Here is a 43,197-nt window from a genome sequence, read left to right on the forward strand (position 1 = left end):
GACACGCTCGCGAGCATCGCGCGTAACAACCGCATCTCGGCGGCCGAGCTCGCACGTGCCAATGGCCTCGACCCGTCGGCCAAGCTCAAGCTCGGCACCAAGCTGACGGTGCCGGGAGCCAAGACTGCTGCTGTTGCGGCGCCCGTTGCTGCGGCTCCGGTCGCGGCTGCGCCGGTGGCCGGAACGCTCCAGCCCGTCGCGGCCGCTCCGGCGCCCGCCACCAAGGTGGCAACTGCCGCCGCGCCCGTGCAGAGCGCGCGTCTGGCCCAGGCCACGGCCAATGTCGAGGAGAAGCCCGCCGATGCGCCTGCGAAGGCAGCGGAGGCCACGGGCGCGCTGCCGACCTTCCGCTGGCCGGTGCGCGGCAAGGTGGTCACGAGCTACGGCGCCAAGACCAATGGCAAGTCCAACGACGGCATCAATCTCGCGGTGCCCGAGGGCACCCCGGTCAAGGCCGCCGAAGACGGCGTCGTCGCTTATTCCGGCAACGAGCTGAAGGGTTACGGCAATCTGGTCCTGGTTCGGCACTCCAACGGCTACGTCACCGCATATGCCCATGCGAGTGAGCTGTTGGTGAAGCGCGGCGATACCATTAAGCGCGGTCAGGTCATTGCCAAGTCGGGTCAATCCGGGGAAGTGGCGTCGCCGCAGCTTCACTTCGAGATCCGCAAGGGATCGAGCCCGGTTGACCCGCTTCAATTCCTGAACGGAGCGTGAGACGCCTTCGGGCTGCCGCTCTCATAAGAAACACAGGTTATCGCCCGCGAAAGCGGGCGATCTCGTTTTGGGCTAACAGCCGCTATTTCCCCGCGAGCTTCACGCCGAGCCGGCCCGCCAGCTCCTGCACGAACTGCCATGCGACGCGGCCCGAGCGCGAGCCGCGCGTGGTCGACCATTCCAGCGCCTCGCGCTCCAGCGCCTCGTCGTCGACCTCAATGCCGAAATGGCCGCAATAGCCGCGCACCATGGCGAGATATTCGTCCTGGCTGCAACGGTGGAAGCCGAGCCAGAGGCCGAAGCGATCCGACAGCGAGACCTTCTCCTCGACCGCCTCGCCGGGATTGATCGCGGTCGAGCGCTCGTTCTCGATCATGTCGCGCGCCAGCAGATGGCGGCGGTTGGAGGTGGCATAGAGGATGACGTTCTCGGGCCGGCCCTCGATGCCGCCTTCGAGCACGGCCTTGAGCGACTTGTACGACGCATCGTTGCCGTCGAAGGAGAGGTCGTCGATGAACACGATGAAGTGGAAGCTGGCGTCGCGAAGCTTCTCCATCAGCATCGGCAACGTTTCGATGTCCTCGCGGTGGATCTCGATCAACTTCAGCCTGTCGGCCGGCTTGCGCTCGGCGTTGATGCTGGCATGCGCGGCCTTCACCAGCGACGACTTGCCCATGCCGCGCGCACCCCAGAGCAGGGCGTTGTTGGCGGGCAAGCCATTGGCGAAGCGCTCGGTGTTCTCCATCAGGATGTCGCGCATCCGGTCGACGCCTTTCAGCAGGAACAACTCGACGCGGCTCACCCGCGGCACGGCGGCAAGGCGGCCATCAGGGTGCCAGACATAGGCATCCGCCCGCTCGAACGACTCGGTCTCGACCGCCGGCTTGCCCCGAGCCGAGAGGTGCGCCGCGATGGTCTCCAGCGCGCGCACGATGCGCTCCTGCGAGAGGTCCGGGGCTGCTGCGAGACTTGGCTTGGCGGCCGTCGTGGGGCGTTTTGCCGCGACGCGGGCGGGCTTGCGGGCAGGGGTGCTGGGGCCTTTGCCGGCCGGGCTTTTGCTAAGGTTTTTGGGCATGTCCGAAGTTCCTGAGAACGCAGCCTTATCGGGCCTGACGGCGCGCCGCAAGGTGGCCAAAAGGGCGGTCTGGCAGCGTTGCAATTGGGGCAATGGCCGCTATAGTCCGCGCGAATTTGACCGAACCGGTCGCCTTTGAAGGCCTGACCGGCTTCCCCCCGTTCTCACGAGGATCGTCCGAATGCTGATTACCCCTGCGTATGCCCAGGCTGCGGCCGCCGGCGACACCAACAGCATGTTGATGTCGCTGCTGCCGTTCGCCCTGATCTTCGTGATCATGTACTTCCTGATTCTGCGTCCGCAGCAGAAGAAGGTCCGCGATCACGCCGACCTCGTGAAGAACATCCGCCGCGGCGACACCGTCGTGACCTCGGGCGGCCTCGTCGGCAAGGTCACCAAGGTCGTCGACGACGATCAGATCGAGTTCGAGATTTCCGACGGCGTGCGCGTGCGGCAGATGCGCCAGATGATCTCCGGCGTGCGCGCCAAGGGCGAGCCGGCCAAGGAATCCAAGGATAGCAAGGAAAACACCAAGGACGACGCCGCGTCGAAGTGAGCGCTTCCGCGAGCATCCCAAGTCTCCTGATCTGACAGGTCCAGTCGATGTTGTATTTCACGCGGTGGAAGGCGCTGGGGATCATCCTGACGGCGCTGATCGTGTGCCTCTGCGCGGTCCCCAATTTCTTCCCCGAGGCGCAGGTCAAGTCCTGGCCCGCCTGGGCGCAGCGCAGGCTGGTGCTCGGCCTCGATCTCCAGGGCGGCTCCTATCTGCTGCTCGAGGTCGATTCCAACTACGTGAAGAAGGAGAGGCTCGACCAGGTCCGCGACGACGTCCGCCGGACGCTGCGCGACGCCAAGATCGGCTTCACCGGCGGCGTCACCGTGCGCAACGACGCCGTCGAAGTCCGCATCACCAAGGAATCCGATGCGCAGGCCGCGCTCGCCAAGCTGCGGGAGCTGTCCCAGCCGCTGGGCGGCCTCATGGGATCCAGCGGTCAGCGCGACCTCGAGGTGACCGATGCCGGCGGCGGGGTGATCCGTCTGAGCGTCCCGCAGGCCGCGATACTCGATCGCCTGCGCAAGACCATCGAGCAATCGATCCAGATCGTCGAGCGCCGCGTCAACGAGCTCGGCACCGTCGAGCCGGTGATCCAGCGCCAGGGCAACGACCGCATCCTGGTGCAGGTGCCCGGTCTCCAGGACCCGACCCGGCTGAAGGAGCTGCTGGGCAAGACCGCGAAGATGGAATTCCGCATGGTCGACGCCTCCGTGCCGCCGGATCAGGCGCAGCAGGGCAGGGTGCCGCCGGAATCCGAGCTCTTGATGAGTGCCTCGCCACCGCCGACACCCTACGTGGTCAAGAAGCAGGTGCTCGTGGCCGGCGGTGATCTGACCGACGCCCAGGCAAGCTTCGACCAGCGCACGGGCGAGCCGGTCGTCAGCTTCAAGTTCAATACCTCGGGCGCCCGCAAATTCGCGCAGGCCACACAGGAGAACGTGGGACTGCCGTTCGCCATCGTGCTCGACAACAAGGTGATCTCGGCGCCCGTCATCCGGGAGCCCATCACAGGCGGCCAGGGTCAGATCTCCGGCAATTTCACTGTACAATCGGCCAACGATCTCGCGATTCTTTTGCGCGCCGGCGCGCTGCCCGCGCCGCTGACCGTGGTCGAGGAGCGCACCGTCGGCCCGGGTCTCGGCCAGGACTCGATCGAGAAGGGCGAGCTTGCGGCTTACGTCGGCTCGATCCTGGTCATCATCTTCATGCTGGTGACCTATCGGCTCTTCGGCGCGTTCGCCAACATTGCCGTGGCCATCAACGTCGCCATGATCTTCGGCCTGTTGTCGCTGCTCAACGCCACGCTGACGCTGCCGGGCATCGCCGGCATCGTGCTCACCGTCGGCATCGCGGTCGATTCCAACGTGCTGATCTACGAGCGCATCCGCGAGGAATTGCGGGGCGGCCGCAACGCCATCTCGGCGATCGACGCCGGCTTCAAGCGGGCGCTCGCGACCATCCTCGATTCCAACATCACCACCTTCATCGCTGCCGCGGTGCTGTTCTACATCGGCACCGGCCCGGTGCGCGGTTTTGCCGTGACGCTCGGCATCGGCATCATCACCACGGTGTTCACCGCCTTCACCCTGACCCGGCTGATCGTCGCCTGGTGGGTGCGGTGGAAGCGGCCGCAGAGCGTGCCGATCTAGGAGCCTGATCGTGACTCAGACCGTTCTCATCGGGCTCGGCGTCCTCATTGCCATTCTCACCGTGGTCGCGGCGTTTGGCTGGCTGCCGTCGCTGCGCATCGTCCCCGACGATACGCATTTCGACTTCACGCGTTTCCGCCGCATCAGCTTTCCGATCTCGGCCGCGTTGTCGATCGTCGCAATCGTGCTGTTCTTCACCCATGGGCTGAATTTCGGCATCGATTTCCGCGGCGGCACGCTGCTGGAGGTCAGGTCGAAGTCGGGCCCCGCCGATATTGCGGTGATGCGCACGACGCTGGATGGCCTGCGCCTGGGCGAAGTCCAGATTCAGCAAATCGGCGATGCCGAGAACGTCCTGATCCGCGTCGCGGAGCAGCCGGGTGGCGACGCCGCCCAGCAGGAAGCCGTGCAGAAGGTTCGCACCGCTCTTGGCGATTCCGTCGAATATCGCCGCGTCGAGGTGGTCGGCCCGCGCGTCTCCGGCGAATTGCTGGCCTTCGGCATGCTCGGCCTGATGTTCGCGATCATCGGAATCCTAATCTATCTCTGGTTCCGGTTCGAATGGCAGTTCGCCCTGGGCGCAATGATCGCCAACGTGCACGACATCGTGTTGACCATCGGCTTCATGTCGATCAGCCAGGTCGATTTCGACCTGACCAGCATCGCCGCGCTTCTGACCATTCTCGGCTATTCGCTCAACGACACCGTCGTCATCTACGACCGCATCCGCGAGATGCTGCGGCGCTACAAGAAGATGCCGATGCCGCAGCTGCTCAACGAGTCCATCAACTCGACGCTGTCGCGCTCGATCATCACCCACGTCACGGTCACGCTGGCCCTGCTCGCGCTGCTGCTGTTCGGCGGTCACGCCATCCACAGCTTCACCGCGGTGATGATGTTCGGCGTGGTGCTGGTCGGCACCTATACCTCGATCTTCATCGCGGCCCCGATCCTGATCTATCTCGGCGTCGGCGAGCATCGCGAAGACGCGCCCGACACGGATACGCCGGCGAAGAAAAGCAAGGCATGATCCGAACCGCATGCCCTCGCAAACGTTTGCGAGGGCAGTAAGCCCATTCGGACGAAGCTCATGGCCGGCGATCCCAACGCACCGCATTTCCCGCGCTCGGCGCCGATCGAGGCCTATGGCAAAGGCGGCTTCGCCTTTGCCGGCATCTCGCATCGGGGATCGCTGTTGTGCTTGCCGGATGCGATCTGGGCCTGGGACGTGAACGATCCCGCGAAGATCGACCGGTACTCGCTGGACCGGGTGTTCGCGGCTGCCAACGGCATCGACACCCTTCTGGTCGGCACTGGAACCGGGCTCTGGCTGCCGCCGCCGGAGCTGCGCCAGGCTCTCAAGGCGGTGAGGGTGGTGCTGGACACGATGCAGACCGGCCCTGCCGTGCGCACCTATAACATCATGATCGGCGAGCGGCGGCGCGTCGCGGCTGCGCTGATCGCGGTACCATGAGCAGCACCGCGCAGGCGCTCGACTCGGCTGCTTTCTGCGCCGATCTGGTGCGCAGCCACGACTTCCCGCGCTATGTCGCGACACTGTTCGTGCCTGCCGCCGAGCGCCGCGCGCTGCTGGCGCTCTATGCCTTCAATGTCGAGATCGTGCGCGTCCGCGACCAGGTGAGCCAGCCCTTGCCCGGCGAGATTCGCCTGCAATGGTGGACCGACATGCTGTCAGGGCAGATTCACGGCAGCGCCGAGGGTAATCCGGTCGCGGCCGAGCTGCTTCGCGCCATCCGCGATTATGACCTGCCGGTCGAACCGCTGTCGCTGCTCGCCGACGAGCACCAGTTCGATCTCTACAACGATCCGATGCCGACCATGGCGGCCTTGGAGGGATATCTTGCGGCGACTTCGTCGGCCTTGTTCGGCCTCGCGGCGCAGGTCCTGGCGTCGCCAACGGATGCGGTTGAGCATCTCGCCCGGCATGCCGGGCTGGCGCAAGGCATCGTTCACGTCATCGCGAATCTGCCGCGCGATGCGGCGCACGGGCAATTGTTCGTGCCGCAGCAGGTGCTGGCGAACCACAATTGCAACATGGAAGACGTGTTCGCCGGCAAAGAGACGCCAGCCTTGCGTTCCGCGCTGGAGCAGCTTGCGGGCGAGGCACAGCAGCATCTGACCACGGCCCTGTCACTGCTGCCGCAGGTGCCCGCATCCGTACGTCCTGCGTTTCTGCTGGTGAGCCAGACGCGAGCCGACCTCAAGCGCCTGTCGCAGGCCGGGCGCAATCCATTTGCGCCGCAGCCGGCCTCGCGGCTGGGCACGCTGTGGACATTATGGCGGGCTTCACGTTCCCGGGAATTTACCAAATAGCGGTCGGCTGGTCGCCCGGGCCGGGCAAATGCTCTATGCTGTCCCATGGCCGACTTGTCCCAAATCACGTCCTGCGATCTCAGCGGCCTTGCGGTCGCTCCCGGCGACATTCACGCCGCCGCCAAGGTCATCCACGGAGCCGTTGTCGAGACGCCCTGCAGCTACAGCCGCACGCTGAGCAGCATCTGCGGCTGCGACATCTGGCTCAAATTCGAGAACCTGCAGTTCACCTCCTCGTTCAAGGAACGCGGCGCCCTCAATCGGCTCACGGCGCTGACGTCCGAGGAGCGTGCGCGGGGCGTCATCGCGATGTCGGCGGGCAACCATGCGCAGGGTGTGGCCTATCACGCCAAGCGTCTCGGCATCCCCGCAACCATCGTCATGCCCGTGGGCACGCCCATGGTGAAGGTCGAGAACACCCGGCATCACGGCGCGGAGGTGGTGGTCACCGGTGCGACGCTGGAGGAGGCGGCCGCGTTCGCGCGCAGTCACGGCGAAGCCCGCGGCATGATCTTCGTCCACCCCTACGACGATCCGCTCGTCATAGCGGGGCAGGGCACCGTCGGGCTGGAGATGCTGAAAGCCGTGCCGGAGCTCGACACGCTGGTCGTGCCGATCGGCGGCGGCGGACTGATCAGTGGTACCGCCATCGCGGCGAAATCCATCAAGCCTTCGGTGCGGATATTGGGCGTCGAGGCCTGGCTCTATCCCTCGATGTACAACGCCATCCACGACGGCAACCTGCCGGCGCGCGGCGATACGCTTGCCGAAGGCATCGCGGTCAAGTCTCCGGGCAAGATCACCACCGAAATCATCCGCCGTCTCGTCGACGACATCGCGCTCGTCAATGAAGCCGAGCTCGAGCGCGCGGTCGCGACCCTGATCTCGATCGAGAAGACGGTGGTCGAGGGCGCCGGCGCCGCGGGCCTTGCCGCGCTGATGTCGGATTCATCTCGCTTTGCCGGCCTGAAAGTGGGCCTGGTGCTGAGCGGCGGCAACATCGATACCAGGCTGATCGCCTCCGTCCTCACGCGCGAACTCGCGCGGGAGGGACGGCTGACCCAATTGTCGCTCGATATCCCCGACCGGCCCGGGCAGCTCGCCGCAGTGGCAGCGCTATTGGCCGAAGCCGGCGCCAACATCATCGAGGTCTCGCATCAGCGGACGTTCTCGGACCTGCCGGCGAAGGCGACGCTGCTGCAACTCGTCATCGAGACCCGCGATGCCGCGCATCTCGATGAGGTCATGGCAAAGCTCAGTGCCTCCGGATTGAGCGCGCGCTGCACCTGACGTGCCATCATCGCCGTGCGACGCTTGCGAGGTGGTCGATGAGGCGATCAATCTCGGCTTCGGTGTTGTAGTAATGCGGGGAGGCGCGGACGAGTGGCGGTAGCGAGCGCTCTTCGGCATCAATGCGGGTGCTCGCCGGATCTGACGCCCCGATCGTGATGCCGGCTGCTGCGGCACTGCTGACGATGGTGTCGGCCTCATGTCCGTCCATCGTGAAGCTCACGATGGCGCCCGGCGCGCGTCCGAGATCACGAATGGTGATGCCGGGGATGGCGGCAAGGCCAGTGCGAAGACGCTCCGCGAGCTTGCGGCAGCGCTGCTCGATCGGGGCCATTCCGATGTCGAGGGCATAGTCGACCGCCGCGCCCAGCCCCAGCCGGGCCGCGTAGTTGTTCTCCCAGGTCTCGAAGCGGCGTGCGTCGTCGCGCAGTTGATAGGAATCCCGCGAAACCCAGGGCGCCGCGAAATGATCGATCATGGGCGGCTCGAGCTGCTGCAAAAGCGCGCGACGGACATAGAGAAAGCCCGTGCCGCGCGGCCCACGCAGGAATTTGCGTCCCGTGGCCGACAGCATGTCGCAACCGATCGCTTCGACATCGACCGCCATCTGGCCCACCGCCTGGCAGGCGTCGAGCAGGTAGGGAATGCCATGCGCCCGCGCGATCCTGCCGACTGCCGCCGCGGGATTGACCAGCCCGCCATTGGTCGGAACCCAGGTGATGGCGATCAGCTTCACGCGCTCGTCGACCATGCGTTCGAGCGCGCCGACATCGAGTTCGCCCGTCGCGTCGCTCGGCACTACATCGATGACTGCGCCTGTGCGCTGGGCAACCTGAAGGAACGCAACATAGTTGGCGGCGTACTCCGCTTCGGCGGTCAGGATCCGGTCGCCCTCTCGAAATGGAAGCGAGTAGAACGCCATCTGCCAGGCAACCGTCGCGTTCTCCACCAGGGCAATCTCTTCGGGCGCGGCGTTCAGGAGCCGGGCCACTGAACCGTAAATTGCTTCGAGCCGATCGGACTCGCGATCGGCAGCGGCATAGCCGCCGATCTCGCTCTCGAGATCGATATGTCCCTTCATCGCCGCGACGACGGGTGCGGGCATCAGAGCCGCCCCGGCATTGTGGAGATACGCGAGCCGGGAGGCAGCAGGCGTGTCGGCACGCATTCGGTCGATGTCGATCACGTCAGAGCCTCCATCGTCAGGTTCCTCGTAGACACAATGACGCACGCGAGCAAGCTCGGCCAAACGACTGTTCCGGCTGGAGCATGCGGGTCGGGATGCCTATGCTGATCGGAAGCGCAATTTGGCACGGAACGACAGGGAATACCCAATGGCGAAGAACACGATCTGCCTCTGGTACGACAAGGATGCTGAAGCCGCGGCCCGCTTTTATGCCGAGACGTTTCCGGACAGCGTGGTGAGTGCGGTTCATCGCGCGCCCAGCGATTACCCGTCGGGCAAGGCTGGCGATGTCCTGACCGTCGAATTCACCGTAGCCGGCGTTGCCTGTCTCGGCCTCAACGGCGGGCCCGTCTTCAAGCACAACGAAGCCTTCTCGTTCCAGATCGCGACCGACGACCAGGCGGAAACCGACCGCTACTGGAACGCCATCGTCGGAAATGGCGGGCAGGAGAGCGCCTGCGGCTGGTGCAAGGACAGGTGGGGCGTTTCCTGGCAGATCACGCCGCGGGTGCTGACCGAAGCGTTGGCCGCCGGTGGCACGGAGGCCAAGCGCGCCTTCGATGCGATGATGGGGATGACGAAGATCGACGTCGCCGCGATCGAAGCCGCGCGCCGCGGCTGAGACGGTCTCGCCTCAGATGCAGAGGCCGAGCAGCTTGACGTGACAATTGCTCGGTTTCGGCTTGCTTGTGGGCGCGACCTCCCGCTTCACGGCAACCAGCGGCTCCTTGTCTTTCTTCTTCTTGCCCTTCGGCTCGTAGTCGCCGGCGATCACCATCGCCCAATAGGTGCGCTTGCCGCTGGTCGTCTTGGCGCTCGCGATGCCGACGCGGGAGGCATTGTGCAGCAACAGGTTCTTGCGGTGGCCGGACGAGTCGATCCACTGTCCCAGCGTCTTCTCGAAATTGTCGTAGCCGTAGGCGATGTTCTCGGCGGCGCGGCCCGCGCCGGCGGGCGCGACCCGGCGATTGAACGGGCCGAGCGCATCGTGGCTGAGATCGTCCTTGGCCGCCATCGCACGGGCTTGGTCCATGGCGATGCGGTCCAGCGTGGCGTCGCGCACGACGCGGACCTCACCATGCTTGAGACGGAAATTCGAGATCAGTTCGGCCGGAGTGTCAGCCATCGCGGGGGCGGCGGTCAGCAGCAGAAGGCCGGCGGTCAGAGCGCCAGCCAAGCAACGCATCACAGTCCCCCGAGTGCCCATGACCCCGCCAAGCCCGAATTATTTGACCGCTTCTCTATTGGCAATGTGGACGCTTCAAGGCACGGATCACGCTCTAGCCGGCCGGCAGGTCCGCCTCGAAATTGAAGCGGTCGCGCAGGTTCTTGCGCTGCTCGAGGATGTCCTTGAGGAAGGCGCGGTCCTGGTCGTTCTTCATCATCGGCTCGATCAGGTCGAGCTGGTTCATGGCGACCAGTTGCAGGATTTCGGTGCGCGGCTTGCCGCCTGAGTCGCGGGGCAGCGCGTGGACGACCTGGATGTGTTCCGGCGGCTTGGGGCCCTTGGCGGCCGCAAGCTCGTTGCGGAGCTCGCCTTCGAGCGTGACCTGATCGGCTTCGACGAAGGCATAGAGCCCGACACCCGAGCGGCGGTCGGCGAAGGCGACGATGGCGGTGTCGCGTACGGCCGGGTTCTTGCGGATCAGGTCCGCCAGCACCGGCGCGTCGTTGACGAGGCGGCGGCCACCGCCTTCGCGGTCGGTGAAGTTGAACAGGCCGCGGGTGATGGCGCGGTAGACCTTCTTGCCCGTGGCGAGCCACAGGCTCGCGGCGAATGATTTCTTCGCCAGGATCTTTCGCTCGCGCGGCGTCAGCGCCTCGGGTGCATAGGAGCGCTTGTGCTTGAGCAGATGCCTGAGGTCTTCATAGGCCAGGATGCGGTAGAGCCGGCCGCGCCGCGCGAAGCAGGCAGCGAGCTGGAAGTCGGTGACGTAAGCGCGGCCGTCGCGGCCGACCAGCCAGTTCTGCTCCTTGGCGAGATCATTGTGGCAGATGCCGGCACGGCGCAGCCGCCGCAGCGCGGCCTTGGCCGAGCGGAAATAGGCGAGGTCGCCATGCGGCTTGGCCAGATGCAGCGCGACGCCGTCGACGAAGCCGCGCACCAGCGCGCGGCGGCCGGCCCATAGCAGCTCCGGACCGACATTGAGGCCTTTGGCGAGCGCGAGCGCATGCTTCTCGCGGGCGAACAGATGGCGCGCCAGCGCGAATGACCACCACGGCACTTCATCGAGCCGGCGCAGCACCGCATCGACTTCGCCTTTGCCGTTGCGGAAGCGGCCGCGCTCGACCGTCGAGAACACGTCGCGCTTGAGCAGCACGCCCTCGGTCCAGCGCGCCGAGAGTGCCGCGGCGTCGTCGTTGGGGAGGCTCATCGACAAACTCACGCAGCGGCGGCAATGCGCAGGTGATCGGCGATCCAGCGATCGAGATCGGCGAGCGCGCGTGCGCTCATCGCCTGCTTCTTAGCCACCGTCTTCTCGTTGCCGCGCAGCCGCGTGCCGTCGGGCTTCTTGGTCGGCACGGATGCGAGCGGCGGGAACAGGCCGAAATTGATGTTCATCGGTTGGAACGAGCGCGTGCCCGGCTCGATGGTCTCGATATGGCCGCCAGTGATGTGGCCGAGCAGGGATCCCAGCGCCGTTGTGCCCGGCGGACTCGCCAGCGTTTCGCCGCGCGCGTCGGCGGCTGCATAGAGCCCGGCAATCAGGCCGACGCTGGCGGATTCGACATAGCCTTCACAGCCCGTCATCTGGCCGGCAAAACGCAGCCGAGGCTGCGCGCGCAGGCGCAATTGGCCGTCGAGCAGCTTGGGCGAGTTGAGGAAGGTGTTGCGATGCAGACCGCCGAGGCGGGCGAACTCGGCCTTCTCGAGCCCGGGGATGGTGCGGAAGATGCGCTGCTGCTCGCCATATTTCAGCTTCGTCTGGAAGCCGACGATGTTGTAGAGCGTGCCGAGCTTGTTGTCCTGGCGCAGCTGCACGATCGCATAGGCTTTCGTGGTGGGATCGTGCGGATTGCTCAGGCCGACCGGCTTCATCGGGCCATGGCGCAGCGTCTCGGGGCCGCGCTCCGCCATCACCTCGATCGGCAGGCAGCCGTCGAAATAGGGCGTGTTGGTCTCCCACTCCTTGAACTCGGTCTTCTCGCCCGCGATCAGCGCGGCGACGAAGCCGTCATACTGCTCCTTGGTCATTGGGCAGTTGATGTAGTCGGCGCCGTTGCCGCCGGGGCCGACCTTGTCGTAGCGCGACTGGAACCAGGCGACCGACATGTCGATGGATTCGCGATGCACGATGGGTGCGATCGCGTCGAAGAAGGCGAGCGCGTTCTCGTCGGTCAGCTCGCGGATGGCATCGGCCAGCGGGGCTGAGGTGAGGGGGCCGGTCGCGACGATGACGTTGCGCCAGTCGGCCGGAGGCAGGCCGGCGACCTCGCCGCGGGCGATCTCGATCAAGGGATGGTCGTTGAGCGCCCTGGTGACGGCCGCCGAGAAGCCCTCGCGGTCGACGGCGAGGGCACCGCCGGCAGGCACCTGGTTGGCATCGGCGGCGCGCATGATGAGCGAGTCGAGCCGGCGCATCTCGGCATGGAGCAGGCCGACGGCATTGTTGGCGGCATCGTCCGAACGGAACGAATTGGAGCAAACGAGCTCTGCAAGGCCGTCGGTGCGATGCGCCTCGGTCATGCGGGTCGGCCGCATCTCGTGCAGCACCACGGGCACGCCGGCCTTGGCCACCTGCCAAGCGGCTTCGGAACCGGCAAGGCCGGCGCCGATCACGTGCACGATGTTGGATTGGGGTCCTGTCATGGGGCGGACAGGTAGCGCTTTTCGGCGACAAGTGGAATCGCCGAGATCGAGTTTTCTGCCGCTAGATGCGACAACGCCCGCACGAGGCGGGCGCTATCGGTTCGTCCGGTGAAGGGCTGAACGATATCAGCCCTGATACTGGCCGGCGGCAACGCGCGGGATGTCGGACCGATCGAGGCCGATGTCGGCCAGTTCGCGATCGCTGAGCTGGGACAGCTCGGCAACATTGCGCTGATAGTCCCGGAAAGCCTGGATCATGCGGATGAGCGAGAGCAGCATTGGTAGTCTCCTGTAGTTCGATTCAGCCCTTGCTCGGGCCTCATCGTTGAAATGAATATAGGTGGGAGTGGTGCAGTGCGAAAGTTCCGATGTTGCGATGCAGCTAAGCGTTGCTTGCATAGCGTCCGTAACGGACGCTTAACCCGAGGGCGCTCCTGCCCATGTAGCGGGCAATAAGCCCCGGGTAGAGCATTAAATACCCGTGATTACACGGACTTAGGCCAGGAAATGCGATTCTGGACTTTCAGGAAATATGGTGCGTTCACCTGTCCGCTAGGGATCCGGGCCAGCGTCTTGGCCCAAGTCACGCATGCGCGATTCGCATGTGACTCCGATTATAAGAGTGAATATATGTTCATTTTCTGCGTAAGCATTACGGTGACGTAATGAAAACTGGAACCTGCGCATACGCCTCTGCGCCCGGCGCAAGATCACGCAATTCTCGCGAGGAGTTTACTGCGACAAGTTGCCACGCCCAAGCAAAAGTCATGTCGCAGAATCCGGCAATGTCGCTGGTCTGCGAAGGACAAGAAGGAAGGTAACGTCATGACGAAGTTACTCGGGGCTGTCGCGATTGCCGCCGTCGTGTTTGCTCTCCCGCCGGCCGAAGCTGCCAAGCGGAGCGCGGGCGGCTGCAGCTCGGCCAATCTGGAGAAGACGGAAACCGCGATCGAGAACATGGCCGACGGTGACAGCAAGCTCGTCGCGCAGAAGGAGATCGCGGCCGCGCAGGACTCCCTGCTCAACGGCAAGATGAGTGCGTGCGGTGCGCATCTGAACAAGGCGATGCAGGCCTCCGCGGCCAAATAGAAGCGTTGAGACGTCAATTCAGAGAGGGCCGGTCGCTGGGCGATCGGCCCTCATTCAGTTGCCCGATCGGTTCAGGGAGCTCGCGCCAGCTGGGCAGCGAAATAGGCGACGGTCTTGGAATAGACCTCGCTCTTGTTCCACTGCTTGAGCACCTCGAAGTTGGGACTGCCCGGCTGCCAATCCTTGCCGCGCTGCCAGCCATAACCGGCGAGATAATTAGCGGTGGAGGCGAGCACGTCGGGCGCGTTGTGCAAGAGATCGCGCTTGCCGTTGCCATCGAAATCGACGGCGTATTTCATCCAGGATGACGGCATGAATTGGGTCTGGCCGAGCTCGCCGGCCCAGGCGCCCTTCATGTCGCCAGGCGCAAGGTCACTGCGCTGAACGATGCGCAGGGCATCCAACAGCTCGGCCCGAAAGTACTCGGAGCGTCGGCAGTCGTAAGCCAGCGTTGCCAGTGAACGGATCGTTGCGAACGTGCCGGTGTTGACGCCGAAATCGGTCTCCAGACCCCAGATCGCGACCAAGATCTCGCCCGGGACGCCGTAGGTCTGCTCGATGCGCGACAAAACGGAGCCGTACTGCTTCATCCTGTTGGAGCCGCGCTGCAGGCGCGGCGGCACCATGCGGCCCGAAAACTCTTCGAAGCTCTGGCTGAAAACCTTCTGCGAGCGGTCGCGGTTGAGCACGTTCTGATCGAGCGTCACGCCGGCAAGCCCGGCGGTGATCGCCTGCTGCGAGATGCCTTTGGCAGCGGCGTCGGTTTTGAAGTCCGCAAGCCAGGCATCGAAATTGCCCGAGCCGCAGGCAACAGCGGCGAGCGCTGGCTGGGCTGACAGGATTGAAGCGGAAAGGGCGAAAGCTGCGAGAGCGAGACGAGAAATCGTCGGGGTCATCAGATGAAATGGATTCCGTGAAGTGATCTGACCGGCCTACGCAATCTCGGTTGTAACCGCGGCCAAAGCAAGGCGTGCGGCCCTGTCCGAATCGGGCAGGGCCGCACGTCACGACATTGTCAGGCGTCCGTGTTGTTTCGCCACGGGAAGAGGTTGGCGGGGAAGTCGGCCGCCGGCTTGCGCTGCCGATGCGGCGGAGGCGGCACCGGACGGGCACCCGGTTCGGAGACGATCACCTTGCGGTAGAGATGCCAGGTGGCGTGGCCGAGCAGGGGGATCACCACGGCAAGGCCGAGGAAGGCCGGGATCGTGCCGAGCGCCAGCAGCACCGCCACGATCAGGCCCCAGGCCGCCATCGGCACCGGGTTCTTCGCGACGACGCGCAGCGACGTCGTCATCGCTTCGAACGCGCCGGCATGACGGTCCAGCATCAGCGGGAACGACACGACGCTGATGCAGAGCGCGGCGAGCGCGAACAAGAAGCCGACGCCGCAGCCGACCACGATCAGCCACCAGCCCTGCTCGGTGGTCAGAACGCGCGTCATGAAATCCGAGATCCCGGTCGCGCCCTCATAACCGAACGCCGCGATGTAGATCGCCTGCGCGGTCGCAACCCAGGTCACGAACAGGGCGAGCAGCAGCGTGCCGAGGCCGAGCATCGCAGCAAACGACGGCGAGCGCAGCACCTCCATGGCATCCCAGGCGGTCGCCTCTTCGTGGCGTTCGCGCCGGCTGGAGAGTTCATACAGCCCAAGTGCCGCGAAGGGGCCGATCAGCGCGAAGCCCGCGGCCAGCGGAAACAGCAGCGGCAGCACCGAATAGCCCATCACCACGCGGGCGAGCACGAGGCCGAGCACCGGATAGATCACGCAGAGGATGATGGCGTGGCTCGGAACGGCCTTGAAATCCTCCCAGCCGCGCTTCAGCGCATCGTGCAGGTCGGACAATTGGATGGTCCGGATCACCGGTCCAGCCGCTTCCGCGGGCTGGGCCACCGTGGGGACATCGCCCTGGTAGAGTGTGGCCATGGTCGCTAGCTCCCTTGCCGCGCGGTCGATCTCGCGCCGGCAACGGCGCAAGCGGCCGCTCTCTTCGAACTCTCGCGATTCCCGACCAGACGCGAATTCCGGAAAGGCAATCGCGAGCTGAAGGTTGAGCGTACTCCCAATTCCGAGTCCTGTCCCTCACGCTTGGGGGAAATTCGATGGCGCAGTGCAACCTCGGTGATGTCATTCGGCCGTCATTTCGCCGCAGATAAGCTGATGCTGCGTGCTGGTCCGCGGAACTTCGCGGGCGCCACGACGTAACTTCGTCTATAAGTGCCACTCAAGGCCCTTCCAACGGATCCTTTTTGGGGAGCAGACATGAGCATTTTCGGGAAAATCATGGGCGCGATCTTCGGTAGCCAGCCGGCCAGCGCCGCGGCTGCCGGCAGCGCGCCCGCAAGCAGCGCGCCCGGCACATCGGCGCCGGCCACCGCCCCGATGGCAGCGGTTGATGTTGCCGCGATCGTCGACAAGGCGGCGGCTGCGCACAAGGGCGAGAAGCTGGAGTGGCGCACCTCCATCGTCGACCTCATGAAGTCGCTCGATATCGATTCCAGCCTCGCCGCGCGCAAGGATCTCGCCAAGGAGCTGGGCTACACCGGCGACATGAATGACTCGGCGAGCATGAATGTCTGGCTGCACAAGCAGGTGATGTCCAAGCTCGCTGCCAATGGCGGCAAGCTGCCGCCGGAGATCAAGCACTGACCGGTCGCCCGGTCTTAACCGTAAGGGCCCGCCATCGCGCGGGCCCTTTCGCGATCAGGCCACAAGATCCGCATCCTCCGGATGCCTATCGAGATAATCGACGACGAAACCGCAGCCGGCAATCACCTTCCGGCCGTCGCGGCGGATCAGGTCCAGCGCGCCCTTGACCAACTCGGAGCCGATGCCGCGGCCGCGCAGCGCGCGCGGCGTCTCGGTGTGGGTGATGATCACGGCCGACGGCGTCAGCCGGTAATTGGCGAAGGCGACCTCGCTGCCAACATCGAGCTCGAAGCGGCTCCTGTCCTTGTTGTCGCGTACTGTAGCCGCCATGCGGGACCCTTCCGAACTGCAGATTGCTTCCTGATCTAAGAGGCGGAGCCGGCCCTTGCCAAGGTGGGACCAAGGGCGATTGCCGCAAGGGAGGCATCTGCAAACGCGCTGCTGCCGCCGCAGCGCAATATGGAGGTCTCGCCATGCAGGCATGATGCGACGGCTGCAAATAATCCTCGCGGTCGCTCTTGCAAGGCGAACTTCGGTTCCCACGTCCTCGAGAGGACATACGCCCGAATGCGGCCGGCAGGGTCGCTAGACGTTCGGAGTGTAATATTGCCAGCCGCAGACGTATGCCTCTTCGAAGGAGGGTACGATGTCGGACTTTGGTTTCTTGAATACTCATCGAACATGGGAAGACTGGTGCGGGATGCTGCTCGGCGCGGTGATCGTGGCATCGCCGTGGTTTCCGATCCAGGATCCGGTGATCACCGGACATCAGACGGTGATCCTCAACACGGTCGCAATCGGTCTGATCGTGTTTGGCATCAGCCAGCTCGAATATGTCGCCTTGCAGCGCTGGCAGGAGGTGACGACGATCCTGGCCGGACTGTGGCTCATCGCCTCGCCCTACGTGATCGGCTATTCCGGTGACGGCTTCCTCCGCGTCTATCACACCAGCCTCGGCGCGGCGGTGGTGCTGCTCGGTATACTCCAGCTGTGGCAGGACTGGGATATGAACGACCAGGACATGCTCAAGCATGGGCAATAGGTCAAGACATCGGCAGGTTCGCCGTCGCGGCGGTGGGCCTGTCTTATCGCGTCACGAGATCGGCATAGTCCGGGTGCTTCTCGATCCACGTCTTTACGAACGGGCACTGCGGGATCAGCTTCAATCCGTCGGCGCGGATCTGGTCGAGCGCGCCTTGCACCAGCTTCGAGCCGATGCCCTTGCCGCCAAGCTCCTTCGGCACGTCCGTATGCTCGAAGGTGATCACCTTGCCATCGAGCTTGTAGTGCTCTGTCGCAAGATGGCCGTCCACCGCGAGCTCGTAGCGGTGATGGTCTCTGTTGTTGACGACGTCGCTCATGTCTCGACCTCCAGCTGCCAGCGCCGCACACCAAGCCGTAACGCGCGGTCGGGTCGGCAGGTTTCCGATGTTGAGGTTGTTCGGTTCAATCGCCCGCTTTGGCCAGCCTGGAATCTTCGGGCTGCGGCTGCGGGCGCAGACAGCCCTGGCAGATGACCAGTGAGCGGTTGACCCTGGCGTCCTGGTCGGCCTCGATGCCGTCCTGTGCCTGCCACCATTCCTTCGAATAAGGGGCAAGCCCGGCCTGCGATCGGTTGCGCTCGGCTGCCGCAGCAGTGCGCGTCGCACGCGAGGTCGAACGGGGCTGATTGGGATTCTCGCCGGCGCCATCCCAGGCATAGCGCGCAGGCTTGAAGGCTGGATCGGACGTAAGCTGCGCTTGCGGGCCCACGGCACATCCGGCGAGCGCCAGCGACAATAGGAGAAGGGCCGGCGCTTTGACCATGATGGGGTACTCTGTACGCGACAACTGATGAACGTTGCGCCGATCATGCTTAAAATTCCCTGAACGATTGTGACCGCGCTGACGACAAACGCGCATGCGTTGTCTCATCATCATGCTGGCTCTGTTCGCCTCGGCTGTGCGCGCCGAAGACGCAAAGCCGTTCAATCCGGCCGACTATCCGCCTGGGGTGCAGAAAGCCGTGCGCTTTGCCAATGAGGAATGCGCGAGCCAGGACGGTGGCCCGGTGACATTTGCGCCTGATACGGTGCGAAAGGTCGACCTGACCGGTGACGGTCGCGAGGACTACATCGTCGATTTCCAGGACACCAAATGCGGTGATCGCGAGACGACGTATTGCGGAACCGGCGGCTGCGTCATGAAGATCCTGGTGACTCTGCCGGACGGCAGCATGCGCGAGGTGTTCGACGGCTACGTCCTCCGCTACAAGATCATGGCCCCATCGGTGAAGCGCGGCGCCGCGCGCACCGTCCGCTTCGATCTGCATGGCAGCTTCTGCGGCGGCTTTGGTCCGCAAGCCTGCTCGAAGACCAAGGCCATCACGGCGACGCCGTTTGCGTTCAAGCAGCCGTAGGGGAGCCGTGCACCCGGCGGCCTTGCAGGGGCGCTGGCGATGGCGATAAATGGGCGGCAATGAGCGGACGGCCGGCGTGCCGTCCGTCGTCGAAGAGGAAGCCCGATGCAGCCCCTGCGCATGTCCCGCCGCGTGATGAATCTCGCCTATATGCTGACCCAGAATGCGCGGCGGCATGGATCGCGCCCCGGCTTCGTCTGGGGGGACAAATCCTGGACCTGGCACCAGATCGATGCGCAGGTCTCGGCGCTGGCCGCAGCGCTCGCCGCGCGCGGCATTGCCAAGGGCGACCGCATCCTGGTCCATTCCAAGAATGGCGACGAGATGTTCTTCTCGATGTTCGCCGCGTTCCGGCTGGGCGCGGTCTGGGTGCCCACCAATTTCCGCCTGATGCCGGATGAGGTCAGCTATCTCGCGCAGGCCTCCGGCGCGAAGGCGTTCCTGTGCCACGTCGATTTCCCCGAACATGCCGCGGCGGTGAAGGGCGGCGCACTCGAGTTCACCTGGAGCGTCGACGGCAAGGCTGCGTTCGGTGAGCGCTCGGTGGCCGATGCCATCGCCTCGCAGGCCGGTGATGCCGTGGAGAACGTCGCGGTCGAGCACGACGATCCCTGCTGGTTCTTCTTCACCTCCGGCACCACCGGCCGCTCCAAGGCGGCGGTGCTGACCCACGGCCAGATGGGCTTTGTGGTGACCAATCATCTTGCCGACCTGACGCCCGGCACGACCGAGCAGGATGCCTCGCTGGTGGTGGCACCATTGTCGCATGGCGCCGGCGTGCATCAGCTGATGCAGACCGCGCGCGGCGCGCGCACTGTGCTGCTGCCGACCGAGAAATTCGACATCAACGAGGCGTTCCGCTTGATCGAGACGCACCGCGTCAGCAATCTCTTCACGGTGCCGACGATCCTGAAGATGATGGTCGAGAATCCCGCTGCCGACAAATACGATCATTCCTCGCTGCGTCAGGTCATCTATGCGGGGGCGCCGATGTATCGCGAGGACCAGAAGGCGGCGCTGAACAAGCTCGGCAAGGTGATCGTGCAGTATTTCGGCCTTGGCGAGGTCACCGGCAACATCACCGTGCTGCCGGCGGCGCTGCACGATCCCGAAGACGGCCCGCACGCGAAGATCGGCACCTGCGGCTTCGAGCGCACCGGCATGCAGGTCTCGATCCAGGACGACGAGGGCCGCGAGCTCAAGGCCAACCAGAGCGGCGAGATCTGCGTGATCGGGCCTGCGGTGTTCGCCGGCTATTACGACAACCCCGAAGCCAATGCGAAGGCGTTCCGCAACGGCTGGTTCCGCACCGGCGACCTCGGCCACATGGACGAGGAGGGTTTTGTCTACATCACCGGCCGGGCCTCCGACATGTACATCTCGGGCGGCTCCAACATCTATCCGCGCGAGATCGAGGAGAAGATCCTGACCCATCCCGCCGTCGGCGAGGTCGCGGTGCTGGGCGTGCCCGATGCGACCTGGGGCGAGGTCGGCGTCGCCGTCTGCGTCGCGCGCGAGGGCGCGCAGGCCGTGAGCGAAGCCGAGATGGCGGCGTTCCTCCTCCCGAAGGTGCCGCGCTACAAGATGCCGAAGCGGTTCTTCTTCTGGGAAGCGCTGCCGAAATCCGGCTACGGCAAGGTGCCGAAGCGCATGGTGCGCGACGAGCTCGAGGCGCGAGGCCTGCTCGACCTCGATAGCACGAAGGCAGGCTGAGCCGGGCCGATGCGGAGCATCAAGCAGCCGGGCTCGCCCGTTGCCGAACGCATTCAATGGGTGGAGGCGAGGGGACGTGCCTTCGCCTTCACGCTTCAAGCCGGTCTGCCGTTGCTGGACGCCGCGCGCCGCGGTTTTGCCGCGGAGGGGTTTGCCGGCGGCGTGCTCAACTTTGGCGCTGGCGCGCTGGGACCGTTCGCCTATGTGATGCCGGCCTTGTCGAAGACCGGCGAGAACGCCGCGTTCTACAGCGATACGTTCCGGCCCGAGGGCGTGACGCGCGTGAGGCTCGGCAGCATGACGCTCGGCACGCGCGACGGCGCGCCGTTCTTTCACTGCCACGGGCTGTGGACCGAGGCTGACGGCAAGGCGAGCGGCGGCCACATGCTGCCGGACGAGACTATGGTGGCCGAGCCGTTCGAGGTCGAAGCCTTCGGTCTCGATGGAGCGATGTTCACGGCCCAGCCTGATCCCGAGACCAATTTCAAGCTGTTCGGGCCGGTTGCCGCTGCGAGCACCGGCGCACGCACGACGCGCCGCGCTTTCGCGCTGCGGCTGCGGCCGAACCAGGACTTTGCGGGTTGCCTCGAAGCGTTTTGTCGCGCGCGTGGCATTGCGCGTGCGAAGCTCCACGGTGGCGTCGGCTCGACCATCGGGGCGCGCTTCACTCATGGCGGCATCACCGAGCCGTTCGCCACCGAGCTGGCGATAACGTCCGGCGCAATCGAGCCCGGTCCGTCAGAGGCGCTCGAAGCCGTGCTCGACGTTGCCCTGATCGACTACACCGGAGGTGTTGCCGAGGGCCGCCTGGTCCGCGGCGACAATCCCGTGCTGATGACCATGGAGCTGGTGCTGGAGGTGCTGGAGTAAACAAGTGAACCTTCTCCGGCGAACCACTTCCTCGCAATGATTGTTCCTGATATGTTCGCGTGACGGCAGTGTTCGGTTAGGGCAGGGAGGAGTTGTTATGCGAGGGCGACAGCGCGACATCAGGCTGCCTGCTCCCTATCTGCGGCGCGTCTGGCTCGACCGCACACTGGTCTCCGACTGGACAGCATATCCATATTGTCTTCCGATCTTCAGCGAAGAATTCGACCTGAGCTTCGACACCGCGATCACCATCATTGTCGGCGAAAACGGCACCGGCAAATCGACCATCCTGGAGGGTATTGCAGCACTTGCCGGATATGACGACGCCGGCGGCGGCAAGGGATATCGCGCGGTCGATCATTCCAATGCGCGCGAGATCATGGGTGGAGAGTTGTCGACCGCACTTCGCGCTGGCTGGGTGCCAAAGATTACCAACGGCTGGTTCTTCCGAGCCGAGACCTTCTTCTCCGTTGCGAGATATCTCGACGAAGTCTCGGACATGCCGCCCGATTTTCTGTCGTACTCCCACGGCGAGGGCTTTCTGCGCTTCTTCGAGGAGCGATGCCAGAGACAGGGCATCTTCATCTTCGACGAACCGGAATCGGCGCTGTCTCCGGCCCGCCAGATGGAGTTCCTGAAGCTGATGCATCGCATGGATTCTTCACGCAACTGCCAGGTCATCATGGCGACGCATTCGCCGATGTTGATGGCATATCCCAACGCGCGCCTGCTGCGGCTGACGAAGTATGGCCTCGAGCCCGTGACAGTGGAGGAGACGGATCACTACCGCGTCATGCGTGAGTTTTGCGCTGATCCGCGCGGATTCGTGGAGGCGACGTTGGCAGAGTAATAGGCGCGGTCGGCGGTCGTTCTCTCCGCCGTCATTGCGAGGAGCTCTTGCGACGAAGCAATCCAGCGCTCAACCCTCGTGTCCCGGACAAGCGGCAACGCGTAAGCGTTGCGACGCAGAGCCGGGACCCAGTAGGTCAACCGTAAGGTGCCGTGAGATGGGCCCCGGCTCTGCAGCGGATCACCTCGTGCTGCGCAGCGTCCGGGGCACGAGGCTGTCGTCGAATGGCTGGGACAGTTTCCGTTCTCGCGGCACGTCGTGCCAGAGCTTTGCGTTCGCACCGGATGGTGTGGATGCCCGGCAACCACACCGTCACAGCCGTGCCACGAACAGGTCTCCCCATGGTCCAAAAATGCGCTACGATGACCGCAACGCGCCCGAAGTCGCGCGAATCGAGGAACGAGGAAACGACATGAGGATGATAAGCGGAACGGCGCTTGCCGGGGTGGCGGCGCTGGCGGTGGCGGGGATGGCTCTGGTGGCTGCTTTTGAGCCGGTGTGGGCTCATGGGCCGACCCGGCAGAAAGTGCGGGAATCCATCGAGATCAGTGCGCCGCCGGCCAAGGTCTGGGCCGCGATCTCCAATTTCCAGGACATGAGCTGGCTTCCGATCGTCACCAAGACCGAGGGTCAGAAGGGCAACGAGATCGGCGCGACGCGGACGCTGACCCTGACAGGCGGCCCCACGGTCGAGGAGGAGCTCTACAAATACGAACCCGACATGCAGAGCTATTCGTACCGGATCACCAAGGTCGACGTGAAGGTGCTGCCGGTGACGAACTATTCCTCGACACTGACGGTGTCACCGGCGCCTGATGGCAAGGCGAAGCTGGAATGGGCCGGCGCGTTCTATCGCGGCTATCCCAACAACGATCCGCCGCCGGAGCTGAGCGACGAAGCTGCAACAAAGGCCGTGAGCGGGCTGTACAAGGCCGGGCTCGAGGCGCTCAAGAAGAAGATCGAGAGCGGCAGCTGAGCGTGCGTATCCTGGTTCTGGCGGCGCTCGCCGCCAGCATCGCGCAAGCGTCCGCGGAAGAGGCGTTCGTCACCAACCAGCTCAGCGACGACCTGATGGTCGTGGACCTCGCCACCGCGCGCGGGGTTGCGAACATCCCGATCGGCGGCAAGCCGGCGGGCGTCGCCGTCAGTGCGGACGGGCGCTTGGCCTATGTGACCAGCCCCGACTCCAAGGCGGTGACGGTGATCGACGCGGCAACGCGGCAGATCGCCGGACGCATCGAGGTCGGCGGCGGGCCGCTCGGCATTGCCGTGACGCCCGATGGCAGGACGATCTATGTCGCCGACTGGTATGCGGCCGCAGTGCGGGTGATCGACGCGGCGAGCCGCAGCGTCACCGCCAGTATCGCGGTCGGGACTTCGCCGTCGGGCCTTGCGGTGACGCCGGATGGCAGGCTGCTGCTCTCGGCCGATCGCGACGACGACAGCGTCTCGGTGGTGGACACCGCCACGCGGCAGCGCAAGGCGGTCATCAAGGTCGGCACGCGTCCGTTCGGCGTCACCATCGATGCCGAGGGCAGGCGCGCCTACACCGCCAATGTCGGCTCCGACGATGTCTCCATCATCGACATCGCCGAAGGCCGCGAGATCGGCCGCGTGCCGGCGGGGATGCGGCCCTATGCGGTGGCGCTCACGCTGGGCCGCGGCTTCGTCACCGACCAATACGGGGGCACTGTCAGCGTGTTCGACCTGGCGAGCCTGAAGCCGATCAAGCGCATCAATGTCGGCGACTATCCCGAAGGGATCGCGGCGACCGCCGATGGCAAGCGCGTCATCGTCGCCTGCTGGGAGAGCAACACGTTGAGCGTCATCGACGCGACGGATCTGAAGGTGATCGGCGAGATCAAGACCGGCGACGGCCCGCGCGCGTTCGGGGCGTTCTTGCGGAAGACCGAGTAGCTCGCCAAGAGGCAGCTAAGGCAACCCAGCTCATGGCGCGGGAACGAGGCCGGTCGCCGCCCTCTTGGCCATGCGCGGGGACGGAGGAGCCGAAATCTGCGGAGGCGCAGCATCGGGGGCCAATGCCAGGATCGGCTGCCAGGCCGCATTCCAGCGCGTCAGCGCCTCCCGATCGCCATCGTAGGCTAGGTCGAGGAAAGCCAGCGTGAGCTCAGCCGTCGCAGCCTTCACCTTCGGGTTCAGGGCGGGACCGCCCGTGAACGAGCGATCCGTGAAGATGCTGTGGGAGCCGCCTTCGAACACGGTAAGCAGCTTGCGCGGCGTGGCGATGGCGTTGAAGACGGCCAATCGGTCGGTAGTAGGCGAGTGATAGCCGGGGATTTGAATGACGTCGTTCGTCGCCGTCACGTGCAGGTTCGGAACGGTGATCTTGCCGAGGACCGAGGCAAGATCGGTTTCGCCATAGAACGGCGGCGCAGAGATGACGATCGCGGCCGTAAAGCGCGGGTCGCGGGCCTCGATCCATCTTCCGTCGCGCATGACGCGGGCGCCCACGGCAACGAGAGCCGTGTTCGCGCCATAGGAATGCCCGGCCGCGACGATGCGCCGACGATCGATCCGGGTGCCATAGGGGCCAGACAGCATGCGATCCAGGGCGAAGTGCATGTCGAGCGCTCGCGCCAGCGCCTCGCTCTCATGAGCCGCTCGTTGCAAACGATCGACGACCCCGAGGGGATTGCCTGCCCAGAGCGAGGAATCGCTGCCAGTATGTTGAACATGCAGGCTCGCAACGCCATGGGCCGACCAATACCGGCCGAGATAGCTGTAGCCCCTGCGCGAGCCACCGAGGCCGTGGGAGAACACGATCAGCGGTACGCGCGATCCTGGCGCAACATCCGCTGGCCAGTGCAAGCGCGCCGGAACGGGCCGCGCACGCGCGGGATCGACCCAGTCGAAGTCGGTGTAAGCGGGCGGGGCGGACTGCGCTTGCACCGGGTGCGCGGTGACTGCGGCTGTGACCGCGACGGCGAGCAGCATCGCGCCGAGGCGGCGTCGCGTCATTTTCTCGGAGGCGGACGCGTCGCTGCCCAACTTGCATGCACGCTGCATAAATCGCACCAGATGTAATATTGAATTGCACTTAGTGTAATTTTGTAAGTTGGTCGATTTCGTGGCGGATCGTCATCACGAGTTCGTTGGAAGGAAAGGGGGGGCGGCGTGAACGAAGCGGCGAACTGCCGCATCATAGGATCGCAGCCCGATCAATGAGCTGTGCTGCGCCGGACGCCATGATGTCGATTGGAGCACCGCGTCGAACCGGATCTCCGGCTGGGCCGACAGATGGTCTCCAACATGGATTTGCACCGGATCGTGCGCAGCGCAGGAAGCGGAGACGTTTTGCCATGGATAAATGGGCCGAGCTGGGCGTGGCGTGGCTGCCGTTCCTGCTCTTGATCGGAGTCTGGTTCTGGTTCTCGCGGCGGAACGGCATGCAGGCGCGCGGATCGTCGGGCGTGACGTTGATCGAGCTCTACGAGCAGCAGGTGGCCGAGACCCGGCGGATGAACGGTTTTCTGGAGCGGATCGCGACCTCGATGGAGAAGCGCGAGCCGCCAAGCGGCAGCACGTAGCGAGCGCAGGTCGTAGCTCGCATGAGCGGAGCGACACGCAGGGCGGTTTTGTCCTCAGCCACCGGCGTTCCCGGATGTCGCTCCGCTCATACGTACTACGCACAGGGGCACAGCGTTGGAATGATCTCGTCCATCCGCTCAAACACGTGATCAGGCCCCAGCGCCCGCAAAGCCGCGGGCGCCGCGTAGCCCCAACACACGGCAGCGCAGGCAATGCCAACGGCCCGCGCCGCGTCGATGTCACGGACCTCGTCGCCGATCGAAATCACTCGGTCACGCGTGATGCCGGCCCGGCGGATGACCCGGCGGAATTTGGCGGGCTTGCCGAACAGCGACGCAGCGCAGTCGAAATGTGAAAACAGTGACGCCGCCTCTCCGAGCTTCTCGCGCGCATTGGCCTCGCTGTCGGAGGTCACCAGCGCGAGCTGCACGCCATTCTCGGCCAGCGTCCGCAGCATCTCCTCGACGCCCGCAAACAGCGGAATCTCGCTTGCAGCCTCCGCCTTCAGCCGCCGCGCATGCCGCGCAATCGCCGGCAACTTCCACAAGGGCACCTCGAGCCGGGAAAGGATCTCGCGGCTCGATGCATGCCGGAGCTCTTCGATCTCATCATGCGCGACCCGGCGAAAATCGAAGCGATCGGCGACGTCGTTGATGGTGCGCAGGAACCAGGGAAAGCTGTCGGCGAGGGTGCCGTCGAGATCGAAGATGGCGAGGGAGTAGGACATGTGCAGGTTTTGAGCTCGCTGACAAGCAGATGCGGCGTGCTAAGGTTCGTAGAGTTCGAGGACAGCCATGCGACACGAGCGGATCGAAATCAACCCGGCGATCATGGACGGCAAGCCCGTGATACGCGGGACATGTGTACCGGTCGAACTGGTGTTGCGCGAACTGGGCGCTGGGATGACGACCGAAGCCATCCTTTCGGAGCACCCGTGGCTTACGCCCGACGATATTCGAGCGGTCCAAGCCTTGGCTGACTATCTGGCTGACGAAGACATCATTTATCGCTGATGTATGCTGTGGCTCGCCGAAGAGTGTATCGCCGCTCCGCTGACATTGGCCAGCTTTAGGCATCGCCATTGCGGCAGTTGCCCACTGCTCTCGCTGGCAAATTGCCAAGCCAACACGGCCTCCTCGCCGCGCTTGTTGGTGCCGATGATGTGCGGGCAAAGCTCGCGGTACCTGCCCTCGTAAACGCAGGTCACCTGCTGCTCGCCGAGGATGGCCCTGCGAAAGAGCGCATAGGTTAGGCTCGGCATGGAGGCCACTCCAAGTCAACTTGATGCCGGATGTCGCCGACAGCATCGTCGCCGGCTATTGAGCTAGGATTTCCAAACGGTGTCCTCGGTCCAGCCCAGATCGGCGAATTCGGCGGCTCGGAGCGGTGCCTCTCCCTCCGCGAAGAACTCGTCGAGCTGAGGCGGTGCGACGCTCGTTTCGGACAGCATGGCGTGCGCCTGCCCGCGATGATGAATCTGATGTTGGAACAGATGCATGAGCAGCCGGTCGCGCCGCTCGGTCTGCACGGCCGTGTCGCGATTGATCCGCACCACGCCGTCGAGACTCTGGGGCGTCAGTGCATCGCAGGCCGCAATCAAGCGCTTGTCGACCGAGGCTTGCGCGGACTTGAGTTCGGCAAGGGAAGGGTACGGCACCTGGTTCTTCCAGGCGGTCGGGCCCAACCAGCCGCCCTCCAACGCATCGACGTAGAAAAGGTCAACGACATGGATGTGGTTCAGCGTGCGCTGCAGGCTTGGAAAGAAGCCAGTCCGCTTGGCCTCGAAGTCGGGCTGAGACAGAGCGGCGCAAGCCGTGAGCAGCCGATGGTTCGCCCAGGCATTGTTATGGGCGAACGCGCGATAGGTCTGCATAAGTCCGGCAGGCAAAGCTCATTCTCCCTCAAACAAGTGCGTCGGCGCATTCCAGCCGTGTGAATTACTCCGCCGCCTCGCTCGCCGTTCGTCTCCGCTTGGGCTTCCGCGCCTTCTCCAACACGGGTGCCAAGAACTTCCCCGTATAGCTCCGCGGCGCTTTCGCGATGTCCTCCGGCGGGCCCCAGGCGACGATCTCGCCGCCGCCGTCGCCGCCTTCGGGGCCGAGGTCGATGACCCAGTCCGCGGTCTTGATGACTTCGAGATTGTGCTCGATCACGACCACCGTGTTGCCCTGGGCGACCAGCTCGTGCAGCACCTCCAAGAGCTTCTTGACGTCGTGGAAGTGCAGGCCGGTGGTCGGCTCGTCCAGGATGTAGAGCGTGCGGCCGGTGGCGCGCTTGGACAGCTCCTTGGCGAGCTTGACGCGCTGGGCTTCGCCGCCGGAGAGCGTGGTCGCCTGTTGGCCGACATGGATGTAGTCGAGGCCGACGCGGTGTAGCGTGTTGAAGGTCTCGCGCACGCGCGGCACCGCCTTGAAGAACTCGGCGGCTTCCTCGACGGTCATGTCGAGCACATCGGCGATGCTCTTGCCCTTGAACAGCACCTCCAGCGTCTCGCGGTTGTAGCGCTTGCCCTTGCAGACGTCGCAGGTGACGTAGACGTCGGGCAGGAAGTGCATCTCGATCTTGATGACGCCGTCGCCCTGGCAGGCCTCGCAGCGGCCGCCCTTGACGTTGAAGGAGAACCGGCCGGGCTCGTAGCCGCGGGCTTTCGCCTCCGGCAGCCCGGCGAACCATTCGCGGATCGGCGTGAAGGCGCCGGTGTAGGTCGCGGGGTTGGAGCGCGGGGTGCGGCCGATCGGCGACTGGTCGATGTCGATGATCTTGTCGATGTGCTCGAGGCCTTCGATGCGGTCGTGCGGGGCTGCGCCCTCGCTGGCATTGTTCAGCTTGCGGGCGATGGCGCGGTAGAGCGTGTCGATCAGGAGCGTCGACTTGCCGCCGCCGGAGACGCCGGTGACGCAGGTGAACAGGCCGAGCGGAATCTCCGCCGTGACGTTCTTGAGGTTATTGCCACGCGCGTTGACCACCTTGATGGTGCGGCGATGGTTCGGCGGACGCCGCTCGGGCACCTCGACCTCGAGCTCGCCGGTCAGGTACTTGCCCGTCAGCGATTTCGGGTTGCGCATGATCTCGGCGGGCGTGCCTTCGGCAACGATGTTGCCGCCGTGCATGCCGGCGCCGGGGCCGATGTCGAGCACGTAGTCGGCGAGGCGGATCGCGTCCTCGTCATGCTCGACCACGACCACGGTGTTGCCGAGGTCGCGAAGGCGCTTCAGCGTATCGAGCAGGCGGGCGTTGTCGCGCTGGTGCAGGCCGATCGAGGGCTCGTCGAGCACGTAGAGCACGCCCGTCAGGCCCGAGCCGATCTGCGAGGCCAGACGAATGCGCTGGCTCTCGCCGCCGGACAGCGTGCCGGAGGAGCGGGACAGGGTGAGATAATTGAGACCGACGTCGAGCAGGAAGGTGAGGCGCTCGCGGATCTCCTTCAGGATGCGGCCGGCGATCTCGTTCTGCTGTGTGTTGAGCGCATCGGGCACGGTCTCGAACCATTCGCCGGCCTTCTTGACCGACAGCTCCGAGATTTCGCCGATGTGCTTGCCGCCGATCTTGACGCAGAGCGCCTCGGGCTTGAGACGGAAGCCCTTGCAGCCCTCGCAGGGCACGTCGTGGAAATACTTCGCTAGCTCCTCGCGCGCCCATTCGCTCTCGGTCTCGCGATAGCGGCGGTTGATGTTGGTGATGACGCCCTCGAACGGCTTCTTGGTGTCGTAGGAGCGCACGCCGTCCTGGTAGGAGAATTTGATCTCGTCCTCGCCGGAGCCGTAGAGGAGCGCATCCTTGGTCTTCTTGGCGAGATCCTTCCACTTGGTGTCGAGCGTGAACTTGTAGTGCTTGCCGAGCGCGGTCAGCGTCTGCTCGTAATAGGGCGACGAGGACTTGGCCCAGGGCGCGATCGCGCCCTTGCGCAGCGACAGCTCCTTATCGGGAATGACGAGGTCCTCGTCGACATGCTGCTCGACGCCGAGACCGCCGCAGGCCGGGCATGCGCCGTAGGGATTGTTGAACGAGAACAGGCGCGGCTCGATCTCGGGGATGGTGAAGCCGGAGACCGGGCAGGCGAACTTTTCCGAGAACAGGATGCGCTCGGGGCCGCTCTTGTCGTGGATCTTCGCGGTCTTCTTTTTCTCTTCCGCGGGCGCGGCCGCCGGCGCATCGGCGAACTCGACGACAGCGAGGCCCTCGGCGAGCTTCAGCGCGGTCTCGAAGCTCTCGGCGAGGCGCTGGCCGATGTCGGCCCGCACCACGATGCGGTCGACCACGACGTCGATGTCGTGCGGAAATTTCTTGTCGAGGGTCGGCGCTTCCGCCAGCTCATGGAAGGTGCCGTCGATCTTGACGCGCTGAAAGCCCTTCTTGAGCCATTCGGCGAGCTCCTTACGGTACTCGCCCTTGCGGCCGCGCACGACCGGGGCGAGCAGATAGAGGCGGGTGCCCTCGGGCAGCGCCAGCACACGGTCGACCATCTGCGATACGGTCTGGCTCTCGATCGGCAGGCCCGTGGCCGGCGAATAGGGCACGCCGACGCGTGCCCAGAGCAGGCGCATGTAGTCGTAGATCTCGGTGACGGTGCCGACGGTGGAGCGCGGATTCTTCGACGTCGTCTTCTGCTCGATCGAGATCGCCGGCGACAGGCCGTCGATCTGGTCGACGTCGGGCTTCTGCATCATCTCCAGGAACTGGCGGGCATAGGCCGACAGCGATTCTACGTAGCGGCGCTGGCCTTCGGCGTAGATGGTGTCGAAGGCGAGCGAGGATTTGCCGGAGCCGGAGAGGCCGGTGAACACCACCAGCTTGTCGCGGGGAATCTCGACGTCGATGTTCTTGAGGTTGTGCTCGCGCGCACCGCGGATCGTAATTGCGCGCAGGCTCGAGCCCGCGTTCTGTTGTTGGCGCTTCGCCTTGATCACTTCGTCCATCCCGGTGGTCCCTTGGGAATCCCAAAGACGCGCGATCGCGCCAATGGTGAAGGCGCGCTTCGCCCGGAACCGGGATCGGCGCCGATGGGTATGTCAGCGAACGTAGGAAGAACGGGAGCAGATTTCCAGTGGCGTTTGCGAATCGTCAACGGAATGTTGGCGCGCTGGCGGCATCTGGCAGCAGGAGCTGCGGAACTGGGCTGCGAAAACAAAAAGGCCGGCGCGAGGCCGGCCTTTCGCGACGATGTGACGTCGGCGGCGAGGATCAGTACCTCGCAACCACCGGACCGCCGAAGGTGTAGTTGAGGCGAACCGTGGCCATGTCCACGTCATGCTTGATGCTGTCGGTACGGGTGGTCACGCCGAGGAAGGTAAAGGTCTCGTTGTGCCTGCCCATGAACAGGTGGTTGTATTCGACGCCGACCGACCAGTTCGGGGCGAAGCCGAATTCGATGCCGGTTCCGACGGAGCCGCCCCAACGCGTTTCGTTCGCGTTGTCGAGGGTGACGCCTGCAAAAGTGCCGCTGTACTTGCTGTGAGTGACGGCAGCGCCGCCCTTCACGTACCAGAGCACGTTGTTCCAGGCATAGCCGACCTGGCCGGTAAAGAGGCCAATGGCATCGATCTTGGTGTTGTTCACCAGCGGGGAGAGCGCGGCCGGGGAGCTCGTGTTCGAACCCTTCAGATCAGCCCAGTCGCCCTGAGCTTCGAGGCCGAACACCCAGTTGGCGGACTGCCAGCGATAACCGATCTGACCACCGACGATTGCGCCGGTCGCATTGTGACAACCCTCGGCCACGGCCGGGACGACGGCGATGAGGCCGAGACCGGTAAGATCCCAGCAATTGCGGCTCGAGGCACCGCCGGCGTTGGCGCCAATGTAAAAACCGCTCCAGTTGTAAATGGCCACCGGAGCAACCGGAGCCTTGGTGTAGGGGCGCGCCGCGAGATCGGCGGCCATGGCCGGAGCAAATGAGCTCAGTACAAGTAGGCTGGTCGAAGCGAAAAGAAGCTGTCTCATATCAACTCAATCCCCATTTTCTGCGTTGCCTTCCGTGCGGAGGGAAGGATTCGGACGCTAAGATCCGACAGATCGTACCTCAATTAAGCCGGAGGTTGTGTGCCCGAGAAGTCACAACATAAAGGGAAAGCGCGTCCTGATTTGGCAGTCTTATGCGTTAGGCCGGCACGCCAACAAACAAAAAGGCCGGCGCGAGGCCGGCCTTTCGTGACGATGTGACGTCGGTCGTCTGATCAGTACTTCAGCTCAGTACTTCAGCTCAGTACTTGGCGACGACCGGGCCGCCGAAGTGATAGTTCACGCCGACCTGGACGGTGTGGAGGTTGAGGGTGCCGGTGTTCACCGGAGCGCCCAGACCCGAGAAGTAGGTCTCGCCGCCGAGGCTGCGATAGAGATACTCGCCCTTGATCGACCACTGCGGAGCGAAGAAGGCCTCGACGCCGGCGCCAACGGTCCAGCCCGAATGCCACTTGCTGTCCGAGACGGTCACGCCAAGTGTGCTGACGCTGATCTTGTTGTCGATCCAGGCGTAACCGCCGGTGCCGTAGAACAGCACGTTGTTGACGGCCCAGCCGAGACGGCCGCGCACCGTGCCGAGCGCATCGATGCGAGAGCTCGTGGTCACGGGAACGAGCGCGCCGCCGATGAGGAAGGGAGTGGTGACCGAGGCGCTGACGTCAGCCCAGGAACCGTCAGCCTCGACGCCGAACACGACGTTGCCGGTCTGCCAATTGTAGCCGGCGGTGCCGCCGACGAAGCCACCCTTCATGCGCGGGTCGCCAGAGCCGCTTTCCCAAGCGCCGCCACCGACGATACCGAGGTAGAAGCCGGTCCAGTTGTAGACAGCGGCCGGAGCGATCGGAGCCTTGGTGTAGGGGCGGGCTGCCAGGTCAGCGGCTGACGCGGGAGCGGCGAGAGCGAACAAACAGGCCGAAGCCAACAAAACCTTTTTCATTTTCAACTTAATCCCAGTCCCAGTTTCTGTTGTTGCCTTCCGCGATCGGAAGGGCAGCGGACTCGATGGCCCAACTAACGCCGTGCTTACACCATTGAAGCCGCAAGTTGTGTCACTCAAAAGCCACAAGAGTCACAAAACGTCACAATGCTGGCTCATTGTGCCCGGACGGGCCGGCCCAGCAAAAAGGCCGGCGCGAGGCCGGCCTTTGATTTCCGAATAGTATCAAGGGTACTAGTACCTCGCGACGAGCGGGCCGCCCCAGCGATAGTTCACGCGGATGAGGGCGATGTCGACGTCCTGGCTGATGCGCTCGGAGCGAGTGACGACACCAAGCGGAGCGATCAGGAAATTGCCGGACCCAGTGAAGTTGAGGGTGCGGTCGCCGAGGAAGATGTGATTGTACTCAACGCCGAGCGACCAGTTCGGCGCAAATCCGAACTCGACGCCTGCGCCCACGGTGGCGCCCCAACGAGTCTCGCTGGCCCGGTCGAATTCGAGGCCGGTGACGACATCGTAGCTCCGGTAGCGATCACCGACGACGGCGCCGCCGCCCTTCACATACAGCAGGACGTTGTTCCAGGCGTAGCCGACCTGGCCGGTGATCAGTCCGAAGGCGTTGATCTTGGAGCGATCACGCAGGCCCGTTAGACCGCTGATATTGTCGCCGGAGAAGTCGGCCCAGTTGCCCTGGCCTTCGAGGCCGAATACCCAGTTCGTCGATTGCCAGCGATAGCCGACCTGGCCACCGACCGTGCCACCGACAGCGTTATGGCAGCCTTCGCCAACCAGAACGCCCGTCACCGGTGTCACGAAGTCCCAGCACTTGTGGCTGGTGCCGCCGCCGCCGTTGATGCCGATGTAGAAACCGCTCCAATCGTAGATGGCGGCGACCATCGGCGCCGGAGCCTTCGTGTAAGGACGCGCAGCCATGTCCGCCGCGCTTACGGGGGCCGACAGGCCCAACGCCACTGCACCGATTGCACTAAACAGGATCTTATTCATTGCAGTCTCCCCAGTTTCGTCCGCTTCTTGAAACGTCCCCGAAGCGGTTGATCAGGCGCGACGCCCATATGAATCCAAGTCCAAGGCAACCGTAGCCCAAGAACTAGGCAGAGTCCGTCTCCGAAATGCCACAGTCACGCGCCGTTTGATCGGATGTAACTCAATGAATGTTAGATGGTTTTTGCTGTTCACGGGAACCGGAAAAAGTTCCATCCGGCGCGACGCTCTTGCTCGGCACACCGGTCCGTATCGGCCCTCTCTTTGAGAGAACAAATCTGGAACGAACGGAAGGTCGATGCTATATGTGGGGATAACCTGAGGCGTGACGGGCTGATCGGCGCCCGCAAGCGGGCGGCGAGCGTATAGGCTCGCCTCAACACAGGTTGCAGGCCGCCACGGGGCGGGCTGGCCTTTGAGAATTCAGTGGCTTCGGAGTGGAGAACGGCGATGGCGGGAAGCGTCAACAAGGTCATTCTGGTTGGAAATCTCGGCAAGGATCCGGAAATCCGCCGCACCCAGGACGGGCGGCCGATCGCGAATTTGAGCATCGCGACCTCGGAGACCTGGCGCGACAAGAATAGCGGCGAGCGCAAGGAGAAGACCGAGTGGCATCGCGTCGTGATCTTCTCTGAGCCGCTTTGCAAGATCGTCGAACAGTATCTGAAGAAGGGCGCGAAGGTTTACATCGAGGGCGCGCTCCAGACCCGCAAGTACACCGACCAGAGCGGCGTCGAGAAGTATTCGACCGAGGTCGTGCTCCAGGGCTTCAACTCGACGCTGACGATGCTGGACGGCCGCGGCGGCGGCGGCGGCGGAGGCGGCAGCTTCGGCGACGAGCAGGGCGGCGATTTCGGCTCCTCCGGTCCGGTCAGTAGCGCGCCGCGCCGTCCCGTTGCCGCCGGCGGTGGCGGCCGCAACAGCGACATGGACGACGATATCCCGTTCTGAGGCTGGGGAGAGCCGGCTAGTCCCGGCGCAGATAGCGGCCAACTCTGTTTTCAAGGATCTGCACCAAGACTGGATCCATGAATTCAAAGTCGTCTGGAATGTCGAGGCAGATGACCCGCTTTTTGTTCAAGCTGGCGCGGAATTTCCGGTTCAACTTGTTTCGGTGGGTCTTCTCCATGACGAAGATGAGATCGGCCCACTCGATCTGTTCGGCGGACAGCAAGACGTCCGCGCCGTTCGAAATGCCGGCCGAGTCGGTCTCGATGCCCGGCCACGTCGAGAACACCTGTTCGGCTGTAGGGCTGCGGAGGCGATTGGCGCTGCAGACGAAAAGAATGTTGGTCACTTTACCGCTCTCGTCGATGATCGATCAGGCGTTCGTGGGAACGATCGGTTGATGCTTCTCAAGAAGGCTTCCCAAGGTTCTTGCTACATAAATACCGTTCGTTGATCGATGGAATCGACCACGTTCCCGTCTGACGCTGGATGGCGGGAAGCTGCTGCATGAGTCTTGCGCCGTTGCTTGATGCTGCTCCGGCGATCCCGCTGCATGCCTTTGCCGCGATGGGCGCGTTCGTCCTCGGGATCATCCAGCTCACCGCCCCCAAGGGCACGCTGCCGCATCGGGTTCTGGGCTGGGTCTGGGTGGTGCTGATGCTTGTCGTGGCGCTCAGCTCGTTCTGGATCCACGAGATCCGTCTGGTTGGTCCGTGGAGCCCGATCCATCTGCTCTCGACCTTCGCCTTGGTGATGCTGGTATCGGGTGTGACGGCTGCGAGAGCTCACAATGTTCGTCGTCACAAGATCACGATGACCTCGATCTTCTTCGGCGCACTTGTCATTGCCGGCTTGTTCACCTTCATGCCCGGCCGGATCATGCACGCGGTGGTTTTCGGGCCGTAGCGACGGCCGGGATTCGCTCTCCCGCGCAGGGGGTGGCGACGTCCGAGGGCCATCCTGAAGTGACCTCCCGCCACCCAGTTAAGTGCATGAAAAAACGAACGGAAAAAGCGCTTCCAGAGACCCGCCAAGGGTGGTTATCGGGGGTGTGATGCGCTATATGATTCCCAGATAAAACCTCACCGGATTTCCCCTTGGCTGACGACGACAACAAGCCCGGCGACCAGCCGGCGCAACCCTCGGACATTCGCCCCGTCTCCATCCTCGACGAGATGAAGAAGTCCTATCTCGATTACGCCATGAGCGTGATCGTGTCGCGCGCGCTGCCCGATGCGCGCGACGGCCTCAAGCCGGTACATCGGCGCATCCTGTTCTCGATGAACGAACAGGGCTTCACGCCCGACAAGAAGCACAAGAAGTCCGCCGGTATCGTCGGTGACGTCATGGGTAAATACCACCCGCATGGCGACCAGGCGATCTACGACGCGCTGGTGCGCATGGCGCAGGACTTCTCGATGCGCGCGCTGCTGGTGGATGGGCAGGGCAATTTCGGCTCGGTCGACGGCGATCCGGCGGCGGCCATGCGCTACACCGAATCCCGCCTGACCAAGATCGCGCTGAAGCTGCTCGAGGACATCGACAGCGACACTGTCGACTTCCAGGACAATTACGACGGTTCGGAGAAGGAGCCGGTGGTCCTGCCGGCGCGTTTTCCGAACCTGCTGGTCAACGGCGCCGGCGGCATCGCCGTCGGCATGGCGACCAACATCCCGCCGCACAATCTCGGCGAGGTGATCGACGCCTGCGTTGCGCTGATCGACAACCCGTCCCTGACCATCGACGAGCTCATCAACATCATCCCGGGTCCGGATTTCCCGACCGGTGGCATCATCCTCGGACGCCAGGGCATCCGCAGCGCCTATCACCTCGGCCGCGGCTCCATCGTGATGCGCGGCAAGGTCACGTTCGAGACGATCCGCAAGGAGCGCGAGGCGATCGTCATCACCGAGATCCCGTATCAGGTGAACAAGGCCACGATGGTCGAGCGCATCGCCGAGCTCTACAAGGAAAAGAAGATCGAGGGCATCTCCGATCTGCGCGATGAATCCGACCGCGACGGCTACCGCGTCGTCGTCGAGCTCAAGCGTGACGCCGTGCCCGACGTTGTGCTGAACCAGCTCTACAAGTTCACACCGCTACAGACGAGCTTCGGCGTCAACGCGGTCGCGCTCGACAGCGGGCGGCCGCAGACGATGAACCTGAAGGACATGCTGACGATCTTCGTCGGCTTCCGCGAGCAGGTCGTCACCCGCCGGACCAAGTACAAGCTGCGCAAGGCGCGCGAGCGCGCGCACGAGCAGGTCGGCCTTGCGATTGCAGTCGCCAATATCGACGAGATCATCAAGGTGATCCGCACCTCGCCGACACCGGCCGCGGCGCGCGACACCCTGATGACGCGCGACTGGCCCGCGCGTGACGTCGAGGATATCATCACGCTGATCGACGACCCGCGCCACCGCATCAACGAGGACGGCACGATCCGCCTGTCGCTGGACCAGGCCAGGGCGATCCTCGAGCTGCGTCTTGCACGCCTCACCGCGCTCGGCCGTGACGAGATTGGCGGCGATCTGTCGAAGCTCGCCGGCGAGATCGGCGAGTATCTCGAGATCCTGCGCTCGCGTGCCCGCATCCTCGACATCATCAAGACCGAGCTTGCCGAGGTGAAGGCCGAGTTCGCCACCCCGCGCCGCACCGTGATCATGGAGCAGGAAGGCGAGGTCGAGGACGAGGACCTGATCCAGCGCGAGGACATGGTCGTCACCGTCTCCCATGCCGGCTACGTCAAGCGCGTGCCGCTGTCGGCCTACCGCGCGCAGCGCCGCGGCGGCAAGGGCCGCGCCGGCATGCAGACCCGGGACGAAGATTTCGTCAGCCGGCTGTTCGTGGCCTCCACGCACACGCCGGTGCTGTTCTTCTCCTCGCGCGGCCAGGTCTACAAGGAAAAGGTCTGGCGCCTGCCGATGGCTGCACCGAATGCGCGCGGCAAGGCGCTGATCAACATCCTGCCGCTGGAGCAGGGCGAGCGCATCACCACCATCATGCCGCTGCCGGAGGATGAATCGACCTGGGGCGAACTCGACGTGATGTTCGCCACCACGGGCGGCAACGTCCGGCGCAACAAGCTGTCCGACTTCGTCGACGTTCGCCGCTCCGGCATCATCGCGATGAAGCTCGACGACGGCGAGTCGATCGTCGACGTGCAGATCTGCACCGAGCGCGACGACGTGCTGCTGACCGCTGCCGGCGGCCAGTGCATCCGTTTCCCGGTCCCCGACGTGCGCGTGTTCACCGGGCGCACTTCGATGGGCGTGCGCGGCATCGCGCTCGGCGAGGGTGACAAGGTGATTTCGCTGGCGATCCTGCGCCATGTCGAGACCACCTCGGACGAACGCTCGGCCTATCTGAAGATGCGCCGCGCGGTGGCGGGCGAAGCTGCGACCGAGGAGAGCGCCGCGGACGGCGAGACCGAGGAGACCTCCGGCACCTTCCAGCTCCCGCAGGAGCGCTACGTCGAGATGTCGGCGCAGGAGCAGGTCGTTCTGACCGTCTCCGTCAATGGCTACGGCAAGCGGACCTCGTCCTACGAGTACCGCACCACCGGCCGCGGCGGCAAAGGCATCGTCGCCATGAGCGTCAACAACCGCAACGGCAATCTGGTGGCATCCTTCCCCGTGGAGGATGCCGATCAGATCATGCTGGTTACCGACAAGGGCCAGCTGATCCGCTGCCCGGTCGAAGGCATCCGCATCGCCGGTCGCTCGACGCAAGGCGTGATCGTGTTCGACACCGCTGAGGATGAGCACGTGGTGTCGGTCGAGCACATCACGGACGAGGCGGAGAGCGGGAATGGTGCGAATGGTGAGTAGCGAATAGAACAGTTTCTATTCGCTACACCTATTCGCCATTCGCTAGCAAATTTCCATCGGATTGTATGAGGTCCGGATCAGGCTCGCTGACGTGAAGCCGACAGGTTCGACTACGGGGTGCGGTCGGCGGTCACGAGGCGCGCCTCACGGACATTGGCCTTGGTGCCGGCGCGGCGCAGGCAGGAGGCTTCGAAGTTCGGCCAAGCCTGCTGCGAGCAATCCTTGCCTATGCTGCGGATGTCGAGGCGGTCGCTCTTGGCCAGCGGCTGCGGCACGCTGGCTTCGACCTTCGGGGCAAAGCCGGGCAGGAGGGTGAGGGCCGCGGCAACACACGCAGACAGAGCGATCGCTGAAAGAGCCTTGATCATTGACAGTCCCCTGTGATGCGGCCGCCTACGCCCAGTGTGCGGCCCGTCCTTCGTTGGCTGGATTAGTAACCGTGGCCAGTTTCCGGATGTCTTCGCCGGAGCGGGAAATGGTTTCGTTCGCAGTCCGTTTTGTTTCGTGGCTGCCCCGAGGACGAAACAATTCGGGCGATTCCGACATGCTTTTGCGGAAAAGCAGGCAGGAACCCGCCCGGCTTGCCGGGCCGGGCCGGGCGCGGTAGGAGGGGGCCATGCCGCGCATTGCCTTCTACCCCGGTTCCTTCGACCCCATCACCAACGGCCATCTGGACGTGGTCCGGCACAGCGTATCGCTGTGCGACAGGCTGGTCGTCGCGATCGGGGTCCACCCCGGCAAGAAGCCGCTGTTCTCGACCGAGGAGCGGCTGAAGATGCTCCATGACGTCTGCGGGCCGGTAGCGGCGCAGGCCGGCTGCACGCTCGAAGCCGTGACGTTCGACGATCTGTCGGTCACCGCGGCGCGCAAGCACGGCGCGACCATCATGATCCGGGGCCTGCGCGACGGCACCGACCTTGATTACGAGATGCAGCTCGCCGGCATGAACGAGGCCATGGCGCCAGAGGTCCACACGGTCTTCCTGCCAGCCTCTCCCATGGTCCGCCCGATCACCGCCACTTTGGTGCGCCAGATCGCCGGCATGGGCGGAGACGTCTCGGCCTTCGTTCCGCCGCAAGTCGCGGCACAGCTCAAGGCCAAATTCGCCTGATAAGGGCGCGCTTCTTCCTCATCTGATCCGGAGTTGTCATGATCCGAATTCTCGCAGTTCTTGCCGCGCTCGTGTTCGCGGCGCCCGCGGTGGCGCAGCAATTGCCGGCGAATCTCGACAAGGCCAACGCCATCGTCATCGACAGCACCAAGGGCCGCATCGTCATCAAGCTCAGGACCGACATCGCGCCCCAGCACGCCGAACGCATCAAGCAGCTCGCGCGCGAGGGCTTCTACAACAACGTGCCGTTTCACCGCGTGATGGACGGCTTCATGGCCCAGACCGGCGACGGCCAGAACGGCAACGGCACCGGCGGCTCGAAATATCCGAACCTGAAGCAGGAATTCTCCAAGGTGCATTTTGCCCGCGGCATCGTCGGCATGGCCCGGCGCGGCGACAGCGTCGACAGCGCCAATTCGCAGTTCTTCATCATGTTCGCCGACGGCGGCAGCCTCGATGGCCAGTACACGGTGATCGGTGAGGTCGTTCAGGGCATGGACGTCGTCGACAAGCTGAAGAAGGCGCCGCCCGGCTCGGCCGGCGGGTCGGTCACCGACCCCGACAAGATGGTGAAAGTGCAGGTCGCATCCGACGTCAAATAGGAGCGGGCCAATGGTGCGTCGCGGCGGCAGGCTTCTCCTGGTTGCCGCGATGTTGCTGCTCGGCGTCCCCGGCGCGGCCGCCCAGGGCGCGCAGGTCAACACCATCCAGGACATCTTCCGCCATCTGCGCACCTGCTGGAGACCGCCGCCCCCGGCCATGGCCCGCCCACTCGACATCACCGTCGTCGTGAGCTTTAACCGGGCCGGAAACATTCTGGGCCATCCGAGGATTACCTATGAATCCGCGGAGGCCTCCGACAATGACCGGCTGCAATACCGGATCGCGGTGATGGAGGCGTTGCAACGCTGCACGCCGGTGCCATTTACCGATGCAATGGCCGGCGCCGCCGCGGGACGTCCATTCGCGATCCAGTTCCGCAACCGCAAAACGTCACCTGACAAGACTTCACCCCCAACGCAAGAGAGACGAGCATGAGCGTCACCGAAAACACCCTGATCCTCGAGACCACCCAAGGCCCCGTCACGATCGAGATGCGGCCTGACCTCGCGCCCGGCCATGTCGCGCGCATCAAGGAGCTGGTCCGCGAGGGCTTTTACGACGGCATCGTCTTCCATCGCGTGATCGACGGCTTCATGGCGCAGACCGGCTGCCCGCAAGGCACCGGCACCGGCGGCTCCGGCAAGAAGCTGAAGGCCGAGTTCAACAAGGAGCCGCATGTGCGCGGCACTGCCTCGATGGCCCGCGCCGCGAATCCGGATTCCGGCGACAGCCAGTTCTTCATCTGCTTCGACGACGCCCGCTTCCTCGACAACCAGTACACGGTGTGGGGCAAGGTCACTGAGGGCATGGAGAACGTCGACAAGATCAAGCGCGGCGAGCCGGTGCAGAACCCCGACAAGATCGTCAAGGCGCGAATGGCGGCGGACAAGGAATAAGCAATATTGCCGGTGTCCCGCGCAGGCGGGGCATCCAGTAATCACCGGCGGCGGCGACGACTACGATCGTGAGTACTGGATCGCCCGCCTGCGCGGGCGATGACAAGTTCTGGGCATGCGCACCGACCTCTTCGACTTCGATCTGCCGCCCGAGCGCATCGCGTTGCGCCCGGCGAGCCCGCGCGACTCGGCGAAAATGCTTGTGGTCGAGAACGGCGCGTTGCGCGACCAGGTCATTTCCGACCTGCCGCAATGGCTGAGGCCGGGCGACCAGCTCGTCGTCAACGACACCAAGGTGATCGCGGCGCAATTGAAGGGCCGCCGCATCGGCCGCGAGACCGAGCCGAAGATCGAGGCGACGCTGATCAAGCGCCTCGACGGTTCGCGCTGGCAGGCGCTGGTGAAGCCGGCGAAGAAGCTCACCGCCGGCGACCGCATCCGCTTCGGCAACGAGGGCAAGGTCTGCCTGCTCGGCCATCTCGACGCCGAGGTCGAAGCCAAGGGCAGCGAAGGCGAGGTGACGCTGTCGTTCTCGTTCCATGGCCCCACGCTCGATCAGGCCATCGCCGATCTCGGCAGCCCGCCGCTGCCGCCCTACATCGCCTCCAAGCGCACGCCAGACGACCAGGATCTCGCCGATTACCAGACCATGTTCGCGGCCAACGAAGGCGCTGTCGCCGCGCCCACGGCCGGCCTGCATTTCACGCCCGCACTGGAGCGTGCGCTCCAGGAGCGCGACGTCGGCGTCAACCGCGTCACGCTGCATGTCGGGGCAGGGACCTTCCTGCCGGTGAAGGTGGACGACACCGACGGCCACAAGATGCATGCGGAGTGGGGCACCATCTCGGCGAAGACAGCGGAGCGGCTCAACACGGCGCGAAAGAGCGGCGGCCGTATCATCGCGGTCGGCACCACGTCACTGCGGTTGCTGGAAAGCGCTGCGAGCGAGGATGGCACGATCCAGCCGTTCGCGGCGGAGACCTCGATCTTCATTACTCCCGGCTATCGCTTTCGCGCCGTCGATATCCTGATGACGAATTTCCATCTGCCGAAGTCGACGCTGTTCATGCTGGTCTCGGCGTTCTCGGGGCTCGAGACGATGAAGCAGGCTTACGCGCATGCGATCGCGAATGGCTACCGGTTCTATTCGTATGGCGATGCGTGTTTGCTGTTTCGGGGCGTGCCGTAGGGTGGGTTAGCCGTAAGGCGTAACCCACCATCGTTCATCTCCGCGGAAGCTAGAAGAGGTGGATTACGCCTACGGCTAATCCACCCTACTACACGGGCTTCTACGGCACCGGTTACGCCATCACCCGCTGCGGCAGGAGCTCGGCGATCTGCACCGCGTTGAGCGCTGCGCCCTTCAAGAGCTGATCAGCCGCCACGAACATCGAGATCGAGTGTCCGGAGGGATCGCTGAGATCCGTGCGGATGCGGCCGACCAGGACGTCGTCCTGGCCTGAGGCGTCGATCGGCATCGGGAAGTAGTTCCTGGCGCGGTCGTCGACCACCTTCACGCCCGGCGCCTGCGCCATGATGGCGCGGACCTGGTCCTCGTTGATCGGCTTCTCGCATTCGAAGGTGATGGCCTCGCAATGGGCGCGCAGCACAGGCACGCGCACGCAGGTGACGCCGATGGCGATCTTCTCGTCCTCGAAGATCTTGCGGGTCTCCTTGATGACCTTGGTCTCTTCGTCGTTGTAGCCGGTCTCGGGGTCGATCGCCGTGTTGTGGTTGAAGAGATTGAAAGTGTAGGGGTGCGGCATCACCTTGGGCGTATAGACCTGCCCGTTGAGATTGGCGCGGGTGGACTCGACGAGTTCCTCCATCGCCGCGGCCCCGGCGCCGCTCGCCGCCTGATAGGTCGAGATGATCACGCGCTTGATGCGGTTCTTTTGGTGGATCGGCCACAGCGGCACCAAGGCGGTGATAGCGGCGCAGTTCGGGTTGGCGATGATGCCCTTGTGATCCCGGATGCGGTTCGCGTTGATCTCGGGGATCACCAGCGGCACGTTCGGATCCATGCGGAAGGCGGAGGAGTTATCGACCACGACAGCGCCGGCCTTGACCGCGATGGGTGCGAACTTCTTCGAGATGCTGCCGCCGGCCGAGAACAGGGCGATGTCGACGCCCTCGAAGGCGCGCTCGGTCAGCTCTTCGATGACGACGTCCTGGCCG

General features: G+C 64.4%; 49 protein-coding genes. 27 read left to right on the forward strand and 22 right to left on the reverse strand.

The genetic code is table 11. From position 1 onward, the window contains the following. Positions 1-717, forward strand: a 717-nt coding sequence (locus SE91_RS13980; RefSeq protein WP_156489995.1) for a LysM peptidoglycan-binding domain-containing M23 family metallopeptidase, incomplete at its 5' end; no start/stop codon positions are given. Positions 718-799: 82 nt separating this feature from the next. Here the strand turns inward: SE91_RS13980 and SE91_RS13985 are convergent. Further along, the gene (locus SE91_RS13985) at positions 800-1,792 is read right to left on the reverse strand and encodes an ATP-binding protein (protein WP_061851122.1); all 993 of its coding nucleotides are present in this window, start codon (positions 1,790-1,792) and stop codon (positions 800-802) included. Between the two features lie 181 nt (positions 1,793-1,973). Between SE91_RS13985 and yajC the strand changes: the two genes are divergently transcribed. From yajC to SE91_RS14015, 6 genes are read left to right on the forward strand one after another with little or no spacing between them, the layout of a single operon-like run. Further along, the gene (gene yajC, locus SE91_RS13990) at positions 1,974-2,348 is read left to right on the forward strand and encodes a preprotein translocase subunit YajC (protein WP_008547182.1); all 375 of its coding nucleotides are present in this window, start codon (positions 1,974-1,976) and stop codon (positions 2,346-2,348) included. 47 nt (positions 2,349-2,395) lie between these two features. Further along, complete coding sequence (gene secD / locus SE91_RS13995) at positions 2,396-4,000, forward strand: protein translocase subunit SecD (RefSeq protein WP_061847985.1); 1,605 nt, start codon at positions 2,396-2,398, stop codon at positions 3,998-4,000. Between the two features lie 10 nt (positions 4,001-4,010). Continuing rightward, the gene (gene secF / locus SE91_RS14000; protein WP_008547179.1) at positions 4,011-5,030 is read left to right on the forward strand and encodes a protein translocase subunit SecF; all 1,020 of its coding nucleotides are present in this window, start codon (positions 4,011-4,013) and stop codon (positions 5,028-5,030) included. Positions 5,031-5,090: 60 nt separating this feature from the next. Next, positions 5,091-5,474 (forward strand): Mth938-like domain-containing protein, encoded by a 384-nt coding sequence (locus SE91_RS14005; protein ID WP_061847986.1) that lies wholly within the window; start codon positions 5,091-5,093, stop codon positions 5,472-5,474. Further along, a complete protein-coding gene (locus tag SE91_RS14010) occupies positions 5,471-6,334 on the forward strand; it encodes a phytoene/squalene synthase family protein (protein WP_061847987.1) in 864 nt (287 codons plus the stop codon). The genes SE91_RS14005 and SE91_RS14010 overlap by 4 nt, the downstream gene beginning before the upstream one ends. A 45-nt stretch (positions 6,335-6,379) precedes the next feature. After that, positions 6,380-7,624, forward strand: a complete 1,245-nt coding sequence (locus SE91_RS14015) for a threonine ammonia-lyase (protein WP_061847988.1) — start codon at positions 6,380-6,382, stop codon at positions 7,622-7,624. A gap of 7 nt (positions 7,625-7,631) precedes the next feature. On the opposite strand, the gene SE91_RS14020 is transcribed toward SE91_RS14015, so the two are convergent. After that, positions 7,632-8,810, reverse strand: a complete 1,179-nt coding sequence (locus tag SE91_RS14020; RefSeq protein WP_061847989.1) for an aminotransferase class V-fold PLP-dependent enzyme — start codon at positions 8,808-8,810, stop codon at positions 7,632-7,634. A gap of 148 nt (positions 8,811-8,958) precedes the next feature. Here SE91_RS14020 and SE91_RS14025 point away from each other — a divergent pair, with 148 nt between their 5' ends. Further along, on the forward strand, positions 8,959-9,432 hold the full coding sequence (locus tag SE91_RS14025; protein ID WP_061847990.1) for a VOC family protein: 474 nt from the start codon (positions 8,959-8,961) through the stop codon (positions 9,430-9,432). Between the two features lie 12 nt (positions 9,433-9,444). On the opposite strand, the gene SE91_RS14030 is transcribed toward SE91_RS14025, so the two are convergent. From SE91_RS14030 to SE91_RS35305, 4 genes are all read right to left on the reverse strand, one after another. Further along, positions 9,445-10,017 (reverse strand): CAP domain-containing protein, encoded by a 573-nt coding sequence (locus tag SE91_RS14030; RefSeq protein WP_156489605.1) that lies wholly within the window; start codon positions 10,015-10,017, stop codon positions 9,445-9,447. 73 nt (positions 10,018-10,090) lie between these two features. Further along, positions 10,091-11,185, reverse strand: a complete 1,095-nt coding sequence (locus tag SE91_RS14035; RefSeq protein WP_061851123.1) for a serine/threonine protein kinase — start codon at positions 11,183-11,185, stop codon at positions 10,091-10,093. 8 nt (positions 11,186-11,193) lie between these two features. Beyond that, positions 11,194-12,621 carry a methylenetetrahydrofolate--tRNA-(uracil(54)-C(5))-methyltransferase (FADH(2)-oxidizing) TrmFO gene (trmFO, locus tag SE91_RS14040; protein ID WP_061847992.1) on the reverse strand — a complete coding sequence of 476 codons (1,428 nt, stop codon included), beginning with the start codon at positions 12,619-12,621 and terminating at the stop codon, positions 11,194-11,196. Positions 12,622-12,747: 126 nt separating this feature from the next. Continuing rightward, entirely contained in the window at positions 12,748-12,900 is a 153-nt protein-coding gene (locus tag SE91_RS35305) for a DUF1127 domain-containing protein (RefSeq protein ID WP_007590701.1), read from the reverse strand. Between the two features lie 546 nt (positions 12,901-13,446). On the opposite strand from SE91_RS35305, the gene SE91_RS14045 reads away from it, so the two are divergent. Then, complete coding sequence (locus SE91_RS14045) at positions 13,447-13,710, forward strand: hypothetical protein (RefSeq protein ID WP_061847993.1); 264 nt, start codon at positions 13,447-13,449, stop codon at positions 13,708-13,710. Between the two features lie 71 nt (positions 13,711-13,781). Here SE91_RS14045 and SE91_RS14050 read toward each other — a convergent pair whose 3' ends face one another. Together SE91_RS14050 and SE91_RS14055 are read right to left on the reverse strand one after the other, a co-directional pair. Continuing rightward, entirely contained in the window at positions 13,782-14,606 is an 825-nt protein-coding gene (locus tag SE91_RS14050) for a lytic murein transglycosylase (protein WP_060736141.1), read from the reverse strand. 119 nt (positions 14,607-14,725) lie between these two features. Then, a complete protein-coding gene (locus SE91_RS14055) occupies positions 14,726-15,634 on the reverse strand; it encodes a DUF2189 domain-containing protein (RefSeq protein ID WP_061847994.1) in 909 nt (302 codons plus the stop codon). A gap of 336 nt (positions 15,635-15,970) precedes the next feature. Between SE91_RS14055 and SE91_RS14060 the strand changes: the two genes are divergently transcribed. Continuing rightward, positions 15,971-16,357, forward strand: coding sequence for a DUF3597 domain-containing protein (locus tag SE91_RS14060; RefSeq protein WP_061847995.1), 387 nt, complete (start codon positions 15,971-15,973; stop codon positions 16,355-16,357). Positions 16,358-16,411: 54 nt separating this feature from the next. Here the strand turns inward: SE91_RS14060 and SE91_RS14065 are convergent, their stop codons facing one another. After that, positions 16,412-16,687, reverse strand: a complete 276-nt coding sequence (locus tag SE91_RS14065; protein ID WP_060736139.1) for a GNAT family N-acetyltransferase — start codon at positions 16,685-16,687, stop codon at positions 16,412-16,414. Positions 16,688-17,003: 316 nt separating this feature from the next. Here SE91_RS14065 and SE91_RS14070 point away from each other — a divergent pair, with 316 nt between their 5' ends. Then, positions 17,004-17,399, forward strand: coding sequence for an SPW repeat protein (locus SE91_RS14070; RefSeq protein WP_061847996.1), 396 nt, complete (start codon positions 17,004-17,006; stop codon positions 17,397-17,399). A gap of 43 nt (positions 17,400-17,442) precedes the next feature. Here SE91_RS14070 and SE91_RS14075 read toward each other — a convergent pair whose 3' ends face one another. Next, the gene (locus SE91_RS14075; RefSeq protein ID WP_061847997.1) at positions 17,443-17,718 is read right to left on the reverse strand and encodes a GNAT family N-acetyltransferase; all 276 of its coding nucleotides are present in this window, start codon (positions 17,716-17,718) and stop codon (positions 17,443-17,445) included. A gap of 85 nt (positions 17,719-17,803) precedes the next feature. Further along, a complete protein-coding gene (locus SE91_RS14080; protein ID WP_008566875.1) occupies positions 17,804-18,163 on the reverse strand; it encodes a hypothetical protein in 360 nt (119 codons plus the stop codon). Positions 18,164-18,257: 94 nt separating this feature from the next. Between SE91_RS14080 and SE91_RS14085 the strand changes: the two genes are divergently transcribed. From SE91_RS14085 to SE91_RS14110, 6 genes are all read left to right on the forward strand, one after another. Then, positions 18,258-18,755 carry a hypothetical protein gene (locus SE91_RS14085; protein WP_061847998.1) on the forward strand — a complete coding sequence of 166 codons (498 nt, stop codon included), beginning with the start codon at positions 18,258-18,260 and terminating at the stop codon, positions 18,753-18,755. A gap of 105 nt (positions 18,756-18,860) precedes the next feature. Next, positions 18,861-20,468, forward strand: a complete 1,608-nt coding sequence (locus SE91_RS14090) for an acyl-CoA synthetase (protein ID WP_061847999.1) — start codon at positions 18,861-18,863, stop codon at positions 20,466-20,468. Positions 20,469-20,477: 9 nt separating this feature from the next. Next, positions 20,478-21,338 (forward strand): PCC domain-containing protein, encoded by an 861-nt coding sequence (locus tag SE91_RS14095; protein WP_061848000.1) that lies wholly within the window; start codon positions 20,478-20,480, stop codon positions 21,336-21,338. Between the two features lie 97 nt (positions 21,339-21,435). Continuing rightward, positions 21,436-22,188, forward strand: coding sequence for an AAA family ATPase (locus SE91_RS14100; RefSeq protein ID WP_061848001.1), 753 nt, complete (start codon positions 21,436-21,438; stop codon positions 22,186-22,188). Positions 22,189-22,600: 412 nt separating this feature from the next. Next, positions 22,601-23,164 (forward strand): SRPBCC family protein, encoded by a 564-nt coding sequence (locus tag SE91_RS14105; protein ID WP_060737743.1) that lies wholly within the window; start codon positions 22,601-22,603, stop codon positions 23,162-23,164. A 2-nt stretch (positions 23,165-23,166) separates the two neighbouring features. Continuing rightward, entirely contained in the window at positions 23,167-24,105 is a 939-nt protein-coding gene (locus SE91_RS14110) for a YVTN family beta-propeller repeat protein (protein ID WP_061848002.1), read from the forward strand. A 30-nt stretch (positions 24,106-24,135) separates the two neighbouring features. Here the strand turns inward: SE91_RS14110 and SE91_RS14115 are convergent, their stop codons facing one another. Beyond that, entirely contained in the window at positions 24,136-25,167 is a 1,032-nt protein-coding gene (locus tag SE91_RS14115; protein ID WP_082813913.1) for an alpha/beta hydrolase family protein, read from the reverse strand. A gap of 341 nt (positions 25,168-25,508) precedes the next feature. Between SE91_RS14115 and SE91_RS14120 the strand changes: the two genes are divergently transcribed. Continuing rightward, on the forward strand, positions 25,509-25,736 hold the full coding sequence (locus SE91_RS14120) for a hypothetical protein (protein ID WP_061848003.1): 228 nt from the start codon (positions 25,509-25,511) through the stop codon (positions 25,734-25,736). 95 nt (positions 25,737-25,831) lie between these two features. Here the strand turns inward: SE91_RS14120 and SE91_RS14125 are convergent, their stop codons facing one another. Further along, positions 25,832-26,464: an HAD family hydrolase gene (locus SE91_RS14125; RefSeq protein WP_061848004.1), complete on the reverse strand. Its 633-nt coding sequence runs from the start codon at positions 26,462-26,464 to the stop codon at positions 25,832-25,834. A 67-nt stretch (positions 26,465-26,531) separates the two neighbouring features. Between SE91_RS14125 and SE91_RS14130 the strand changes: the two genes are divergently transcribed. Next, entirely contained in the window at positions 26,532-26,750 is a 219-nt protein-coding gene (locus SE91_RS14130; RefSeq protein WP_061848005.1) for a DUF433 domain-containing protein, read from the forward strand. On the opposite strand, the gene SE91_RS14135 is transcribed toward SE91_RS14130, so the two are convergent. From SE91_RS14135 to SE91_RS14160, 6 genes are all read right to left on the reverse strand, one after another. After that, positions 26,741-26,998, reverse strand: coding sequence for a hypothetical protein (locus tag SE91_RS14135; protein ID WP_061848006.1), 258 nt, complete (start codon positions 26,996-26,998; stop codon positions 26,741-26,743). The two genes, SE91_RS14130 and SE91_RS14135, sit on opposite strands and share 10 nt — an antisense overlap. A gap of 63 nt (positions 26,999-27,061) precedes the next feature. Then, on the reverse strand, positions 27,062-27,625 hold the full coding sequence (locus SE91_RS14140; protein WP_061848007.1) for a DinB family protein: 564 nt from the start codon (positions 27,623-27,625) through the stop codon (positions 27,062-27,064). 49 nt (positions 27,626-27,674) lie between these two features. Beyond that, positions 27,675-30,653 (reverse strand): excinuclease ABC subunit UvrA, encoded by a 2,979-nt coding sequence (gene uvrA / locus SE91_RS14145; RefSeq protein WP_060736133.1) that lies wholly within the window; start codon positions 30,651-30,653, stop codon positions 27,675-27,677. Between the two features lie 265 nt (positions 30,654-30,918). Continuing rightward, a complete protein-coding gene (locus SE91_RS14150; protein ID WP_061848008.1) occupies positions 30,919-31,674 on the reverse strand; it encodes an outer membrane protein in 756 nt (251 codons plus the stop codon). A 259-nt stretch (positions 31,675-31,933) separates the two neighbouring features. After that, on the reverse strand, positions 31,934-32,629 hold the full coding sequence (locus SE91_RS14155; protein WP_060736131.1) for an outer membrane protein: 696 nt from the start codon (positions 32,627-32,629) through the stop codon (positions 31,934-31,936). Between the two features lie 234 nt (positions 32,630-32,863). Then, positions 32,864-33,634: an outer membrane protein gene (locus SE91_RS14160; RefSeq protein WP_060736130.1), complete on the reverse strand. Its 771-nt coding sequence runs from the start codon at positions 33,632-33,634 to the stop codon at positions 32,864-32,866. Between the two features lie 447 nt (positions 33,635-34,081). On the opposite strand from SE91_RS14160, the gene SE91_RS14165 reads away from it, so the two are divergent. Further along, positions 34,082-34,582: a single-stranded DNA-binding protein gene (locus tag SE91_RS14165; protein WP_061848009.1), complete on the forward strand. Its 501-nt coding sequence runs from the start codon at positions 34,082-34,084 to the stop codon at positions 34,580-34,582. Positions 34,583-34,598: 16 nt separating this feature from the next. Here the strand turns inward: SE91_RS14165 and SE91_RS14170 are convergent, their stop codons facing one another. After that, complete coding sequence (locus SE91_RS14170; protein ID WP_061848010.1) at positions 34,599-34,928, reverse strand: low molecular weight protein tyrosine phosphatase family protein; 330 nt, start codon at positions 34,926-34,928, stop codon at positions 34,599-34,601. Positions 34,929-35,086: 158 nt separating this feature from the next. On the opposite strand from SE91_RS14170, the gene SE91_RS14175 reads away from it, so the two are divergent. Together SE91_RS14175 and gyrA are read left to right on the forward strand one after the other, a co-directional pair. Next, complete coding sequence (locus SE91_RS14175; RefSeq protein WP_061848011.1) at positions 35,087-35,485, forward strand: DUF2306 domain-containing protein; 399 nt, start codon at positions 35,087-35,089, stop codon at positions 35,483-35,485. 191 nt (positions 35,486-35,676) lie between these two features. After that, positions 35,677-38,409: a DNA gyrase subunit A gene (gene gyrA, locus SE91_RS14180; protein WP_061848012.1), complete on the forward strand. Its 2,733-nt coding sequence runs from the start codon at positions 35,677-35,679 to the stop codon at positions 38,407-38,409. A gap of 110 nt (positions 38,410-38,519) precedes the next feature. Here gyrA and SE91_RS14185 read toward each other — a convergent pair whose 3' ends face one another. Beyond that, positions 38,520-38,777, reverse strand: a complete 258-nt coding sequence (locus SE91_RS14185) for a hypothetical protein (protein ID WP_060736127.1) — start codon at positions 38,775-38,777, stop codon at positions 38,520-38,522. A gap of 248 nt (positions 38,778-39,025) precedes the next feature. Here SE91_RS14185 and coaD point away from each other — a divergent pair, with 248 nt between their 5' ends. From coaD to queA, 5 genes are all read left to right on the forward strand, one after another. Then, positions 39,026-39,520 carry a pantetheine-phosphate adenylyltransferase gene (gene coaD / locus SE91_RS14190; RefSeq protein WP_060736126.1) on the forward strand — a complete coding sequence of 165 codons (495 nt, stop codon included), beginning with the start codon at positions 39,026-39,028 and terminating at the stop codon, positions 39,518-39,520. Positions 39,521-39,558: 38 nt separating this feature from the next. Next, the gene (locus SE91_RS14195) at positions 39,559-40,122 is read left to right on the forward strand and encodes a peptidylprolyl isomerase (RefSeq protein ID WP_061848013.1); all 564 of its coding nucleotides are present in this window, start codon (positions 39,559-39,561) and stop codon (positions 40,120-40,122) included. Between the two features lie 10 nt (positions 40,123-40,132). Beyond that, a complete protein-coding gene (locus SE91_RS14200) occupies positions 40,133-40,558 on the forward strand; it encodes a UCP034077 family protein (protein WP_061848014.1) in 426 nt (141 codons plus the stop codon). Beyond that, positions 40,555-41,019 (forward strand): peptidylprolyl isomerase, encoded by a 465-nt coding sequence (locus tag SE91_RS14205; protein ID WP_008563933.1) that lies wholly within the window; start codon positions 40,555-40,557, stop codon positions 41,017-41,019. Before SE91_RS14200 ends, SE91_RS14205 begins: the two co-directional genes overlap by 4 nt. Positions 41,020-41,134: 115 nt before the next feature. Further along, entirely contained in the window at positions 41,135-42,208 is a 1,074-nt protein-coding gene (queA, locus tag SE91_RS14210) for a tRNA preQ1(34) S-adenosylmethionine ribosyltransferase-isomerase QueA (RefSeq protein ID WP_061848015.1), read from the forward strand. A 112-nt stretch (positions 42,209-42,320) separates the two neighbouring features. Here queA and SE91_RS14215 read toward each other — a convergent pair. Further along, positions 42,321-43,197, reverse strand: an 877-nt coding sequence (locus SE91_RS14215) for an aspartate-semialdehyde dehydrogenase (protein WP_061848016.1), incomplete at its 5' end; no start/stop codon positions are given.

The organism is Bradyrhizobium sp. DOA1 (assembly GCF_001593325.1).
Classification (GTDB): domain Bacteria; phylum Pseudomonadota; class Alphaproteobacteria; order Rhizobiales; family Xanthobacteraceae; genus Bradyrhizobium.

What these genes read in the sequence shown, in the direction of transcription:
- SE91_RS14130 (WP_061848005.1), top strand. Translation starts at nt 26,532, where the DNA reads ATGCGACACGAGCGGATCGAAATCAACCCGGCGATCATGGACGGCAAG.
- SE91_RS14075 (WP_061847997.1), bottom strand. Translation starts at nt 17,718, where the DNA reads ATGAGCGACGTCGTCAACAACAGAGACCATCACCGCTACGAGCTCGCG.
- SE91_RS14015 (WP_061847988.1), top strand. Translation starts at nt 6,380, where the DNA reads ATGGCCGACTTGTCCCAAATCACGTCCTGCGATCTCAGCGGCCTTGCG.
- SE91_RS14010 (WP_061847987.1), top strand. Translation starts at nt 5,471, where the DNA reads ATGAGCAGCACCGCGCAGGCGCTCGACTCGGCTGCTTTCTGCGCCGAT.
- queA (WP_061848015.1), top strand. Translation starts at nt 41,135, where the DNA reads ATGCGCACCGACCTCTTCGACTTCGATCTGCCGCCCGAGCGCATCGCG.
- SE91_RS14100 (WP_061848001.1), top strand. Translation starts at nt 21,436, where the DNA reads ATGCGAGGGCGACAGCGCGACATCAGGCTGCCTGCTCCCTATCTGCGG.
- SE91_RS35305 (WP_007590701.1), bottom strand. Translation starts at nt 12,900, where the DNA reads ATGCTGCTCTCGCTCATCCGCATGATCCAGGCTTTCCGGGACTATCAG.
- SE91_RS14165 (WP_061848009.1), top strand. Translation starts at nt 34,082, where the DNA reads ATGGCGGGAAGCGTCAACAAGGTCATTCTGGTTGGAAATCTCGGCAAG.
- SE91_RS14105 (WP_060737743.1), top strand. Translation starts at nt 22,601, where the DNA reads ATGAGGATGATAAGCGGAACGGCGCTTGCCGGGGTGGCGGCGCTGGCG.
- SE91_RS14090 (WP_061847999.1), top strand. Translation starts at nt 18,861, where the DNA reads ATGCAGCCCCTGCGCATGTCCCGCCGCGTGATGAATCTCGCCTATATG.
- SE91_RS14070 (WP_061847996.1), top strand. Translation starts at nt 17,004, where the DNA reads ATGTCGGACTTTGGTTTCTTGAATACTCATCGAACATGGGAAGACTGG.
- SE91_RS14035 (WP_061851123.1), bottom strand. Translation starts at nt 11,185, where the DNA reads ATGAGCCTCCCCAACGACGACGCCGCGGCACTCTCGGCGCGCTGGACC.
- SE91_RS13985 (WP_061851122.1), bottom strand. Translation starts at nt 1,792, where the DNA reads ATGCCCAAAAACCTTAGCAAAAGCCCGGCCGGCAAAGGCCCCAGCACC.
- coaD (WP_060736126.1), top strand. Translation starts at nt 39,026, where the DNA reads ATGCCGCGCATTGCCTTCTACCCCGGTTCCTTCGACCCCATCACCAAC.
- SE91_RS14195 (WP_061848013.1), top strand. Translation starts at nt 39,559, where the DNA reads ATGATCCGAATTCTCGCAGTTCTTGCCGCGCTCGTGTTCGCGGCGCCC.
- SE91_RS14045 (WP_061847993.1), top strand. Translation starts at nt 13,447, where the DNA reads ATGACGAAGTTACTCGGGGCTGTCGCGATTGCCGCCGTCGTGTTTGCT.
- SE91_RS14025 (WP_061847990.1), top strand. Translation starts at nt 8,959, where the DNA reads ATGGCGAAGAACACGATCTGCCTCTGGTACGACAAGGATGCTGAAGCC.
- secD (WP_061847985.1), top strand. Translation starts at nt 2,396, where the DNA reads ATGTTGTATTTCACGCGGTGGAAGGCGCTGGGGATCATCCTGACGGCG.
- SE91_RS14095 (WP_061848000.1), top strand. Translation starts at nt 20,478, where the DNA reads ATGCGGAGCATCAAGCAGCCGGGCTCGCCCGTTGCCGAACGCATTCAA.
- SE91_RS14055 (WP_061847994.1), bottom strand. Translation starts at nt 15,634, where the DNA reads ATGGCCACACTCTACCAGGGCGATGTCCCCACGGTGGCCCAGCCCGCG.
- SE91_RS14125 (WP_061848004.1), bottom strand. Translation starts at nt 26,464, where the DNA reads ATGTCCTACTCCCTCGCCATCTTCGATCTCGACGGCACCCTCGCCGAC.
- SE91_RS14050 (WP_060736141.1), bottom strand. Translation starts at nt 14,606, where the DNA reads ATGACCCCGACGATTTCTCGTCTCGCTCTCGCAGCTTTCGCCCTTTCC.
- SE91_RS14160 (WP_060736130.1), bottom strand. Translation starts at nt 33,634, where the DNA reads ATGAATAAGATCCTGTTTAGTGCAATCGGTGCAGTGGCGTTGGGCCTG.
- SE91_RS14155 (WP_060736131.1), bottom strand. Translation starts at nt 32,629, where the DNA reads ATGAAAAAGGTTTTGTTGGCTTCGGCCTGTTTGTTCGCTCTCGCCGCT.
- SE91_RS14205 (WP_008563933.1), top strand. Translation starts at nt 40,555, where the DNA reads ATGAGCGTCACCGAAAACACCCTGATCCTCGAGACCACCCAAGGCCCC.
- SE91_RS14150 (WP_061848008.1), bottom strand. Translation starts at nt 31,674, where the DNA reads ATGAGACAGCTTCTTTTCGCTTCGACCAGCCTACTTGTACTGAGCTCA.
- SE91_RS14080 (WP_008566875.1), bottom strand. Translation starts at nt 18,163, where the DNA reads ATGGTCAAAGCGCCGGCCCTTCTCCTATTGTCGCTGGCGCTCGCCGGA.
- SE91_RS14200 (WP_061848014.1), top strand. Translation starts at nt 40,133, where the DNA reads ATGGTGCGTCGCGGCGGCAGGCTTCTCCTGGTTGCCGCGATGTTGCTG.
- SE91_RS14065 (WP_060736139.1), bottom strand. Translation starts at nt 16,687, where the DNA reads ATGGCGGCTACAGTACGCGACAACAAGGACAGGAGCCGCTTCGAGCTC.
- SE91_RS14120 (WP_061848003.1), top strand. Translation starts at nt 25,509, where the DNA reads ATGGATAAATGGGCCGAGCTGGGCGTGGCGTGGCTGCCGTTCCTGCTC.
- trmFO (WP_061847992.1), bottom strand. Translation starts at nt 12,621, where the DNA reads ATGACAGGACCCCAATCCAACATCGTGCACGTGATCGGCGCCGGCCTT.
- SE91_RS14060 (WP_061847995.1), top strand. Translation starts at nt 15,971, where the DNA reads ATGAGCATTTTCGGGAAAATCATGGGCGCGATCTTCGGTAGCCAGCCG.
- SE91_RS14135 (WP_061848006.1), bottom strand. Translation starts at nt 26,998, where the DNA reads ATGCCGAGCCTAACCTATGCGCTCTTTCGCAGGGCCATCCTCGGCGAG.
- uvrA (WP_060736133.1), bottom strand. Translation starts at nt 30,653, where the DNA reads ATGGACGAAGTGATCAAGGCGAAGCGCCAACAACAGAACGCGGGCTCG.
- SE91_RS14175 (WP_061848011.1), top strand. Translation starts at nt 35,087, where the DNA reads ATGAGTCTTGCGCCGTTGCTTGATGCTGCTCCGGCGATCCCGCTGCAT.
- SE91_RS14085 (WP_061847998.1), top strand. Translation starts at nt 18,258, where the DNA reads ATGCGTTGTCTCATCATCATGCTGGCTCTGTTCGCCTCGGCTGTGCGC.
- yajC (WP_008547182.1), top strand. Translation starts at nt 1,974, where the DNA reads ATGCTGATTACCCCTGCGTATGCCCAGGCTGCGGCCGCCGGCGACACC.
- SE91_RS14115 (WP_082813913.1), bottom strand. Translation starts at nt 25,167, where the DNA reads ATGACGCGACGCCGCCTCGGCGCGATGCTGCTCGCCGTCGCGGTCACA.
- SE91_RS14030 (WP_156489605.1), bottom strand. Translation starts at nt 10,017, where the DNA reads ATGGGCACTCGGGGGACTGTGATGCGTTGCTTGGCTGGCGCTCTGACC.
- SE91_RS14005 (WP_061847986.1), top strand. Translation starts at nt 5,091, where the DNA reads ATGGCCGGCGATCCCAACGCACCGCATTTCCCGCGCTCGGCGCCGATC.
- SE91_RS14185 (WP_060736127.1), bottom strand. Translation starts at nt 38,777, where the DNA reads ATGATCAAGGCTCTTTCAGCGATCGCTCTGTCTGCGTGTGTTGCCGCG.